Source organism: Rhizobium sp. YJ-22 (genome assembly GCF_029601685.1).
Taxonomy (GTDB): domain Bacteria; phylum Pseudomonadota; class Alphaproteobacteria; order Rhizobiales; family Rhizobiaceae; genus Metarhizobium.
On record NZ_JARRIR010000006.1, the window covers coordinates 61,971 to 118,437 of the forward strand.

Consider the following 56,467-nt stretch of genomic DNA (forward strand, 5'->3'; position numbering starts at 1 on the left):
CGCATCTTCGTCGAATATCCCGAGCAGACCCGCATCGAAGGCGAAATCCAGCAGCTTCCCGGCGATTATCCGGTCGAGCAACTGTGGCAGGTCATCGCTGGCAAGGCCAAGGGGCGCGCGGACGACCGCGAAGTGACCCTGTTCGACAGCGTCGGCTTCGCCACGGAAGATTTCTCCGCGCTGCGTTACGTCCGCGACAAGCTGGTCGGCCGCAACGTCCACCAGCCGCTCGACCTGCTCGCCGATCCCGACGAGCCGCGCGACCTCTACGGCATGCTGCTGCGCCACGGCCAGAAGCGGACCACCGCCTGATTTCCGAACGACCGCCGCTGCGATTGCATCGGCGGCTCTTCCTCGTTAAGCCTCGGAGAGATGCTTCGTTTCTCTGAGGTTTTTCATGCCCGGTCCCACCGTCGTTCCCGTCCAAGGCGATGCCGCCCTGCCCCGGAAAGTCGATGTCGTCGTCATCGGCGGCGGTATCATCGGCGTTTCGACGGCGCTGGAACTGGCCGAGCGCGGCGTCTCGGTGGCGCTGTGCGAAAAGGGCGGCATCGGCCAGGAACAATCCAGCCGCAACTGGGGCTGGGTGCGCATCTCGATGCGCGATCCGCGCGAAGTGCCGCTGATGGCCGAGGCGCTGCGCATCTGGGAAACGCTGGACGCCCGCATAGGCCGCGACACCGGCTATACCAGGGCCGGCATCGTCTTTTCCTGCGCGACGGACAAGGATTTCGAAGCGCAGGACCGCTGGCGCCAGAATCTCGACGGCTACCAGATCGAAACGCGGATGATGGATGCAAAAGAATTCCGCACGTTGTTTCCCGGCTCGCGCATGACCGTCAGGGGCGGGTTGCTGACCCCGATCGACGGTCGCGCCGAGCCACAGAAAGCGGCCCCCGCCATTGCCGAATTCGCCCGTGAAAAGGGAGCCGTCATTCTGACGCAATGCGCCGTGCGCGGCATCGAAACGGCTGGCGGCCGCGTCTGCGGCGTGGTGACCGAGCGCGGCTCCATCGCCTGCAGCGCGGTGGTTCTGGCCGGCGGCGCCTGGTCCAGCCTGTTTGCCGGCAGCCTTGGCATCCGCCTGCCGCAATTGAAGGTGCTGAACTCCGTGCTGCGCACCAAACCGCTGGCCGGCGGGCCGGAAGAGGCAATGTGGGCCAACGACTTCGCCTTCCGCAAGCGCCAGGATGGCGGCTATACTATCGCATCCGGCCATGAGAACATCGTCGATATCGTCCCCGACAGTTTTCGCTACGCGCTGAATTTCCTGCCGGCGCTGAAAAGCGAGTGGCGCTCGCTGCGCCTGCGCCTCGGCAAGCGCTTCCTTGAGGAAGCCCGTTTGCAACGCCGCTGGGCGATGGATCGCCCCAGCCCCTTCGAGGCGACGCGGGTACTCGACCCGATGCCGGATCTGGCGCTGGCCAATGGCGCGTTCAAACACCTGCAGGCCGCCTTCCCGATCTTCGAGAAAGCCGAAATCGCCCAGCATTGGGGCGGCATGATCGATGTGACGCCGGATGCGGTGCCGGTGATTTCCACCGTCGATGCGTTTCCGGGTTTCCACATCGCCACCGGTTTTTCCGGCCATGGTTTCGGCATCGGCCCGGGCGCCGGCCGCTTGATGGCCGATCTGGTCACCGCCCGCCCGCCGGTGGTCGATCCCGCGCCCTTCCGCCTGTCGCGCTTCTCGGATGGCTCACGCATCGAGTTGATCACCGGTTTCTGAGATGGCACGCAAACCGCGAGGCGACGGCACGCTCGACACCGAACTGGACGACCTGCCGCCGGACCAGCGCTGGCGGGAATGGATGCGCCGCGCCGAAGCGGTGATCTCGCCTCCGCCATGCCGGTTTCGCGCGAAACCATCGCCCGCGTCGTCGGCAGCACCTGCAGCATCGACCTGCTGATCGAGGATATTTCCGCCGAACTGCGCGGAAAACCCTATGAAATCGTCGCGGTCGCCGGCGGCTGGCAGTATCGCACGCGGCCGGCCTATGCCGTCGTCATCAAGGCCTCGCAAGCTCCCACCCGCGAAACACCGGACATCAGCCGGCAGGAGGCGACCGTGCTCGCCGCCATCGGCTATTTCCAGCCGGTCACCCGTGGCGAACTCTCGAAAATCCTCGGCAAGGAGGTCAGTCGCGATTCCATCGCGTCGCTGCGGCAGGCCGGCTATATCCAGACCGGCCCGCGCAGCCCGACGCCGGGCGCGCCCTTCACCTATGTGACCACGCAAGCTTTCCTCTCCGCGTTCGGCCTCGCGACCTTGCGCGACCTGCCCGATATCGAGCATCTCGAAGATGCCGGCCTGTTGAACCGCATCGAGCCCGAAGACGGCGCACCGACCGCCGCCCCTGCTGAGGAAGACGAGACCGGCGCTTGAAACCGGATTTATTTAAGCTTAAACTTTCCGCACGAATTCTGGGAGGGGCGGAGATGACATCGAATATGAGACAGCGGATCCTATCAGGCGAAACGCTGATCGGCTCCTTCGCCGCGATTCCCCATCCCGTCGCCATTGAGGTGACGGCGGCCGCCGGTCCGGATTTTCTCTGCATCGACGCCGAGCACGCCCAGATCGGCCGCGAGCGGCTGGAGGATCTGATCCGCGCCGGCGACGTCCATGGCGTGCCGATGCTCGTGCGGGTACCCGGCCATGCGCCGGAACAGATCGCGGCGGCGCTGGATGCGGGCGCGGCCGGAGTCCTCGTGCCGCGCGTCTCCACCGTCGCCGAAGCGCAAGCCGCTGTCACCGCCACCCGCTACCCGCCGCAAGGCGCGCGCGGCGTCGGCCCGGGCCGCGCGGCGGCCTATGGTTATCGCATTCCCGACTATCTGGAATCGGCCAATCGCACCGTACTGCTCGCCATCCAGGTGGAAACGGCGGCAGGCCTTGCCAATATTTCCCAGATCGCCGCCGTCGAGGGCATCGACGTGATCTTCATCGGCCCTGGCGATCTCTCGGTTTCCATCGGCGCGCTCGGGCCGGAGGGCCGCGAATTGCTGCAAGCGGCAATCGTCACTATTGCGTCGGCCGCCACCGACGCCGGCCGCATCGCCGGCATCTTCCGCCCCGCCCCCGACGATATCGCCGCCTGGCGCAGCAAGGGCATCAGCTTCTTCATCCTCGCCAGCGATACGATGTTTCTGGGCGCCAGCGTGGCGGCCGGATTGGCGACCGCGCGGGCGGCGACGGGCGACAAGCCTGCCTGACGATTGACCTTGCATCGCGGCTGGCCTATGGCATCGCCACGCGTCCGCGCCTCCCGCTATCGCCGGAATTTCCTCTTGGCACAGCCCGCAGTCAAAACCCGCATGAGCGAGCGGCGCACGAGCATGATCGGCGCGCTGATGGCGACGCTCGGGCCGATTTCCATGTCGGTCTATACGCCTGCCATGCCGGAGCTGGTGCGTGCTTTCGGCACCAGCGATGCGACGATCAAGTTGACTCTGTCGATTTATTTCGCCGGCTTCTCGGTCGCCCAGCTTCTGGCCGGGCCGGCATCGGATGCCTTTGGCCGCCGCCGTGCCACGCTTGCCTTCGTCGGCATCTATATCATCGGAAGCCTGCTCGCCGCCTTTGCGCCGGATGTCGGCTGGTTGCTGGCCGGCCGTCTCATCCAGGGCATCGGCGCCTCGGTCGGCATCACCGTCGCCCGCGCCATCGTCCGCGACCAGTTCGTCGGTGTCGAAGCGTCGCGGATCATGAACCTGATCGGAATCATGCTGGCGATCGGCCCGGCATTCGCCCCGACCATCGGCGGTCTGGCACTCGCTGCTCTCGGCTGGAAGTCGATCTTTTTCCTGCTGGTTGGCTTCGGCCTGCTGACCGGGCTTTCCGTCCTGGTCTTCATGCGCGAAACGGGCAAGCCCGATCCTCGGCGTATCTTGCCCGGCCCACTGTTTAGCGCCTATGGCATCCTGATCCGCGATCCGCGCTTCGTCGCCGCTTCGCTGGTGTTGACCGGCTCGGTCGGTGCGCTCTATGCGCAGGCGACGATGCTGCCCTTCATCCTCATCAAGCTGGTCGGCCTCACGCCGACCGCCTTCGGCATGGGCATGCTGATGCAGACCGGCAGCTATTTCCTCGGCTCGGTGATGCTGCGGTTTGTATCGCCGCGTCTCGGCGGCGAACGCTCCGTCAAGGTGGGATTGGCCTTCGTGCTGGCCGGCGGCTTGATGATGGCGGCCTCGGCGCAGATGATCACGCCGTCCTATCTGTCGATCATGGGACCGGTGGCATTCCTCAGTTTCGGGATCGCCTTCCTCGTGCCGCATATGACGACCATCGCGCTCTATCCCTTCTCCGAGATCGCCGGCTCCGCCTCGGCGATGATGGGATTTCTGCAGATGGCGGCGGTTTCATCGGCGGCGTCTGTGCCGCCGCGATCGGCCTGCCGCTGATCGCCTTCGGCACGGTCATTCCGGCCATGGCGATCATCGCTGTTGTCAGTTTCGTTGTTTTCTCCGCGCTCAGCCCGTCAGCGCGCTGAAGCATCCGTCAAAAGAAGCCGCAGCACTGCGAGACTGGCGGCGACGAACGCAGCACGGACACCGGAAGAGGCGCCGTTTCGGCCTGACCCGGGAAACGATGGGTGGACGTCTCGTCCGACCGGGCGCGAGGCGCACGCAACCGCTTGGCGGCGGAATGAAGCATACGGCCGAGCTCGACCGTGGTGACCCCATCCGCATGCGCGACCGCCAGAATCATCGGATCGCGCAGGGCTTCGGACAATGTCAGATCTTCGTAAGGCTGCTGCATGGCGGTTAATCCTCTTTTCAGTCGACGGGGCGGTTTGTCACATGGCTCCGGAACTTGACAAAATAGGCAAATAGGAGTTACCGGTAAGTAACATTTACATTTGTTACCGATCGGTCACGTCGATGTCAATACGCAGTTCGAAAATTACGAATCCCGTTGTGACGGAAGAATTGGCCGGAAATGCGAACGGCGGCAAAACTCGTCCGCGCGAGCGCATCGTTTCCGCCGCCTGCACGCTGTTTCGCGAAAACGGCATCCGCGCCACCGGCGTGGAGGCCATCGCCGAGGCCGCCGACACCAATAAGATGACGCTCTATCGCCATTTCGGCTCCAAGGACGAGCTGATCTGCGAGGCACTGAAATGCATCTCGGATCGCCATGCCGCCTTCTGGGAAAAACTGACGGCGGATTTTCCCGACGATTCGCAGGCCCGCCTGCTGGCCTGGGTAGAATTGCGCGCCGCCTCGCTGGTGGACGAACCGCATGGCTGCGACCTCAGCAACGCCGCCGTCGAGCTGAAGGAAACCGACCATCCCGCTCATGCCGTCATAGAGCAGGTGAAGGCGGCCCAGCATCGTCGCCTCGTGGATCTGTGCGCCGACGCCGGCAGCCGCGACCCGGATCTTCTGGCCAATACACTTGCCATGCTGCTGGAAGGCGCGCGCGTCAGCCGCTGCGCTTCCGGCGCGGAAGGGCCGTGCAGGCAATTTTCCCGCGCCTGTCACGCCGCCATCTCTGCCTTTCGAAATTAGACTTTAGGCTAATACGGATTTACGCAAAACGGATAAACTTCACCTTCTCCAGCTCAAGACTCGATAGCCCCATTCATGCTAGGGGAAAGAAGCATGTGACGAAGCGGTAGCGACGGATGTGAAACCCCGTGCGGAGAGATGACCTGAGCAGCCGGAATCCTGCCGAGAGCGCACAGCTGCGCGTCGCCCTGATCGGGCGGCCGCGGCTGGTCGCGCGTGATCATGGCGACATCGCCCTGCCGGAAAAAGCCTATCTGCTGCTGGCCATGCTGGCGGTGGCGCCGGAAGCGCGTCTCGATCGCGATGTCGTGCGCCGGCTGATCTGGCAGGCGGAATCGGCCGAGCGCCGCGCCGGTAGCCTGCGACAGCTGCTTTCGCGCATCGACCAGCGGCTCGGCCAGGATTTGCCGCCGCTGCTCGTCAACGACCGCAATGAAATCCGCCTTAATCTCAGCGCCTGGAACGTCGATCTCATCGATCTCTCTACCGCGAGGCCGCCGCTGGCGCCGCAATTCTGGCCACTGCTGCAGGGTGAGCTTCTCGAAGGCGCCAATCTCGAGACGCATGGCGCCGAGGAATGGCTGCGCTTCGAGCGTGACCGCCTGTCCGAGCGCCGCGTGCATCTGCTGCGCGAAACGCTCGATGACGCCGATGCGCTCAGCGACGCGGACCTTCTCTTCCTCGGCGGTCGCCTGCTGGATATCGACCCGGCCGAGGAAAGCGCCGTCCGGTCGCTGATGTTCGCCTATGGCCGCAAGAAGGAGACATCCGCGGCGCGCAAAATCTACCAGCAATGTGTCGATCGCCTGCGCGACGACTACGGCGCCGAGCCGGAGCCGGCCACGCGGGCGATGGCCGAACGCCTCGGTGTCGTCAGCCATGCCCGCGCCATCGAGCCGATGATCCGTCCGGATTTCCTGCCCGTCGAGCATGCAGGTGAGCCGCGCATCGTCATCCTGCCGCCGCAGGCGGTGCTGAACGACGGCGTACTCGGCCGCATCGGCCATACGCTGCTGGAAGAGTTGACCATCCGTCTCGGCCAGCAGCGCGGCTTCAAGATCATTGCCGCCCATACCAGCCTGGAGCTTCTCAGCCGCGCCATCGATCCGGCGGCGGCAGCCCCGGAGCTCACCTTCGACTATTCCGTCTACGTGACGATCCGCGGCGGCGAAGAGGATGTCTACGCCACATGCCGGCTGACAAAGCTGTCGGATTCCTCGGTGCTCTGGGCGCATGATTTCTCGCTTGGCCTTGCCCATATCAACGATTCCTTCGCGCAGCTGTCGCGCCGCATCGTGCTGTGCCTCACCGATCGCATCGAGCGCGAGGAACTGCTGCAGCCGGTCGACGTTTCGCCGACCGCCTATCGCCTCTATCTGGAGGGCAAACGGCTGCTGGCCAAGACCGAGTTGCCGCTGCTGCGCAAGGCCCGCCAGTTCTTCCAGGCCTCGTTGAAACGCTGCGACAGTTTCGCGCCTGCCCATGCCGGCATTGCCCGCGCCACCTCGCTGGAATGGGTGGTGCGCTTCATGCGTGATCGCGACCTGCTCGACAAGGCCAAGGATGCCGCCCTGCAGGCGCGCGAGACCGACCCGAACAACGGCCGCGTCTTCCGTGAGCTCGGCCATATCTCGCTCTACCAGCGCCGCTTCGAGGAAAGCCTCGCCTATTACCAGCATGCGCAGGAACTGAGCCCCAACGACGCCGACATCCTCGCCGACCACGCCGATGCGCTCTCGCATGACGGCCAGCTCGACCGGGCGCTGGAACTCAGTCTCTCCGCCTTCCGCCTCAATCCGCTGCCCTCGGACCATTATTACTGGCAACTCGGCGGCATCTATTATGTGCAGCAGAATTACGCCAAGGCGCTGGAAGCGCTGGAGCCGGTGCGCAGCAAACCGGCGACGGCGCGACTGCTCGCCGCCTCCTACGCCATGATCGGCGACCTGCAGCAGGCGAACCGTTACGCTCAGATCGTGCTGGAGAATTTCCCGGATTTCCGTACCGAGCATTTGTGGCATTTCGTGCCGGACCGTGATCCCGGCTACACCCGCTTGCTCATCGAAGGCCTCAATCGCGCTGGCCTGAACTGAGGCGGGTTGCGCGTTCCCCGCACTAAGCGCTTGTTTTATAATATGTCTTGGCGATAAAAATTACCGCGCGTCTTTCTGTGACACCGCCCACGTCAAACCGCATACCGATTCATAGCGCCTTGACCTTAACCGTCAACGTCGCTGTCACGCAGGGGTGACGCCCCCCATGATCATCTCTTCCTGCCTCACCCAAGAGGCGGCCCGAACCTCAGGAGACGATCATGAAGATCACTGAAACCGCACAGACCGTCCGTCTTTCTCCCGCCGCGCAGGCCATCCTGAAACAGCAGACCGTGACCGTCGACTCCAACGCAACGTCGAACATCGTTCACGCTGTCCGTTTCCGCTGAGAGCTTGACAATGTCTGCCCGTAAGGCGCTGGAGACTCTCGCGGTCGATCTCGCCGGTTGCCATGCCGGCTACAATGCCTATCATGACCGCGCCATCGCGCCTGGGCAGACATTGTCCCGCATCCGGCCGCTCTTCCCCGCACTCGGCATCACGCGGGTCGGCCTGCTGACGGGTCTCGATACCATCGGAATCCCCGTCGCCTTCGCGACGCGGCCCAACAGCCACACGCTCTCGGTCTTCCAGGGCAAGGGCATCGACGACGAGGCAGCCATGGCCTCGGCCGCGATGGAAGCCCTGGAAACCCGCATCGCCGAACTGGCGCCGGCCGACCTGCGCATGGCGAGCGTCGCCGATATGCGCGCCGCCTCCGCCACCATCGATCTCGATTCGGTGGCACGCTGCGTTCCCTCCGACATTTCCACAGACCCGATCCCGTGGGTCGCCGGCTACGATCTCGTGTCGCAATCCGAGGTCATGGTGCCCTGGTGGCTTGTCGGCCTCGATCATCGCGGCATTCGTCCGGCGGGTTTCGAACAATCGAGCGATGGCCTCGCCTCCGGCAATAGTCCGGCCGAAGCGGTATTGCACGGGCTTTGCGAGTTGGTCGAGCGCGATGCCTGGGCGCTGACGCAATTGCGCGCCTGGGAACGGCTGCAGGATGCCCGCATCGATCCGGAAAGCCTGCGCGATCCACTCATCGACGTATTCAGCCAGCGCATTGCCCGCGCCGGCATGGAATTGCTGCTGGTCGACATGACCACGGATATCGGCGTGCCCGCCATCCTCGCCGTCATCGTGCCGCAAAACATGCCGCAGCGGGTCGATGCGCGCTGGTCGCAGGTCTGCGGCGGTTGCGGCTGCCATCCCGATCCGGTGCGCGCCGCGTTGCGCGCCATCACCGAGGCGGCGCAGAGCAGGCTGACGGCGATCGCCGGCAGCCGCGACGATTTTTCACCGCGCATCTACCAGCGGCTCGACGGCGATTCCTCCATGCAGCAGTTGATCGGACTGCGCGAATATCGCGCCTTGCCCTTCCCGCTGGAACGTTTCGAACGCCGCCCCGCCGCCGTGCAGGCAACCATCCAGCAGATCGTGCGTAGCCTCACGCGTCACGGCATCGAGCAGGTGATTGCCGTACCGCTGTCCTCTCCGGATTTCCCCGTCTCGGTCGTGCGCGTCATCGTGCCGGGTCTCGAGGTCGAGATCGTCGGCGACAATATCCAGCTCGGCTTGCGCGCCGTGCATGTGCTCAAGGAGAGCCAGCAATGAAGGTTGTCTTCGTCGGTCCAAGCCTCGGCAACGACATCGGCCGCCAGCGCGAAATTCATTCGGATGTCGAATTCCGGGCGCCGGCCGCCTGCGGCGACATCCTGCGCGCCGCCGAGGATGGAGCGAGCGCCATCGGTCTGGTCGATGGTTATTTCGGCGACCTGCCCTCCGTCTGGCACAAGGAGATCCTTTATGCGCTGGAGCAGGGCATCGCCATCGGCGGCGGCGCCAGCATGGGGGCGCTGCGCGCCGCCGAATGCAGCCCGTTCGGCATGGTTGGCATCGGCGGCATCTACGAGGATTATGCCAGCGGCGCCTTGATGGACGACGAGGCGGTGGCACTGGTCCACGGGCCGGCCGAGATGAACTGGACGCCACTTTCCATTCCCTGGGTGGATTTCGAGCCGACCATGGAAAAGATGCACAGCGAGGGCCATATGACCGCGCGCGAGTGGCAAAGAATGCTGATGACCGGTCGTGTACTGCACTTTTCCGAGCGCACCTATCCGCGCGTCATCCGCGAATGCGCCTTCGAGAACGAGCAGCGTGGCCGCGCCCTGTTGCAGGCGATTCGCCAAGGCAGGATCGAGCGCAAGCGTGCCGATGCGCTGGCCGTGCTCGATTGGCTGGCGGCAGACACAAGCGTCGCCCAAAGGACGGATTGGAACTTCATGGCCACGTCGCATTGGGAAATGCTACGCTCCGAAGTCATTGCAAATCGTCTCCAGCCAGCCCTGTAACGGTCGTGTAACGCCCCATCGTTCATTCTGGACCTGTGACGGGATAGATGTGTCACGGGGTGGAAGAAGGGTGTGAAATGGGCGTCGAATCCCGATGTAACAAGGATGTACGTTATGCACGTCTGCACCGGCTGCTGTCAGCCGCGCAGGAGGAAGCCAAGGCCCTCGGCTTGAAGAATGTGCTGCACCTGTCCAACATGGCGCTGATGCAGACCGTCGTCGATTGGGAAGGGCTGGCGCTCGAAAAGGATGCCGATGCCAAGCTGAACGCGGCCATGCGCGAAAAAGCCCGTCTCTCCAAGGAACATGGGCGCGCGACGATCACGGTCGTTCGGCATGACGCATGACGCCATGCATCGTCTGACGATGCATGGCGCGTCAGGTCTGCAAAGGCTTTGAGTTGTTCGTCGATAGCCAACGTGACGAAGCGCGCGGAGGGTCGAGTCCGGCCTTCGTTTCCTGGCATTGGAATGGTCAGTCGGCGTCGCGCGACGTGCCGGCTTCCGAATGCGCGATTTCCTGAACCAGCTTGAGCAGGCGCGTGCGAACCGCTTCGTTCTTGATGGAGAGGAAAGCCGCGTTAAGCTGAAGCCCCTGGCGCGACACGACGAACTCGTCCTTGGCGGCCTGGTTGTCGTTGCTCGAAGCGCTGGCGTCGAATTCGTCGAAGAAACTGCGCACGTCGATGCTCATCGCATTGGCGATCTCGACGAGACGGCTGGCGCTGACGCGGTTGGCGCCCTTTTCATACTTCTGGATCTGCTGGAAGGTCACACCGATGCGATCCCCCAGTTCCGACTGGGAAATGCCGCTGATCATCCGTTGGTTGCGAATTTTCTTGCCGACCTGGATATCGACATTGTGAGGCTGGCTTTTCACGACTGCGCTCCTTGCTAGGTTGTCGCCGGTCCACCATGGAGTCGGCAATCATTTAATTTCATCGCAACCATTAGCCGAGGTTATCGGTCCAATCAACTTTTGTTGGGTAGATTGCGGTATCAGGGTTGCGCAACTTTATGGTTCGTCTCGCTTTCGGACCGAATTTTGACGAAAGCTGCCACAATCGCCGGATTAACAAAATTTTAATCAGCGAAAATGGAGCAATGTCCCGCTATTGCGCAATGGCAGGCCGCTTCCCGTCATGCGGGCGATCGGCGTTCCTACCCGGCCCGTCCCGAAAATCTCATGAAATCGCCCGGCGGTTGCGCTCCAGCCAGTCCAGATCCTCGGCGGCCAGCGCGGCAAAACGTCGCTCCATCGCCCGGAAGCGCGACAGCAGTTCCGCGCCGAAAGCGCTGACCTCGGCACCGCCCCCCTGCTTGCCGCCGCGCTGCGATTCGACCACCGGCCGGCTGAACATCCGGTTCATCTCGTCGACCAGCAGCCAGGCACGGCGATAGGACATGCCCATGGCGCGCCCTGCGGCGGAAATCGAGCCCGTTTCCCGAATGAGTTCCAGCAGCCGCATCTTGCCATGGCCCAACCGCTGTTCCGGGGGAAAATCGATACGCAGGACCGGGCGCAGGGTGAAATCGGGGTCGGTGGTCATAAGATTACCTGGTTGACGGGTCGCGCCAGTCTACACAAAGCGGCGTTTGGAAGGGACGCACAAACCGGTTCCCGGCGAAAAAATTCGCAAGCGCAATGTCGGCGCCGGCGCGGCTGCCGCGTCCTTGGGAAAGAGCGACACCGAAAGGAGCCCCTGATGACCCGTATCGCCTCCCATCTCTGGTTTGCCGAGGGCGCGCGCGACGCCGTCGAATTCTACACTTCAGTGATTCCGGACAGCGCCATCGGGCGCTCCACGGATATTCCGGCGGAATCGCCGGCGGGGCCGCCGGGCAGCGTCGAGATCATCGAATTCACCCTTGGCGACCAGCGATTCGTCGCCATGCAGGCCGGGCCGCTCGATCCGTTCAACCATGCCTTCTCCATCGCCGTGCTGCTCGACAGCCAGGCGGAGGTCGATCGCATCTGGTCGGCCTTCCTCGACAATGGCGGCACGGCCGAACAATGCGGCTGGCTGCGCGACCGCTGGGGCCTCTGCTGGCAGATCGTTCCGCGCGGCCTTTCCGATATGATCTCCAGCCCGGATCGCGACGCCGCGCAACGGGCGGCGCAGGCCATGCTGACGATGATCAAGCTGGACCTGCCCGCCATCGAGAAGGCCTTTCGCGGCCAGACCTGAAGTTTAGCGCCGCACCAGCCGCAGCCGGCCGTCGTCCTGGACGGCGACGCCGACCCCGGTATAGTCGGGAATCGTCAGATGTGCGGTTTTCACCGGCGTATGGTGGGTGGCGGTGATGACAACGACGTCGCCCCCGGCACGTTCCCCGGCGAGAATGCCGGCCGGCGCATCCTCGAAGATCAGGCATTCGCTCGCCGCGACGCCAAGCTTCTTCGCGCCGAGCAGGAAACAATCCGGATTGGGCTTGCCGTTCACGATGTCCTCGCCGGTGACGATGGCGGGCGGCGACGCAATGCCGGCGGCGGCCATGCGCCGCCGCGCCAGTTCCGCTGTCGCCGAGGTAACGATCGCCCAACGATCCGCGGGAATCGAATTCAGGAAGGTCACGACGCCGTCGATCTGGACGATGCCCTCGACATCCTCGCGCTCGGCCGTTTCGACCCAATCGACTTCACTGGCGATATCGATGCCTGGAAGGCCGAGACGGGTGATGGTATCCACCGGCCGCACGCCATGGATGGTCGGCAGGAAGGCTGCCACATCGAGGCCATGCCGGCGCGCCCAGACGCCCCAGACACGCTCGGCCGCGACGATGGAATTCAAAAGCGTGCCGTCCATATCGAACAGGAAAGCCGCATAGGTTTTATCAAAGATGGATTGTTGCAAGATCGGGTCTTCCGCTTTGTGAATGGCTCAGCGCTGCAGGATATCGGCCAGTTCGGCATAGACCTCTTGATTGCCCGCGACCAGCCAATTGCCCTTCGTCAAACCTTCATTGGCGAGAAAATCATTGGTTTTCAAGCCGGCGGCGTGGATGACTGCGATGGCGCCGAGGCAATCCCAGGAATTGATATGCTGTTCGGCATAGCCCAGCAGCCTGCCGGCCGCGACATAACACAGGCCGAGCGCCCCCGATCCGTCGCGATAAAACATGCCGCCGCGCTCGATGAAGCGCGAAAAGGCCGGCAGGAATTCCGAAGCCGGCAGGCGGGTGGAGTAACCGAAGCAGACGATGCCCTCGCGAATGGAACGGCCGGGGTGGGCGCCGACCGGCGCGCCGTTCAACGTCGCCGGAAAACCGATGCCGCCGGCAAACAATTCGTCACGCTCCGGCGCATAGACCATGCCGAATTGCAATTCGCCATGCTGCACGAAGGCGATGGAGACGCACCAGCTCGACAGGCCGGAAACGAACGGCTGGGTGCCGTCGATCGGATCGACGACCCAGATGCCCTGCTCCGGCGCGAAGGCAGATTGCCCGGTCTCCTCGCCAAGGAAGGCATCCTCGGGAAAATGCTTTTCCAGCCGTTCACGGATCAGCAGTTCGGTGTTGAGATCGGCCTCGCTGACCACATCCTGCAGGCCCTTGCTCTTGATCGTCAGGGCATCGCGGTTGCGAAAATAGCTGCGCGCCAGATCGCCGGCATCGCGGATGAGATCGAGCGCGAAGGCATAGCGGGCGGAAAGGGCGGAATTTTCAATCATGTCGAAAAAATCTTTCAATGCGGGAGGAAGGATCAGGCCCAGAGGCGCGCGGCGCCACGCACGCCGCTGGAATCACCGTGCAAGGCGCGGCGGATCGGGGTGTGGAAGACGGTGGAGAAGGTGCGCCGCGCCAGCGCCGGCGGCAGGTCGTCATAGAGCTCCTCGACATTCGACATGCCGCCGCCCATCACCAGAATATCGGGATCGAGTGTGTTGACCACTGTCGCCAGTCCGCGCGCCAAGCGATCAACATAGCGCTCCCAGAGCATCCGCGCCAGCCGGTCGCCAGCGCGCATCTTCTCGACGACCTGCCATGCCTTCAACTCCTCGCTTGTATGGCGGGCATATTCGGCCTCGAAGGCGCGGCCGGAGACCCAGGTTTCCATGCAGCCATGCCGGCCGCAATAGCAGGGGCGGCCGGGAATTTCGGTGATATCGGGAAAGGGCAGCGGATTGTGGCCCCATTCGCCGCCGCTGTTGTTCGGCCCGTGATGGGCGCGACCGTTGATCGCAATGCCGGCGCCGGCGCCCGAACCGAGAATGACGGCGAAGACGACGTTATAGCCGGCCCCTGCGCCATCGGCGGCTTCCGAGGCGGCGAAACAATCGGCGTCGTTTTCGACGCGAATATCGCGGCGGATTGCATTCCGCAGATCCTTCTCCACCGGCTGGCCGAGCAGCCAGGTGGAGCTTGCGCCCTTGCCGAGTCGGCTGACCGGCTCCAGGCTGCCGGGAATACCGATGCCGATCGAGCCGATGCGGCCGGTCGCCGCCTCCAGTTCGCCGATCAGATCGACGATCATGCGGATGCAACCGGCATAGTCGTGGCGCGGCGTATCGCGGCGCAGGCGCCCCAGTTCGCGTCCGTCCCGCTCCATGGCGATGGCCTCGATCTTCGTGCCGCCCCAATCGATTCCGATCAGCATGTCTTTCCCCTCACATGTCCAGAGCGCCGAGCGCGTGCATCGCCTCGCGCAGCGTCGCATCCGCCGATACCAGTCGGAAAATCGCATAGAGCCGTTCATAGACCGCGACAGCCTCGGGCCTTGGCATGTAACAGGTAAATTCCCGCGCGCCAAAACGGGCGGCCCCCTCCCGGAAATCGGCAACGATCCCTGCGGCCACCGCGCCATGGATGGCGGCGCCGACGCAAGTTGTATTGCGGATCGCCGGCACCTCCACCGGGCGGGCGAAGACATCGGCGATCATCTGCACAAGGAAGGGATTGCGCTCGGCAAGGCCGCTGGTCATCAGGACGCGCTCGATGCGCAAGCCGCCCGACAGCATCAGGTCGAAGACATGGCGGGCGCCGAAGCAGAGGCTTTCCATCAGGGCGCGGTAGATTTCGGCCGGCGTCGTCTTGCGCGTCAGGCCGAGCAGCAGGCCGGACAAGGCGGCATCGCCATGCGGCACGCGATTGCCGTTCCACCAGTCGAGCGCAAGCAGCCGTCCCTCCCCCGGACGCAAGGCTTCCGCCTCGGCATTCAGGCGCGCAAAACCGGATGCGAGATCACCATCGTCGGCAAATTGGCGCACAAACCAGCCGAGGCAATCGCCGAAGGAAGGCTGGCCGGCCTCGTAACACCACAGGCCCGGCAGCGAGCTGTCCCGCGCCACGCCCTCGATGCCCTGTGGCAGCGGCTGGAAATTTTCACTGAGCATCAGATAGGCGGCCGAGGTGCCGAGCGCACCGACAAACGTGCCGCCACCGACCGCGCCGACGGCCGGCAGAACCACATGCGAATCGATGACGGCGACAGCCACCGTGCAGGGGCCGAGAATACCGGTCTCCGCCAGCCAGGCCGGCGACAACAGGCCCGCCGCCTGCCCAACCGGCAAAGGCGGCGCCAGCCGTTCGCCAAGGCCTTCGACGAGATCGTCTGGATAGCCCGTTTCAGGGGAATATTGCGCCTTGTAGGTGGCGAAGCCGTAGCTGCGCGCCTCATGGCCGGTCAATTGCCAGACCATCCAGTCGCCGCCTTCGATGAAGCGGGCGGTCTCGCCCCAGAGCGCGGGTGCCTCGGCGCGCATCTGCGCCGCCTTGGCGATCAGCCATTCGCCGGAAATGCGTCCACCGAAATGGGCGAAACGCTCGGCATGGGCGGCACTCAGCGCTTCCGCATGGACTTGCGCGGCCTGGTGCTTGTAGAGTTTGACATAGGCGTGCGGCGCGCCGGGGTGCAACACCGAGAGCGGCGTGCCTTCCGCCGTCACCGGCAAGGGCGAACTGGCCGTGAAATCGAGGCCAATCGACAGGATGCGTCGCCCCTTGCCCAGCGCCGTCAGGATCGTTCGCGCCGAGGCGACATAATCGGCAGCATCCTGCAGCGACCAGGCCGGCGGTAAGGGCGTGCCGTTCGGCAGGCATGCATCCATGATGCCATGCGCGTAGGCATCGATATGGATTGCCACCTCGGCGCCGGTCGCGGCGTCGAGCAGGGTGCCGCGCGCCGATTCCGAGCCGAAATCCAGCCCGACGATATAGCTTGGCTGTCCGTCGTTCATGCCGCCCCTCGAATGCAGGATTGCACCCGCTGGAAGACCAGCGGATGCGGCATCCTTACCAGCAGGTATAGCCGCCGTCGACCGGCAGGATGGCGCCGGTGATCAGGCTGGCGGCCTCGCTGGCGAGGAACAGCACGGCGGCGGCGACTTCGTCGGCCTGGCCCATTCGGCCCATCGGCGTATCGCGCAGCCAGCCCTCGATGCGGTCCCTGTTGGCGGGATTGGCGCTCACCATCGGCGTTTCGATATAGGTGGGCGCGACGGCGTTGACGCGAACATTGTATTGCGCCCATTCCGCCGCCATCGAGCGGGTCATGTGATGTACCGCCGCCTTGGAAACGTTGTAGGGCGTCTGCGGCTGCGGCCGGTTGGCGATGGTGCCGGACATGGAGCCGAGATTGACGATGGCCCCCCGCTTCGCCTTGACCATATGGCTGCCGAAAGCGCGCGAGCACCAGAAGACGCCGTTGATGTTGACGTTCATCATCCGCAGCCATTGCTCGTCGGTGACGGCTTCCGAGGGCGTACCGCTCTCTCCGATGCCGGCATTGTTGACGAGGATGGTGGCCGGTGTGCCGCGTGCGGCGAGATGATCGGCGACCTCTGTCATGCGGGCGGAATCGGTGACGTCACCGACGATCAGCTCGGCCTTGAAGCCCTTGGCAAGCAGGCTATCCAGCCCCTCCTTGCCCATCTCTTCCTTCGGCTCGATGATGACGACATGGGCGCCGGCTTCCGCCAGCGCCAAGGCCGTCTGCAGGCCGATGCTACGGCCGCCACCGGTGACGACGGCCACTTCCCCTTCGGCCTGGAACCGCTTCTGAAACGACATATGATGATCTCCTAAAAGCCTCAGATATCCTGGCTGGCCGGCAGGATGACGATATCACGGATATTGACGTTGCGCGGCCGCGTCAGCATGAACATCAGGGCCTCGGCGACTTCCGAAGGCTCGATCAGGCTGCCGTTGGCCTTGGCCTTTTCGAGGTTCTCCTTCGGCCAGTCCTTCAGAAGACCGGTGATGACAGGCCCCGGCGCAATCGAGCTGACGCGGATGCCATGCTTGATGAGCTGGCGACGCAGCGTATAGACCAGCGTCAGCACCGCATGCTTGGAGGCGGAATAGACCGGCTCCCAGGCGATATGCTCATGGCCGGCGACCGAGGTGGTGACGACGATATCGCCGGTCTTGCGCTCGATCATATGCGGCAGCACCGAATGCACTGTGCGATAGACGGCATTGACGTTGAGGTTCAGCATCCGGTCGAAATCGTCCGGATTGCCGTCGACCAGATCGCCGCCGATATAGCTTCCGGCATTCGCATGGAAGACGTCGAGACGGCCGGTGCGGGCGAGGATGGCCGGCATCATCCCATCCATGCTCCTCGTATCGAGCAGATCGACGACCAGCGGAATTGCCTTTTCGCCCAGCTCCGCCGCGATCGCCTGCAACTGCGCCTCGTCGCGGTCGATGAAAAACACCGTCGCGCCCGCCTCGACGCAGGCCTTGCCGCAGGCAAGGCCGATGCCGGCCGCCGCCCCGGTAATGGCCACCACCTTGCCGTCAAGCGATTCCGCCATGATCTTTCCTCCTGGTTTGCAATGATGTTTTCGGATGTCAGCGGGTCACATAGCCGCCATCGGCGACCAGGACCGTGCCAGTGCAATAACCCGATGCCGGTGAGCACAGGAACAGGATGGCATTGGCCATCTCCTCCGGCTTGCCGTAACGCCCCATCGGGGTGCCCGCCGTCCAGACGCGGTTCCACTCCTCGTTGGTCAGGCGCACGTCGGTCATGTCGGTTTCGATATAGCCTGGTGCGAGCGCATTGACGCGGATGCCGAATTCGGCGAATTCGCTGGCCATGCTCTTGGTCATCATGTGAACGGCCGCTTTCGAGGCGTTATAAGCCGCCTGGATCTGCGGGATATTGCTGATCAGGCCGGAGATCGAGCCGACATTGAGGATGACGCCGGAGCCTTGCGCCTTCATCGGCGCCACCGCCTCGCGTGAGAAGCGGAAGACCTGGACGACGTTGGTCGAGATCATGCGTTCGAGCCGTGCATCGTCGAAATCGGGCGTCGCGCCATGATCGGCGATGCCGGCATTGTTCACGAGAATATCGAGGCGGCCATATCTGTCGAGCGTCGACTGGATCAGTCGCTGCGGCGTTGCCGGATCGGTCGCATCGGCGGCAATGAAGACGTAGTCGGCGCCGGCCTCTTTCAGCAAGCGGTCGGCTTCCAGGTTTTCCCGCCGGGCGGTGAGAACCAGTTTCGCTCCCGCCTCGGCGAATTGCAGGGCGGTCGCAAGGCCGATGCCGCGGTTGCCGCCGGTGATCAATGCGGTTTTGCCATCCAGTCTGAAATCGCTGAGCGCCATGAATTCCTCCCGAAAACTCTTGTGGTCACTGTTGCTTGTCGCCGCCGTGGCAGGCGGCGTGATAATCCTTGACGACCCGCTCGACCGCCTCTTGCGCGACCGCCGCCGGATCGAGCCGCTGCCCGGCGAGATCGAGCCGCGACGGCAGATGCTGGCGCAGCAGCGTCACGGGCACGACATGCCCGGAAAGCGCCTGGAACAGCCGCTCGACGGCGACCTGGACTGGCGGTTTCGCCCAATAATAGCGGCTGCGGTCCGAATAGGAGTAGTGCCGCTGCAGCCGCTGCTCGGCCGGCGGGCCACCATAATGGCGGTTCCAGTCCGCCGGTTCGGACATCATGGCCGTTTCCAGCGCGTGATACAGCGGCCGCTCGCCATACCCCTCGACCAGATCGCTTGCGATGAGATCGAGCGCGTAGAGCGCCTCGCGCAGCGCAAAGGTCAGTTCCGGCCCAACCTTGAGGATCGAAAACCCGTCCTCGACAAGTGCTCTCAGCGGCGGCCGCCCCTGATAATCGGTCGAATGCGCCTCGAAGACGAATTGCGGCTCCCGCGCCAGCACCTCGGACAGGGAGGCGGCCTTGGCGCGATCATAGAGGATAACGTTCCCGTTGCCGAATTCGACACCCGGCTGCACCACCAGCGCGATGACGCGCGCGAAGGCATCGGTGAGCCCTGCCGCCTCGAACACCCGGCGATGGACATCGATGGTCTTTTTCGCTGCCGCCGCGCCGGTCGGCTCGATCACGCTCAGCACATGATCGGCGCCACCCGGCGGCGGCACTTCTGTGCCGATGATATAGACCGGCGGCGTCACGCCATGTTTTCGGGCCGCTTTCTCAGCGGCGGCGGCAAGGCGGGCGGCGCGATGGGCCGTGGTTTCGTCATCCAGCCCGTCTGGCTCGCCGGCGCAGCCCATGGAGGCGTCGAGATGGATCTTGGTGAAGCCGGCGGCGACATAGGCAGTCACCATTGCCTCCGCCTCGCGCATCGCGCTTTCCGCATCCTGTTTACGCCAGGGATTGGGGCCGAGATGATCTCCGCCGAGCAAAATCCTTTCACGCGGAAGATCTTCGTCAGCGGCAATCGCATGGACGAGCGCGGCGAAATCTGCGGGCAGCATGCCGGTATAGCCGCCGCGATGATTGACCTGGTTGCAGGTCGCCTCGATCAGCACCGCCGTACCCGCGCGCACCGCATGGGCGATGGCGGCGCGCAGCACCAGCGGGTGGGCCGAGCAGATGGCGGCGATGCCCCGTTTAGGGCGCCCCTGCCGAAATTGGCCAGCAAGAGCGCCCAGGGAGGAACCGGTCATGTGCGCCTCCGCGTCGAGGCGATGAAGGCGTCGAGTTCGGCAATCGTCCCCGCGCCCTCCATCGGCCCCTGCGCCGTGACGTTGCGGGCGCCGGCGGCATTGGCATATTCCAGCGCCTCGTCCGGGGCCATGCCGAGCCGGCGGCAGGCGACATAGGCGCCGCCGAAACAATCGCCGGCCCCGGTCGGGTCGGTCTCGGTGACGGCAAAGCCGGCGCAATCGAAGCGGCTTCCATCGGCGCGGAACACGCTTGCGCCCCGCTCGCCGCGCTTCATGGCGATCTCGCTCACACCTCTGGAAAACAGCGCCTCAACCGCCGCCGTCTCATCGCCTTCGACGCCGGCGGCGAGGAACAGTTCGTTGCCGGAGGGCAGAAGCAGGTCGGCGCCGGCAATCGCCCGCGCGAAGCGTTCGGCCGTCTGGCCATGTTGCAGCAATTCCTTGCGCATGTTCGGATCGACCGAGACGCTGCCGCCGCGCGAGCGGATAACCCCCACCGCCTCCTCCAGCATGTCGGCGACGACTGGAATGGCGAAGGCGGTGCCCATGATGTGGATATGGCCGGCGCGCGCGATCAGCGCCCGCGCCTGCGGCGTCAGCGACAACCGCGCCGCCGCCGACTTGCCGATGTTGAAGACGAAATCGCGCGATCCGTCCACGCGGTAGCGCACGAAGGCGCTGCCGGTCGGATAGTCCCGATCGATGGCGATGGCCGAGACGTCGACGCCGTCGCGCGCCAGCCGCTCGATATTCATGCGGCCGAAATCGTCGTCGCCGACGCAGGCGACGATGCCGGCCGACCCTCCGGCCCGCGCGCACTGGTCGATGAAGATCGCCGGCGCGCCGCTGGCATAGGGACCGGTCAGTCCGATCGGCTCGAGAAAACCTTTGCCCCGCTCGACCGCCATGATCTCGACGAGGATCTCCCCGATCGTGATCGTCGGTCCCAGCGCGTCAGGGCTCGGCCCGCGCCCGGCGAATGATTGGTCTGCGCCCATCCGTTCACTTCTGAAAAAAGCAGCCCTCGCAACAAGCCAACGCCCAGCGCCGCCGAATACGGCAACGGCAGCCTCGACATCAGCTCAAACGACCGGGTTATCCTCCGAATACCGATCATGCTAAACATAATTGTATCCTTAAGCAACATATTATCTGGAAACATTTCGAGAAGCGTGAGAAAATCGGTTCCGCAACGCACAACTTCGCCATCGCACAGCAACATTCCATGCTGCTTTGCACATCACACAACAAATTGAGAAGGCGATCAGTCTTCTTCGCTGAAGCGATTGCTTTCTAGCGACAGGTAGCGCTGATGCAACATGCAGGCGGCGCCGAAGGCGGGGCCGAAATTCGCTTCGGCATTCAACTGCACGTTCGGCAGCGGGAAATTCATATCCTGCGCCGCCTGCATATGGGCGGCAAGGCGAGCGGCGACCAGTGGGTAGAGTTGCGCCACCGAGCCGCCGAGCACGATGCGGTCGGCATCGATGACACGACAGGTCTGGACCAGCGCGTAAGCCAGCGCCTTGGCCCAGTTTTCGGCAATCGACACCGCCTCGGGCACGCGATCGCGCACATCGGCCAGAAAATCCTCAAACGTCGCCTCGCGCCGGCCGGTGACCGTGCGATATTCCGAAAGAATATTGGTCAGGCCAACGATCTGCTCGAGGTTGCGGCCCTTGGCCGGTGCGCCCTCCACCTGCATATGGCCGATTTCACCGGCCAGTCCATGGCCGCCGCGAAACAGGATTCCGTCGACGAGAATGCCGCTGCCGACGCCGCTTTCCATGACCACGAACAGCGTCACGCCGGCATGAATGGGCCTATCGCCGTAGCCGGCGCCGATGGCGAAGGCATTGGCGTCGTTCTCGACCATCAGCGGTATCTGGAACGGCAGGCTCTGGCGCACCAGCTCGATCAGGTTGACGTTCTTCCAGCCGAGCAGCGGCGCCGAGTGGATGGTGCCGTTGAGATTGAGCTGCGACGGGGTCGAGATGCCGATGCCTTCGCAGCGCTCCAGCCGGTCGGGCGACAGATCGGAACAGGCGAGTGCAATCGCATGCCGCACTGCCTCCTCGACACCGTGCGCCGGGCCGTCGAACGGCTCCGACCGGGTGCGGATGATGGCGGCGCGCAGGTCGATTTCGGTGGCGGTGATATGCTCGACGCCGATCTCGATGCCGAGGAAAAACACCGCATCCGGCACCAGTTCCAGCATGACGCCGGGGCGGCCGGCGCGGGAATAGGTCTGGCGCGCCGCCTTCTCCTCGTTGACCTCGCGCACCAGCCCGGCCGCCGTCAGTTCGGCGATGATATGCCCGGAGGAGGACCGGTTGAGATTGAGGATACGGGCGAGATCGGCTCTGCTGAGCCGGTCCGCCCGGTGCAACGCCCGCAACGCCGCGATCTCGTTTGTCTGGCGGATTTTTCGGGGCGAGCTTGCAAGAAGGGTCAATTCTTTCACGGTCGGGGTTCCGCGTCCGGCTGGCATGTCGCCCGCGACGGCTGCGATACCGTCGCGGCCGCTGCCGGCGTATTTCTGTTACGGTCGGTTTACAGCCCTTTCCGCAACAGGCCAATCCTCTTCTTCAGGGCCGCGCATTGGTGGCGCGGCGACGCTTGGCCTCGGCCATCTTGAGGTCGATAAACTGTTTTGCGTGCTCGGCCAGCGGCTTGTTGTCGGTCCAGGTGTCGCGCCAGATGGCGCAGGCGACCGTCAGCCCCTCGTCGACCACAGCGCTGGAAAAGGATTCGAAGGTGATGTCCCTGCTGTAATCGATATCCAGCAGCGCGTCGAACATCAGGTCGAAATTGATCGTTCCGTCACCGAGATAGCCGCGATTGCTTTCGCCGATGTGGAAATAGCCAAGCTTGTCGCCGGCAAGGCGGATGGCGGCGGCCGGATTGGCCTCCTCGATGTTCATGTGGAAGGTATCGAGATGCAGGCGCACGCTCTCCGAACCGGTTTGCCTGATGAAGTCGAGGCCTTGCGCCGTGGTGTTGAGCAGGTTGGTCTCGAAGCGGTTGACGACCTCCAGCACTAGGTCGACGCCAGCTTTTTGGGCGATGTCGCCGGCCTTGGCGATGGCGGCGATGCTGTTCTTGCGGCCGCGATCGGTCGGCACGCGCGCATACTTCGTGTGGGCCGAATAGAGGATGCCGCCAAGCTTGGAGCCGCCGATATCGCGCACCGCCTGCACCGCATCGGCCAGGATCGCCTCACCGCGCTTCACCGCATCGCCGTCCTCGCTCGATACGTCGCCGGACGGCGGCAGGCCCATGGTCACGGCGATATCGAGATCGAGCGATTTTGCCCGCTGGCCGAGGCGGTCGAGATTGAACTTTTCCGGTTTGAGATAGGCGAGTTCGATCAGGCGATAGCCGCAGGCGGCCGATTTTTCCATGGCCGCGATCAAGGAGTCCTCGGTCGCCCCGTCCGTCCAGACGAATGAATGAATGCCGAGCCTTGCCATGCTTCCCTCCCCAAAAAACCATATTTGATGCCAAAAGCAACAAAATACTTTTGATCTGGCTTGTCAAGATTATCGGAACCGAATGCCTGGGAAATTCCCACCTCGCCATTCTCGTGCCCACCGATGCCGCAACGCAGCAGAAAAACAGGGATTAAACCGATCATATCGCGCAGATGGTGCGCAGATTATATCAACTGCAACTGAGAAGCGAATTCCGGCCACCTGTTCGGCGGCACTACAAATTCAAGCCGAAATTTATGCACTGGCAATATTTGAAAGTTTGCACAACAAATATTGCCAGGCGGCGATATATCGGCTAGAGAGAATGCAGGACATCCGGCCGAGAGGGGCCGCGGGATGTCTGGCGGCCCGCGATTTTAGAGGAGAACGCGGGACAGCCGTCTCAATCTTTATCTTTATCCCTGGGAGGAAAGTGATGAACGTAAGATTGAAATTCGGCGCAGCAGCGCTGATCGCCGGCCTGATGGCCAGCACCGTGCCGGCCTTTGCCGACTTCTGGTCGGATGCCGGGGCGAAGTTCAAGGGCGTCACCCTGCATGGCGTCACCGAAAGCACGCCGCCGTCCAACTACATCAAGGATGTTCTCGCGCCCGAATTCGAAAAGAAGACCGGCATCAAGGTTGAGATCGAAACCACGTCCTGGGACCAGATGTACGACAAGGCCATCAAGGACATGGAAGCCAAGACCGGCATCTATGACATGGTCTATATCGAGCAGGACATCATCTACGCCTATCTTGCCCGCAACTTCCTGGTCGACATCACCAAGTCGCTGAAAGACGATCCGTCCCTGAAGGCGCCGGATTACGACGAGTCGCATTTCACCACCTTCGCCAACTACTTCAAGGGCGAGAACGGCGACCTGTTCGGCGTTCCGATGGAAGCCTTCATCAAAATCTATCTCTACCGCAAGGATCTGTTCGACGATCCGAAGATCAAGGACGCTTTCAAGGCCAAGACCGGCAAGGATCTGGCGCCCGCCAAGACGCATGAGGACTATACCCAGATCGCTGAATTCTTCACCGAATACGGCAAGGCCAATGGCATGGATCTCTGGGGCACCACCGCCCAGGCGCATACCGGCCACCCGGCATCCTGGTACGAATTCTTCGAATCCGTCGCGCCGACCTTCGGCGTCTACAACTGGGGCATCGACGCCAAGAACAATTATGCCGCTTCCGTCGCCAATGGCGGCACGATGAACAGCGACAAGTCGAAGGCGGCGCTGAAATACTGGCTGCACCTGCGTGACATCGCCCCGCCGGAATCGGCCGCCAGCACCTGGACGGAAGTCGCCAGCACCTTTGCCGCCGGCCGCGCCGCCCAAGGCCTGGTCTATGGCGAAAACGCCGCCTGGATCGCGTCGGACGCGGACAAATCCAAGGTAGTCAACAATGTCGGCGTGGCCCTGCCGCCCGTCTCTGACGGCGTCATGGCCGATGCCGAATCCGGCAAGGGCTATATCGGCTATTACGACGGCGGCGCCTTCGGCCTGCCGGTAACCTCGAAGAACAAGGAAGCCGCCCTGCTCTTCCTGCAATATATCGGCCAGGATTCGGTCCAGAGCGGCTGGGCCGTCGCCGCGCCGCGCATCACCAACACCGCGACCTATGAGGATCCCGGCGTCAAGGACATGGATGCCAAGCTCGGCGGCTACTATACCATGCTGAAGAACGACGGCAAACTGTTCGCCGGCGCGCCGCCCTATCCGTTCCATGCCCAGGTGCGTGAAGCCACCGCGCCGATCTTCTACAGAATCCTGACCGGCGAAGTCGGCCCCGACGAAGGCCTGGACCAGATGGCGGACACGGCCGAAAAGGAACTGAAGAACCTCGGCTACCGCAAATAACCTCCCACCGCCGGGGGCGCCGCATACGGCGGCGCCCCCTTGCCCGCTCAGGAAGTGACGTCGGCCGTTCGCCGGTGCCGCTTCCGTTCGCATGCAGCAGATTCAAATAGATACGGTATCGTTTGCGTCGGCGATGACGCTTCGGGCCGTCGGGGGAGGCTTCATCATGGGATCGAACAGAACAGGCTGGCTCCTGCTGGCCCCGACGCTGATCATTCTCGGCGGTTTCGGTATCGTGCCCTTCATCTACGTTCTCTGGGTCTCCTTCCATCAATGGAACCCGTTCGGCGCCAATCCGGCGATGATCTACAACGGCGCGGATAACTTCCGGAGACTGGTCTTCGACACCGAATTCCTGCAATCGGTCTGGTTCACGATGCAGTTCGGCTTTTTCGCCGTCGTCAGCGAGATCGTCATCGGCTATCTTCTGGCGCAGTTGCTGATGCGGGACTTTCCGGGAAAATCCATCTTCCGCACCATTCATACCCTGCCGCTGATCGTCGCGCCGATCGTAGTCGGCTCGGTCTGGCGGCTGATGACCACGCCGAGCATCGGCATCATTCCCTATTATCTGAACCACTGGTTCGGTTATCAGATGAACATCGGCTCCAGCGCCACCGCAGCCTTCGTCACCACTGTCGTCATGGACATCTGGCACTGGACGCCGCTGGTGACGCTGACGCTGCTCGCGGCCATCGTCGGTCTTCCCAAGGACCCCTTCGAGCAGGCGCAGATCGACGGCGCCAACCGCTGGCAGATCTTCTGGCACATTACGCTGCCGATGATCCGCCCGGCCATCCTCGCCACCGTCTTTATCCGCCTGATGGACGCATTGCGCACCGTCGACGAAATCTGGATGCTGACCGGCGGCGGACCGGGTGCGGCCACCCGTTACGTCGGCCTGCATATCTGGAAGATCGTCTTCCCGAAAACCGATTACGGCTACGGTTCGGCGATCTCGGTCATCGTCCTGTATCTGACGCTGGTGATGTGCTGGCTGCTCTATGTCGGCCTCGTCGCCCCGCGCGTGAAGAGGAGCACGTGATGCAGAAGAACAATCCCGCCCTGATGACGCTGCTTTGGATTCTCCTGAGCCTTGCGACGCTGTTCCCGATCTACTGGCTGTTCGTCATCTCGGTCAAACCGGCCGTCGACCTGTTCACGACGCCGAGCATCATTCTCGAGAAAGCCTATTGGGCCAATTATGCCAAGGTGCTGACTGACACGACGCTGCGGCGCTACATGATCAATTCGCTGATCATTTCCAGCGGCAACGCGCTGCTCGTCACGACACTGGCCTTCATGGCCTGCTACGCGCTGTCGCGTTACAATCTCGCAGGCAAGGAGAACATCTTCTTCTGGACGATCACCAACCGCATGGCGCCGGCGGCCGTCTTTTTGCTGCCCTTCTTCCTGCTGTTCACCCAGGTCTTCGCCATCGGCGACTACAAGCTCTACGATACGCGCATCGGCATGATCCTGCTCTATTGCACGTTCAACCTGCCTTTCGCCATCTGGACGCTCAGGCCGACCATCGACGGCATCCCGCGCGAATTGGACGAGGCGGCGACGGTCGACGGCGCCTCCACCTGGCAGGTCATTCGCGAAGTGGTGTTTCCGCTGGCGCGTCCGGGCCTGGCGGTCACGCTGATCCTCACCTGGGTCTTCGCCTGGAACGAATTCCTGCTGGCGGCGACGCTGACGAGCTTCAACGCCCGCACGATCACCACCGGCCTTTCCGAATACGTGACCACCACCGGCACCGAATGGGGCACGATGGCATCCATCGCCATCATCACCCTCATCCCGGCGCTCATCGTCTTCACGGTCGTGCAGCGGCACATCATCGCCGGCCTGACCTTCGGCGCGGTGAAGGAGTAGTCTCATGGAGCACAATATCGAAGAAGAAACCCCGGCACCGCGTGGCCCCAAGCATGGCTTCCTGCCTATCGTCACCAACTGGTTCGACCGGCTGTTCATCGGCATCTACCTGTTCGTGGCGCTGGAGCTTCTGTGGATGCGCTTCCTGGAGCAATCCATTCCGCTCACCGTCTGCCATGTGCTGGCGATCGCGCTCGGCGCGCTGATCGTCTGGAAAGGGTGACTCGGATGAAGGCTCTCGTCCTCGAAGAAAAACTGAAGCTTTCATTGCGCGACTTCCCCATCGAACAGGAAGACGTCATGGGGCAGCATGATGTGCGCATCAAGCTGCACACCGTCGGTATCTGCGGCTCGGACGTGCATTATTACACGCATGGCGGCGCCGGCATCTTTCAGGTGAAGGCGCCGATGATCCTCGGCCACGAAGCCTCCGGCACCGTGATCGAAACCGGAGCCAAAGTGACGACGCTGAAGGTCGGCGACCGCGTCTGCATGGAGCCCGGCATTCCCGACCCTATGAGCCGGGCGACCCGCCTCGGCCTCTACAATGTCGATCCCGCCGTCCGCTTCTGGGCGACGCCGCCGGTGCATGGCGTGCTGCGCCCCACCGTCGTTCACCCGGAAGCCTTCACCTTCAAACTGCCGGATACCGTCTCCTTCGCGGAAGCCGCGATGGTCGAGCCGCTGGCGGTCGGCGTGCATGCGGCAACCAAGGCGCAGGTGCGGCCGGGCGATATCGCGCTGGTGATCGGCGCCGGTCCCATCGGCCTGGTCACGGCGCTGTCGGCGCTGGCGGCCGGCTGCGCCCGCGTCTTCGTCAGCGATGTCGACGACAGCAAGCTGGAGATCGCCGCCCGCCTCGGGCCGATCACGCCGATCAACGTCGCGCGCAGCGACCTGACGCAGGAGATCCGCAAGGCGACGGATGGCTGGGGCGTGGAAATCGTCTTCGAATGCTCCGGCAGTCCCAAGGCGGCGGAGGGCGTGTTCGATCCGCTCTGCCCGGCCGGCCGGGTGGTGTTCATCGGCTCGCAGATCCACGACATCGCTTACAATGTCGGCAAGGCGATGGTGCGCGAGGCGCGGGTGGAGCATGTGTTCCGCTATGCCCATGTCTTTCCGCGTTGCGTGGCCATGCTCGCCTCCGGCGCGATCGACGTCAAACCGTTGATCACCCGCACCTTCGGTTTCGACGACAGCGTCGAGGCCTTCGAAATCGCCGCATCCGCGCCCAAGGGCGAAGTGAAGATGCAGATCGCGCTGCCGCAGTAAGGGGAACGACCATGGCAGAAGTCACCATCAAGAACATCGTCAAGCGTTACGGCGAGCTTGAAGTCATCCATGGCGTCAACGTCGATATCGCGGATGGCGAATTCGTCGTCCTCGTCGGCCCGTCGGGCTGCGGAAAATCGACGCTGCTGCGCATGATCGCCGGTCTGGAGCCGATTTCCGGCGGCGATCTCAGCATCGGCAAACGCATCGTCAACACCATGCCGCCCAAGGATCGCGACATCGCCATGGTGTTCCAGTCCTACGCGCTTTATCCGCACAAGACGGTGGCGGAAAACATGGGCTTTTCGCTAAAGATCAAAGGCGCGCCGAAAGCCGAGATCGACGCGAAAGTGCGCCAGGCGGCCGGCGTTCTCGACCTGACGAAACTGCTCGACCGTTATCCGCGGCAATTGTCGGGCGGCCAGCGCCAGCGTGTGGCCATGGGCCGCGCCATCGTGCGCAATCCGCAGGTCTTCCTGTTCGACGAGCCGCTGTCCAACCTCGACGCCAAGCTGCGCGTCGCCATGCGCGTCGAGATCAAGGAGCTGCATCAGCGCCTGAAGACCACCACCATCTATGTCACTCATGACCAGATCGAGGCCATGACCATGGCAGACAAGATCGTCGTCATGAAGGACGGCTATGTCGAACAGATCGGCGCGCCGCTGGATCTCTATGACAACCCCGCCAACGTCTTCGTCGCCGGCTTCATCGGCTCGCCCTCGATGAATTTCTTGCGCGGGCGCATCCGTTCCGAGGGAGGCGTGCAGCGCTTCGTCTCCGATCACGGCTCGGTGCTGCCGGTCAAGCCTATCGAGGTCGAGGACGGGCGCCCGGTGATCTACGGCGTGCGCCCGGAGCATATCGGCCTAGGCGCCGAAGGCCTCGCCGTCAAGGTTGCGGTGGTCGAGCCGACGGGCGCGGAAACCCAGCTCTTCGCCCGGGCCGGCGAGGACACCATCGACGCCCTGCTGCGCGACCGCGTCGGCGTGCGCGCCGGTGAGGCGGTCAACTTCGTTATCGATCCGCAAAAGGCGCATGTCTTCGACCAGCAGACGACGAAGCGCCTGAGCTGAGGCGAAGCCTCTTCGAAAGAGGTTGCGGGCCACACCCCGCATCCTTCAGACCATCAAAAAAGCCTGACCGCGCATGACGCGGAGGCTTATGTGAGGTTTATCATTATCCTGAGAATGCGAGGTGCTGTCCTCGCATTCTTATGTTTCCATCGTGATGCAATTCCCCCTTCCCGGAATCGCTCCCCATGTTGCCAACCACGCGCGATCCGTGGGAAAAGCGGACAATGAACACAGACGCCACACGCTGCCTGGTTTTCGATCTCGGCGCCGGTTCCGGCCGCGCCATGCTGGTCGAGTTTACCGGCGATTCCCTCGCCGTCCGTGAATTGCACCGTTTCTCCGGTTACGAGGTGCGGCTGGACGACGGCCCGGCATGGGATGTCGAGGCAATCCGAGCCGGTTTGCGCGAAGGCCTGCGCCGGGCGGCGGACGGCCCTGCCATCCGCTCGCTCGCCGTCGATAGCTGGGGCGTGGATTTCGCGCTTGTCGACCAAAGCGGCCGGTTGGTCGACCAGCCGCGCACCTATCGTCACCCGCGCGGGCAGCGCGGCATGAACGCGCTCGAGGCACATCACGCCCGCATCGCCACCCGTACCGGTGTGCAAATCCTGCCAATCATCACGCCTTTTCATCTTCAGGACTGGGCGAAACATCATCCGACCCTGCTCGACGCAACCGAGCGTTTCCTGATGACCTCGGACTTCTATGCTTTCGACCTTTCCGGGATCGCTGCCTGCGAGAACACGCTGGCGCGCACCTCCGGGCTGGTGAACGTCCATTCGGGCGATTGGGATGCGGAGGTGCTGCATCTTGCCGGCCTGCCGGGCCGGATGTTTCCGCACATCGTGCCCTCAGGGACGCCACTCGGCCGCTTGAAGCCGGAGTTGGCGACCGGACCGGCGCTGGAAAACACTGAGGTGATCGCTGCCGCCGGCCATGACACCGCCTGCGCCGCCTTTGCACTGGCCCCGCGAGCGGGCGAGGCTTTTGCCGTCTGCGGCTCTTGGATCCTCGTCGGCGTCGAGGTGCCGGAAGGACATCTGCCCGAAGCCGCCATCGGGCTCGGCCTTGGACTGGAAGGCGGCATCGGCGGGCGGGCCATCCTCACCCGCAGCCTGCCCGGCCTGTTCCTGATGCGCCGCCTGCGCGATAGCTGGAAGGCACGCAGCGGCGAGGATGTGGATTTCGCCACGCTCGGGCGGCAGGCCCGCGAGGCCGATCCGGCAACGCCGGCCATCGACGTCACCCACGGCCTGTTCTTCGATCCGCAGGACATGGTCGGCGCGATGCAGGATTTTAATCCCATGCTGAAGGGCCGCCCCATCGGCGATCTCGCCCGCGCGCTCTATCTCGGGCTGGCTCGGGCCGTCACAAATAGCATCGCCGAACTCTCGCAATTTTCCGAAAAACCCATCGAGGCCATCCGGGTCGGGGGCGGTGGCGGGCAGGACGCGGCTTGGCGGCATTTCCTGGAAGCCGCGAGCGGCTGCCATGTGCAGGCCGGGCTGGTGGAGGCGAGCGTCGTCGGCAATGCGCTGATCCAGCTCGTCGGCCTCAAGGCGCTGCCCTCCTTCGAGGCGGCGCAGGCGCTCGCCCGCCGCGCCACCGATAGCGGAGCCTGGCGCGCATGAGCCTGCTTCCGGAAGAACGCGCCGAAGCCATCCTGCGGGTGCTCTCCCGTGACGGCCGGTTGCTGGTGGAAGCCGCCTCCCGCGAACTCAACGTGTCAGGCGAAACCATCCGCCGCGATCTCAAGCGGCTGGAAACCGCAGGCTTGCTGAAACGCAGCCACGGCGGCGCCGTGCCGGTGCCGCCGCGCCAGGCCGAGGATTTGTCCTATCCGGCCCGCTCGGTGCTGAACATCAGCGCCAAGCGCCGCATCGCCAGCGCCGCCGCGCGCCACATCGCCGACAATCAGGCGCTGATGGTCGACAGTTCCTCCACCGCGCTGGAAGTGGTGCGGGCGCTGAAGGGCCGCAAGGGCCTGACCATCGTCACCAATTCGGTGGCGCTGCTCACCGATCCCGCCTCGCTGCCGCACCGGCTGATCTCGGTCGGCGGCGAGCGCCATCCCGAGGTCATGACCTTTCACGGGCCGCTGGCGGTGGAGGCCGCGCGGCGTTTCCACGCCGATCTCGCCATCATTTCCGTCAAGGCGCTGTCGAAACGCTCCGGCCTGATGGTCGCCAATGCCGAGGAGGCCGAACTCAAGCGCATCTTCCTCGAAAATGCCGAGCGCAGCCTGCTGCTGGTCGATGGCGACAAGTTCGACGGCTCCGGCCTCGTCTCCGTCGCCCCGCTGGAGGCCGTCTCCGCCCTGATCACCGACCGCGAGCCCTCAGGCGAATGGCGAACGCTGATCGAAAAGGCCGGCGTGGCGCTGGAAATCGCCTCATGACTATATATGTTGTTTTGTGTTGATTTCTGTTGATTTGAGAATCCGTCTGTGAGATCGTGCCTTCAACGAGGAGGCACGCATGCAAGACACGAAAGACCTGCGCGAATTCATCTGCGATATCGGCCGCCGCGCCTGGCAGAAGGGCATGGGGGCTGCCAATGACGGCAACATCTCCATCCTGCTCGACGACGACACAGTGCTCTGCACCCCGACCGGCGTCTCCAAGGGTTTCATGACCCCCGACATGATCTGCCGCATCGACCGCGCCGGCCATTCCGTCGATGGCGGCGCGTGGAAACCCTCCACCGAAACCAAGATGCATCTCTGCGTCTATGACAACCGGCCGGATGCCCGCGCCGTCGTCCATGCGCACCCGCTTTATGCGACGGTGCATGCCATCTGCGGCAAGCCAATCACCCAGCAGATCATGCCGGAATCGACCATGTTCCTCGGCGAGGTGCCGCTTTCGCCCTATGCGCTACCGTCGTCGGAGGATCTGTCGAAGGCGATTGCGCCCTATCTCGAAAGACACGACGCCATCCTGCTCGAAAACCACGGGGCGCTGACCTGTGGCCACGACCTGCAATCGGCCTGGTTCAAGATGGAGGCGCTCGATTATTACGCCAAGGTCGTCTATCTCGCCGCCGGCTATGGCGGCGCCCATGAATTCGACCAGAGCGAGGTGGAGCGTCTGGTCGAGCTGAAGCGCACCCGCTTCCCCTCGCCCGGCCGGCACCCCTTTATCCCCTAAGCATTCCCGGGAGGAAAACCATGTATACGCAAAAACTGCGCCTCGACGGGCGCGTGGCGGTCGTCACCGGCGGCGGGCGCGGCATCGGGCTGGCGATCTCAGAAGCGCTGGCCGAATTCGGCGCGCGCGTCATCATCGCCGATATCGATCTCGACATTGCCCGCGCCGGCCAGCAGCGGCTCGCCAATCTCGGCCATGAGGCCGATATCCGTGCGGTCGACGTCACCAAGCCGCAGGAGGTCGAGGAACTGGCCGCCGCCCTCGTCGCTGAATACGGCAAGGTCGATATCCTCGTCGCCAATGCCGGCATCGCCCGCTCAGGGACAGCGGCGGAGGATGTCACGGACGAGCACTGGCTGCATGTCAACGACGTCAATTACAACGGCGTCTTCTGGTGTAACCGCGCCTTCGGCCGCCACATGCTGAAGGCCGGGCGCGGCGCCATTGTCAATATCGGCTCGATGTCCGGCTATATCTCCAACCGGCCGCAGAAGCAGACCTATTACAACGCCTCCAAGGCCGCCGTGCATCAGATGACCTCGTCGCTGGCCGCCGAATGGGCCGATCGCGGCGTGCGCATCAATGCCGTCGCGCCGACCTATATCGAAACGGAAATGACCAGTTACCGCCATGACAATGACGGCATGATCGAGGTCTGGCTGCGCGACACGCCGATGCATCGCATGGGCAAGCCGGACGAGATCGCCTCCGTGGTGCATTTCCTCGCCAGCGATGCGTCGAGCCTGATGACAGGCGAAACCGTGCTGGTCGATGGCGGCTTCACCTGCTGGTGAGGTTTTCGGCGCCGAAGACGATCTCCTGATCGACGCTGAGCAGGCGCTTGTGCAACAGGCAGGCGGCCCCGATGGCCGGGCCGCCATGTCCCAGCTCCGAAAGCACGATCTCCGGCAGCGGTTGGCCGTTCAGCACATGCCGCGCCATGGCCGCCGCCACCGCCTCGCGACAATGGCCATAGAGCGCCGCGACCGGCCCCCCGAGCACGATCCGGCCGGGATCGAGGATATTGGCGAGCGCCGCCAGCCCAAGGCCGAGATAATGTGCCCAATCCGCAAGCGTCACCTGCGCCGCCCCTTCCCCCGTTTCCAATAATCCAAGAAATCCAGCAATATCGCCGGCACCGCCACCGTGAAAACGATGCCGTGCCAGCACCGCCTCCCGGCCGACAAAGGTTTCGAGCGAACCGGGCAAGGTCGCCATATCGACAAAACCCTCCTGCCCGACGAGGATATGGCCGAATTCGCCGGCATAACCGCCATGGCCGCGCAGGGTCTCGCCGCCGGCAAGGATCGCGCCGCCGAGGCCGGCATCGAGGAAGACGTAAAGCTCCATCGGGCCGGGCCGGGCCGGCTGGCGATAGACCTCGGCCATGGCGAAGGCATTGGCATCGTTCTCCGCCGTCAGCAGTGGCGGCTGCGGCAGGTGTGCGGCGATCATCGGCAGGATGGCAACGTCGCGCCAGCCGAGCAGCGGCGCGCGCATCACCCGCCCTTCGCGGTCGACGGCGCCGGGGACAGCGACGCAGATGCCGTGCAGCCGGTCGTAGCCGCCGAGCGCCTTGCAGAGGCCGTCGACCTGATCCGCGACGCGCGCGGCCAGTCTTTCCGGCGCGGTCTCCGTCGCCGCAAAGGTCTCGTGCCGCTCCGCCACGACACAGGCTGCGAAATCCAGCGCCACGACGCTCAAGCGCCCGACGCCAAGCTCGACGCCGATGAACAGCCCATGCTCGCCGCGCAGCCGCACCAGCGTGCCGGGCCTTCCGGCACGGTTGTCGCGGGCATCCTGCGCCTCGTCCTCGATGACGAGGCCCTCCGTCGTCAGCGTGTTGACGATGCTGCTGGCGGTCGAACGCGTCAGGCCGAGTTGCCGGGCGAGATCGGCGCGGCTCATCCCGCCCCGACGCAGCAGGGCTTCCAGCGCGCGGATCTCGTTGATGTGCCGGACGGCGCGCGGCATCGACATGGCCTGGTCTCCCTTGCTTCCTGCATTGACAAATGCACGAGTTCATGTTTGTTTTCAAACCAAACAAATTAGAAATCGACGGGCGAAAACCTTCGACCCGCCGAAACAGGGACGAAACATGCCGAAGAAAGACGAAAGACGGCTGCGGATCGGGGTTCTCGGCGCCGGCCAGATCGCGCAAGCCGCGCATTTCGAAAGCTGTACTAAGGCGGTCAATGCCGATCTCCATGCCATCTGCGACATTGCCGACGACCTGCGCGAACGCATGGCGATCATGCATGACGCAACCACGACCTATGCCGATTACGACCGCATGCTCGCCGATCCCGATGTCGATGCCGTCATCATCGCAACCGCCGATGCCTTCCATGTGCCGGCGGCGAAGCGGGCGCTGGAGGCGGGCAAGCATGTGCTCTGCGAAAAGCCGCTCGGCGTCACCGTCGAGGAGGTGCTGGACCTGCAACAGGTGGTGGAGAAATCCGGAAAGGTGCTGCAGGTCGGCCATATGAAGCGTTTCGACGCCGGATTGCAGGCCGCCAAAAGCTTTATCGATACCGAAATGGGCGACCTCGTCGCGCTGAAGGCGTGGTATTGCGACAGCACCCATCGCTACCCGATGACCGATGCCGTGCAGCCGCTGATCGTCACCAGCGCCCGGGCGAAAAAGCCCGCCGAAAACCCCAAGGCCGATCTGCGCCGTTACTACATGCTGGCGCATGGCTGTCATCTGATCGATACGGCGCGCTATTTCGCCGGCGAGATTCTGTCGGTGCGCGCCCGGCTGTCTGAGCGGGCGGGACTATGGTGCTGGTTCGTGGATGTCGAATACGCCTCCGGCGCGCTCGGCCATCTCGACCTGGCGGTCGCCGTGCGCATGGACTGGCACGAGGGTTTCCAGATCTACGGCCAAAACGGCAGCGTCATCGGCAAGACCTACAATCCCTGGTATTACAAATCCAGCGATGTCGATATCTTTCGCGAGGCGGATGGCGCGACGCATCGTGTGCTCGGCGCCGACGGCCATTTCTACCGCCGCCAGCTCGAAGCCTTCGCCCGCACCATCCTCGACGGCGCGCCGATGCGAGGCGCGGACGTTCAGGACGGCCTCGCCTCGGTGCGCGCCATGGTCGCCATCACCCGCTCCGTCGAAAGCAGGCGCGCGGTGGCGCTGGCGGATGTCGGCGGGGGCGTGTGATGCGGCTCGGCATCTTTGCCAAAACCTTTCCCGGCAGCGATCCGGCCTCGGTGCTTGCAGCAGTGAAGGCCGCCGGCTTTTCGGCCGCGCAATACAACATGGCCTGTTCCGGGCTCGACGCCATGCCGGAGCGCATCGCCCCGGGAGCGGCGCAGGCCGTCGCAGCGGCCGCGCGGCAGAGCGGCATCGAGATCGTCGCCGTCTCCGGCACCTACAACATGATCCATCCCGATCCGGCCAAACGAGAGGCCGGGCACCGCCGGCTGGATGTGATCGCAGCGCAGGCGCGAACGATGGGAACCGGCCTCGTGACGCTCTGCACCGGCACGCGCAACGCGGACGACCAGTGGCGGCACCACCCGGACAACGCAACACCCGAGGCATGGCGCGACCTGCTGCGCGCGATGGAAACCGCCATCGCTACTGCCGAGCGCCATGACGTCGATCTCGGCATCGAACCTGAAGTCGCCAATGTCATCGACAGCGCCGCCAAGGCGCGGCGGCTGATTGACGCGCTGCAAAGCCCGCGCCTGAAAATCGTCCTCGATCCGGCCAACCTGTTCGAAACCGCAGGCCTTGCCGAACAGCGCGACCGCGTCTCGCAGGCCGTCGATCTTCTCGCCGACCGGCTGGTCATGGCCCATGCGAAAGACCGCGATGCGAGCGGCCGTTTCGTCGCCGCCGGTCAGGGCGTGCTGGATTACGACCATTATCTCGCCTGCCTGAAGCGGGCCGGCTTTGCGGGAAACCTCGTCACCCATGGCCTCGACGCCGCCGAAGCGCCCACTGTTGCCCGTTTCCTGCGCGAAAAACTGGCCGGAGGGGCGTCATGACGACATTCGAAACCGCCGATGGCGTGACGCTCGCCGTCGATGCCGATGCCGATGCCGGCGACGGGCCGGTCATGCTTTTCCAGCACGGGCTTTGCGGCAATGCCGGGCAGGCCCGCGAGGCCTTTCCCGCCGAGACGGGTTTCCGCCGCGTGACCGTCGAGATGCGCGGCCATGGCCGCTCGCAGGCGGGAGATCCCGGCCGCTTTTCCATCGCGCAGTTCACCGACGATCTCATCGCCTTCATCGAGACCCGGCTTGAGGCGCCGGTGGTGATCGGCGGCATTTCCATGGGGGCGGCGCTCTCCCTGCGCCTTGTCGTCCTGCGCCCCGATCTGGTGCGCGGCCTGATTCTCGTCCGCCCCGCTTGGGCTTTTGCGGCCGCGCCGGAGAACCTGATTCCGAATATCGAAGTCGGCCGCGCGCTGCAGAGCGAGGTTCCCGAAGAGACAAGGCGACAGTTCCTCGCCGGAGAGACCGCCGCGCAACTGCGCGAGGTGGCAACGGATAATCTCGCTTCCCTCACCGGCTTTTTCGAGCGCCAGCCCACCGTCGTCACCGCCGCGCTGCTGACGACGATTTCCGTGGACGGAACGGGCGTATCGGCCGAACAGGCCGCCGCCCTGACCGTCCCCTGCCGCGTCATCGCCCAGGCCCGCGACAAGGTTCATCCCCTCGCTCTCGCGCAAGAGCTCGCCGCCAGCATTCCCGGCGCGGATTTCGTCGAGATCACGCCCAAGGCGGTGGACAAGGCAGCCTATGCGCGCGACCTGCGCGCAGCCATCGCCTCATTCCTGGAGATCCTGCGGTGAGCGCCGCCCCCCGCTTCGCCCTCGGCGTCGATCTCGGCGGCACGCGGCTGCGCGCGGCGACGATGACCGAAAGCGGCGAGATTATCGCCAGCAAGGAGATGCCGACCGAGGTCCATGGCGGGCCGGATCGCATCCTCGCCGATATCCTGCGCCTCGTCGAAACCGTCTCCGCCGGCATCCCGGCCGATGCGATTGCCGGCCTGTGCGTCTGCGCTCCCGGCCCGCTCGACGCCCGCAACGGCATTGCCCTGCATATCCCCACCTTGCCCGGCTTCGACGATTTTCCGCTCGCCGCCGTGCTCGGCGCAAAACTGCCCTATCCCGTCAGCCTCGAAAACGACGGCATCGCCGCCGCCGTCGCCGAATGGCGCTACGGGGCCGGGCGCGGCGTCGACAATCTCGTCTACATGACCGTCAGCACCGGCATCGGCGGCGGCGTCATCGCAGACGGGCGCGTGCTTTACGGGCGCATGGGCATGGCCGGGCATATCGGCCATATGAGCATCCGTCCCGATGGCAATGTCTGCCCCTGCGGCAATGCCGGTTGTTTCGAGGCCTATGGCTCCGGCACCGCCTTTACCGCGCGCGGCCGCGTTGCGGCGGCCAGACGGCGTGACAGCAGCCTTTCCAGATACGCCGACAGCCTCCATGCCCGCGATATCTTCGCCGCGGCCCGGGAAGGCGATGCGCTGGCCCGCGATCTCGTCGCCGAGGAAGCGGAAATCCTCGGCCAGGGCGTGCGCAACCTGCTGCATCTCTATAGCCCTGATCTGGTCGTTATAGGCGGCGGCATCGCCAATGCCTTCGACCAATTGGAAGGCGGCATTCGCGCCTATATCGCGGCGCGCGCCCTGCCGCCGTTCCGGACGATGCCAATCCGCCGTGCGGAGCTTGGCGACCTCTCCGGCGTCGTCGGCACGGCAGCGCTCGCCTTTGCCCATGCAAAACGAAGGGCCTGAAATGCATTTCCTTTTTTGCGACGGAAATCGCGAGGAAACTCCCAAGGCCCAGCCGTCTTGCGGATGATCTTTCCTCAAAATCCGCTGCGATCCGGCCTATTCTGGCTCATCTCCAGCGTTCAGCGAAAAGGAAGCACCCCATGAGCCTGCGTATCAACGACACCGCCCCCGATTTCACCGCCGAAACGACGCAAGGGTCGCTGAGCTTCCATGACTGGATCGGCGACGGCTGGGCGGTCCTCTTCTCGCATCCGAAGAATTTCACGCCCGTATGCACCACCGAACTCGGCGCCATGGCCGGCCTCGACGGTGAATTCCGCCAGCGCGGCGTCAAGGTGATCGGCATTTCCGTCGATCCGGTGGAAAGCCATGTCAAATGGAAGAACGACATCAAGGTCGCCACCGGCTTCGACGTCGAGTATCCGCTGATCGGCGACCGCGATCTCCAGGTGGCAAAACTCTATGACATGCTGCCGGCCGATTCCGGCTCGTCCTCGGAAGGCCGCACGCCGGCCGACAACGCCACCGTGCGCTCGGTCTATGTCATCGGCCCGGACAAAAAGATCAAGCTGATCCTCACCTATCCGATGACCACGGGCCGCAATTTCGCGGAAATCCTGCGCGCCATCGATTCGCTGCAGCTCACCGCCGCCCACAAGGTCGCGACACCTGCCAACTGGAACCAGGGCGAGGACGTCATCATCACCGCCGCCGTTTCCGACGAAGAGGCCAACGAGCGCTTCGGGTCCTTCGAGCGCGTCCTGCCCTACCTGCGCAAGACCAGACAGCCGGCGCTCTGACGCTGTTTACCGGGCCGCCGCCATCGGTGCGCGGCCCGTCGCCGGATCGGGCGAGAAGATCACCACTGCGAACATCAGCACCCCGAGCAAGGTGATCAGCGAGGAGATGCCGACAAGCGGCTCCATCGCCATATGACCTTCCAGCAAAAGATAGAGCGAAGGCACCATCAGCACGACGCCGAGCGTGTAGACGCCGTATTGCAGCAGCGCCAGGCGCTTCTCGGCCTTGCGCGGGTTCAGCGCATAATAGGTGCCGAACAGCGCCATGGTTACCCAGCCGAGCAAATTGGCGTGCGCATGGGCGCCGATCGTAGTGTGGTCTTGCGAGATGGCCATCTTCAGACCCATCCCGATGCCCACGACCAGAAAGACGATTGCAGTCCGGAAATAGAGATTGGACAGACGTGGCATGACGGTTCCCCTTTGTTCTCTGCCAGCCCGCACATTATCACGTGCAGGCGAGTCCGAGAATTGGCTTTCGTCAAGCGAATCGTCGACTCAGATGGCGTCGCGCACCCGCTCCCAAGCCTTGGCGAGATGGCGGCCGAGAACTTCCGACAGCTTCGCGCCGTCACGCGCCTCAAGCGCCGCAATCATCTCCTCGTGCTCGGCCACAGCCGCCGCCCACTTCTCCTGGCCTTCATGGCCGATGAAGCGGATGCGCTTCAGGCGCGTCTGCAGCATGAGCTGCACTTCCGACAACGTCGCATTCTTGGCGAGACGGACAATGGCGATGTGGATCGCCTGGTTGAGCTTGTAATAATTGAGACGATCGCCGCTGCGGTAACGCGCCACCATCTCGTCATGCATCTCGCGCACGGCGCGGATCTCGGCATCGCTGGCGAGCTCGCAGGCGAGACGCCCCGCCAGCTCCTCCAGCGTCCTCAAGACGGTCAGCATGTCCTGCACGTCTCTTCCGCTGAAGCGCTTGACCACGGCGCCACGGCTCGGCACCAACTCGACGAGCCCCTCGCTCGCCAGATATTTGATCGCCTCGCGCAAGGGAGTGCGCGAGACGCCGAGCTGCTCGCCGAGCTGGCCTTCATGCAGGCGCGTGCCCGGTTCGAGATCGCCCTCGATGATCATGTCGCGCAGGCGGTTCACGAGCGTGTCGTGCAGCGCGGTGCGGCGAATGGGGCCGGACCCCGCATCCGTCTGGCGATCCAACATATTGATATCATCCATCATTCAATCGCCATCCCTTGATCGGTCCGGATTCGTCGTCCGGTTCGTAACTTCGAACATGGCAACGGCCCGGTTCGCCGTCAATAGAAAATGCTGCATACAGCATTCAAAACACTTGATGCAGAATGCAGAATGACGTAAAGGTTCCCCACAAGCCAATGTGGAGGACATCAGCATGACATCGCGTGAGGCACGCCCGACGATCGCGCTCGCCATGGGCGACCCCGCCGGCATCAGCCCGGAACTCACCGCCCGCCTTCTCGCCCTTCCCGAAATCGCCGACGCCGCCCATATCGTCGCAATCGGCGATCGCCGCATCCTCGACGAGGGCGCACGCTCGGCAGGCCTGTCACTCGATCTTGCACCGGCGACGCTGGAGAATTTCGAATCCGCCGGCCGCGACCGTCATGTCTTCGTCGATCTCGGTCATCTCGACCCGGCGGACGTTACGCGCGGCGAAGCGACGCTGGCCGGCGGCGAATTCGCCACCCGCAATTTCCGCGAGGCGCTGCTGCTGGCAGGTGCGGGCCGCGCAAACGCCGTCTGCTTCACGCCTTTCAACAAGAAGGCGATGCGCTTCGCCTATCCGGGCTATGACGACGAGATCCGTTTCGTCGCCGATGTGCTCGGCTTTACGGGCAAAGTCCGCGAGTTCAACGTGCTGGAAAAGGTCTGGAACGCGCGCGTCACCTCGCACATCCCGCTTTCGGCCGTCGCGTCCTCGATTTCCGTCGACGGAATTCTCGAAGAGCTCGACCTGGCGCAGAAATGTCTGAAAAGCGCCGGCTACGACGCGCCGAAGATCGCGGTCGCCGGCATCAACCCGCATGCGGGCGACGGCGGCAGCTTCGGCATGGAAGAAATCGACATCATCGAACCGGCCGTGGAAGCCGCCAAGGCCAAGGGTTACGACGTCGAAGGCCCCTTCCCGGCCGACACCGTCTTCCTGCGCGCCATCAAGGATGGTTTCCAGGCGGTGCTGACCATGTATCACGACCAGGGACAGATCGCGATGAAGCTGATGGGCTTCGACAAGGGCGTGACCATGATGGGCGGCCTGCCCTTCCCGCTCTGCACGCCTGCCCATGGCACGGCCTACGACATCGCCGGCAAGGGCATTGCCGATGTCGGCGCCAGCCGCGAGGCGCTGCTGCTGGCGGCGCGCATGGCGGCCCGCTCGGCTGCCGCGGCGGCCTGAAACCGCCCATTTCCCATGATTTTCCGGCATGGAGGAGGTCCATGCCGGCACCACCCAACGGAGGAGAATCCATGAAAAAGACCCTTTCCCTCACCTGCGTCGTTGCGGCCGCGCTTGGCCTATCCGCGCCCGCCCATGCCTTCGAGCCGAACCGCCGGTCGAATTCGTCGTCACCGCCGGCCCCGGCGGCGGCACCGACATCTTCGCCCGCACCATCCAGGCGATCATCGCCAAATACGAGCTGATGAAGGCCCCGGTCGTCGTCACCAACAAGGGCAGCGCCGGCGGCGCTGAAGGCTTCGTCTATGCCGCCGGTTACGAAGGCGACCCCTACAAGCTGGCCTTCGGCACCAATAATGCCTATCTGCTGCCGATCCGCGCCAAGGTTCCCTACAAGGCCGACGGCCTCGTGCCGGTCGCATCGCTCGCCGCCGATGAATTCGTGCTGTGGGTCAACGGCAAGTCCGAGTTCAACGCCGCCGCCGATTTCGTCGCCAAGGCCAAGGAAGCCGGCAACATGAAGGTGGGTGGTAGCCAGTCCAAGGACGTCGACCAGATCCTCACCTCGATGATCAACAATGCCACCGGCGCCAATCTCGGCTACATCCCCTTCAAGAGCGGCGGCGAAGCGGCCGTGCAGCTTGCCGGCGAGCACATTGCCGCCAACGTCAACAATCCGAGCGAAAACCTCGGCCAGTGGCAGGCCGGCATGGTCAAGCCGCTCTGCGTCTTCAAGTCGGAAAAGCTCAAGAGCGACGCCAAGGTCGCCGGCGACAAGGGCTGGGGCGATATCCCCACCTGCAAGGAAAGCGGCATCGCCATCGACAACTATTCCATGCCGCGCACGGTGTGGCTGCCGGCCGGCGTCGAGCCGGATGCCGTCGCCTTCTATGCCGACATGCTGAAGAAGGTGTCCGAGACGCCGGAATGGGCGAAGTATCTCGCTGACACCTCGCAGTCCCCGGCCTATATGAGCGGCGACGAACTCAAGTCCTTCATCGACAAGGACCAGGCTGCCGTCAGCGAAGTCCTGAAGCGCGAGGGATGGCTGGCCAACTGATCTCCTCCCAAGCAGATCGGGCGGGCGCCCCTCACGGGGGCGTCCGCATCTCCATGGAAAGGTTCATGCCATGCAGGAACAACAGGAAAAGGGTGTGCCGCGCTTCGTCATGGAAGCCGGCATGGCGCTGCTGACCGGCGCCTTTGGCGTCGCCACCGTCTACGGCTCGCAGGAAGCGGGAACCGGCTGGACGGAGATGGGGCCGGATGCGGGCTATTTCCCCTTCTATATCGGCCTGCTGATCGTTTTCGGCAGCCTCGTCAATCTCGTCTTCTCGTTCGTCAAGCATCGTCCGGCCGGCGAGATTTTCGCGACCGGCCCGCAATTCAAGGCGGTCGCCGGCTTTCTGGTGCCGCTGATCGTCTTCGCCGGCATTTCCACTGTGCTCGGCCTCTATGTCGGCACGGCGCTCTATATCGCCGGCGTCATGATCCTGCAGGGCCGCTACAAATGGTGGGTCGGCCTGCCCGCCGGCATCGCGCTGTCGGTGTTCTTCTTCGTCATTTTTGAAATCGGCTTCAAGGTTCCGCTGCTCAAGGGGCCGGTCGAGGCCTGGTTCGGCATCTACTGACCGAACGGGGTCGGTGTCTTCGGAGGAAAGACATGGAAAATATCGGTCTCCTGATGGACGGTTTCGGCCATGTGCTGAGCTGGAACCATCTGCTCCTGATGATGCTCGGCGTGACGCTCGGCATCCTGGTCGGCGTCCTGCCCGGCCTCGGCGCGCCGAACGGCGTGTCGCTGCTCCTGCCGCTGACCTTCTCGATGGATCCGATCTCGGCGATCATCCTGCTCTCCTGCATGTATTGGGGCGCGTTGTTCGGCGGTTCGACCACCTCGATCATCTTCAACATTCCGGGCGAGCCCTCTTCCGTCGCCACCACCTTCGACGGCTATCCGATGGCCCAGCGCGGCGAAGCGACGCGGGCACTGACGCTCGCCTTCGTGTCCGCCGGCCTGGGCGCACTGGCCGGCGTGGTGATGATCACGCTGCTCTCCGGCTGGGTCGCCAATTTCGCGCTGCGGTTTTCGTCGCCGGAATATTTCGCCGTCTATTTCCTTGCCTTTTCCAGCTTTATCTCGATGGGCGCGCAATCGCCGTTCAAGACGCTGGTGTCGATGATGATCGGCTTCGCGCTCGCCTCGATCGGCATGGACACGATCTCCGGCAACCTGCGCCTCACCTTCGATATCCCCGAGCTGATCAAGGGCGTCTCCTTCCTGATCGCTGTCATGGGCCTGTTCGGCATCGGCGAGCTGCTGCTGACCACCGAGGAAGGCCTGCGCTTCGACGGTGTGCAGGCCAAGGTGCGGCTTTCCGAAATCGGCCGCACGCTGATCGAAATGCCACGCTACTGGCTGACCATCGTCCGCTCGACGCTGATCGGCATCTGGATGGGCATCACGCCGGCCGGCCCGACGGCGGCCTCCTTCATGAGCTACGGCGTCGCCCGCCGCTCGGCCCGCGACAAGTCGATGTTCGGCAAGGGCGATCCGCGCGGCATCGTGGCACCTGAAACAGCCGACCATTCGGCCGGCACCTCGGCGCTCTTGCCGATGCTGGCGCTCGGCGTGCCAGGCTCGGCGACCGCCGCCGTGATGATGGGCGGGCTGATGATCTGGGGCCTGACCCCCGGCCCGACCCTGTTCACCGACCGCCCGGATTTCGTCTGGGGCCTGATCGCCTCGATGTATCTCGGCAATATCGTCGCCGTGATCCTGGTCATCGCCACCGTGCCGCTCTATGCCTCGATCCTGCGCATTCCCTTCTCGATCATCGGCCCGATCATCGTCGCCGTGATCTTTTCGGGCGCCTATCAGGCCGGCAGCAACATTTCCGACATGTGGCTGGTCATCGTCTTCGGCGTGCTGGGCTATGTGTTCAAGAAGCTGGATTATCCGCTGGCGCCGCTGGTCCTGGCCATGGTGCTCGGCGACAAGGCCGAGGATGCCTTCCGGCAATCGATGCTGATGTCGAGCGGCAACCTGTCGATCTTCTGGTCGAACGGCCTCGTCGCCACGCTGATGCTGGTCGGGCTTGCCCTCCTCCTCTCCCCGGCTCTATTCTGGATGCTCGGCAAGCTCGGCAAGGGCCGGCCCGCCACGCCCGCCGCCTGATCTCTTCCATCCCATCTCATGGAGACCGCGATGTCGTGGACCAACGAGACATGGCCGATCGCCGCCGCCATGATCCAGTATCCGAACACGCTGCCGGACGGCCGCTCGGTGCAGGATCAATCGGTGGAGGAATGGGCCGACACCCTGCGCGACGTGGTCGAGGCCGGCTTCACCGAACTCGACCCGACCGATAGCTGGTTGCGTATCGCCGACCTTTCCCCCGAACGGCTCGACGCCTTCATGGCGCTCACCCGTTCCATGGGCCTGACCATCCCGGCGATCTCGACCTCGCGACGCAGCGTCATCGACGCCATCCATGGCGACGAATACCTCGCCTACGGCCACCGCGTCATCGACACGGCGCAAACCATCGGCGCAGGTGCCGTCTCCTTCGGCCTGTTCGAGCCGCTGACCGAGGCGCAGAAGAAGGCACTGTGGTTCTGGACCGCCGACGGGCCGAAGAACCCCGACGATCCCGCCATCTGGGACAAGGCCGTGTCGCGCATCCGCGAGCTTGGCCGCCATGCCGAGGACGTCGGCATCGAGCTTTCGCTGGAAATGTACGAGGACACCTATCTCGGCACCGCCGACAGCGCCGTGCGCTTTGTCACCGATGTCGGCCTGCCCAATGTCGGCATCAATGCCGATCTCGGCAATCTCGTGCGTCTGCACCGCCCGGTGGAGCATTGGCAGCAGATGATGGAGAAGGTCGCGCCGTTTGCGAAATACTGGCATGTGAAGAACTACATGCGCAGCGAGGATCCCGTCTCCGGCGTCGTCATCACCCATCCCGCGCCGCTCGAATCCGGCATCATCAACTATCGCGCGGCTATCCGCATGGCGCTGGCGCACGGCTTCTCAAGCGCGTTTCTCTGTGAACATTATGGCGGCGACGGTCTGTCGGTCAGCGCCGCCAACCGCGATTACCTGCGGCGCATCCTGCCGCGCACGACAAGGACTTGACGCCATGACGACGATTTTCGATGCCCCCGAGGAATTCGCCTCGACCGCGCTTGCCGGTTTCGCCGATGTCTACAGCCGGTACGTGCGCCTGGTGAAGGGCGGCGTCGTCCGCTCCACCGCCGTGCCGAAAGGCAAGGTCTCAGTGGTGGTCGGCGGCGGCTCGGGCCATTATCCGGCCTTTGCCGGCTATGTCGGCCCCGGCCTTGCCGATGCAGCGGTCGCGGGCGATGTCTTCGCCTCGCCTTCGACGGCGGCCGTCGCCCGTGTCTGCCGGCAGGCCGACCAGGGCGGCGGCATCCTGCTCGGCTTCGGCAATTATGCCGGTGACGTCCTGAATTTCGGCGTCGCCGCCGAACGGCTGCGCGCCGAGGGCATCGACGTGCGCATCGTACCGGTCACCGACGACGTCGCCAGCGCTTCCGTCGAGACGCCGGCCAAGCGGCGCGGCATCGCCGGCGACCTCGTGGTCTTCAAGATCGCCGGCGCCGCCGCCGAAGCCGGCCTGTCGCTGGACGAGGTCGAGCGTATCACCCGACATGCAAACGCCAACACCGTTTCCTTCGGCGTCGCCTTTGCCGGCTGCACGCTGCCCGGCGCCGGCCAGCCGCTGTTCACCGTGCCGAAGGGCAAGATGGCGCTCGGCCTCGGCATCCATGGCGAGCCCGGCATCCGCGAGGAGGATACCGTCTCCGCCGCCGATCTGGCAAAGCTGCTGACCGAAAAACTGCTCGCCGAAAAGCCGGCCGCCACCCGCCGCGTCGGCGCGATCCTGAACGGCCTCGGCGCGACGAAATACGAAGAACTTTTCGTTCTCTGGACGCAGGTCTCCGCGCTGCTGAAGCAGGCCGGGCTTGAGATCGTCACCCCTGAAGCCGGCGAATTCGTCACCAGCCTCGACATGCAGGGCTGCTCGCTGACCCTGATCTGGCTGGACGAGGAACTGGAAACCCACTGGACCGCCGCCTGCGACAGCCCCGTCCTGCGCCGCGGCCCTGCCATCGCCACGACGCCGGCCACCGACACGCTCGTCGATGAAAACGAAGCCCTGCGTTTTCCCGCCGCCAGCGAAGCCGGCAAGGCGGGCGGCGCCTGCATCGCCCATGTCTTCGAAGCGATTTCGACCATGCTGAAGGCCGCCGAGGACGAGCTCGGCCGCATCGACGCGCAGGCCGGCGACGGCGACCACGGGCAGGGCATGACACGCGGCGCGACCGCCGCCCATGAGGCGGCGAAAAAGGCCGTTGCGGCCGGCGCCGGTACGGCCAGCGTTCTCGCCGCCGCGGGCGATGCCTGGGCCGACCGCGCCGGCGGCACCTCCGGCGCCATCTGGGGCCTGCTGCTGCGCGCCTGGAGCAATGCGCTTTCCGACCAGGCCGGCCCGGAAGGCGCAGCCGTGGTCAAGGGCGCGCGCCTCGCGCTCGACGGCGTCACCGGCCTCGGCGGCGCAAAGCCGGGCGACAAGACGCTGGTCGATTCCTTCGTGCCTTTCGTGGAAAAGCTGGAAATCGCCTTCGCCGCTGGCAAGCCGCTGAAGCAGGCCTGGACGGAGGCTGCCGAGGCCGCCGGCAAGGCCGCCGACGAAACCGCGAAACTGACCCCGAAGCTCGGCCGCGCCCGCCCGCTCGCCGAACGCAGCATCGGCCACCCCGATGCCGGCGCGATCTCGCTCGCCATGGTCGCCAAGACCGTCGCATTGCAGATTTCCGGCTGACGACCAGCCTGTGGCGGCGCGAAACCCGCGCCGCCTTCAGCCCCTCTTTTCCGCCTCGGCCTTGAGCATCGCGACCATCTCCATATGCTTCGCCGCTGCCATGCCGCCGAGCAGCGTCAGCCAATGGTCGACCGGCTTGCCGTAGGTCTTCTCGATAACGGGAAAATAGGAGGCAGGGCCTTTGATCGCCTTGGCGTCGGACATGGCGGGTTCCTCTTTATGTCGTTTCGATAGCCAAAGGACGGTGCCGACGGAAGTAATCCGACAGGCGCTTGCGAAAATAAGCGCACCACCGATTCTCCAGCGGCATGCGATCGAATCCCGTGCTTTTTCCGCAACACGCTCCTGAAAAGCGGGCAGGCAATTCGACGTCTTCGACTGTCTCGGAACGCTGCCTGTCGGCCCGTTAGCCGCCTAGCCCCAAGAAAACATGAGTATTCTTCACCACAATTTCCGAAGCAATGAAAAAATGCCGCTCTAGCCGGCGTTTAGCCGGCTCTTGCCGGCAGGAAACGCGTCTTCTATGCAGCGCCGAGACATAAGTTTGATCCAGCGGCGAAAAACGACGCCTTCATCGAGATGACAGCAGGAAACGAGGACATCACCAGCCTCTATGTCGCCGAGGGCGACCGGCTTCGCCGGCAGATCGGCCGCCGCGTCGGCTGCGCCGCGACGGCCTGCGACCTCGTGCAGGATATTTTCCTGCGGCTGTGGGAGCGCGCGCCGGTGCGCAAGGGCAGCGATGCCGCCTATCTCAACCGTTGCGCCCGCAATGCCGCCATCGACCACCTGCGCACCGAGCAGACCCGGCGCGCCTTCGCCAATGGCGTGCTGCCCGAGCAATATGCCGCCCCGCCCGCCTCGCCGCATGAGATACTGGAAGCGCGGCAAGGCGTGCGCAGCATCGACGCGGCGCTGGCGGCCCTGCCGAAGCAGACCCGGCATGTCTTCCTTCTCAACCGCATCCACGGTAGAAGTTTCGTCGAGATCGCCACCGCCATGGGCATGTCCGAGCGCATGGTGGCCAAACACATGGCGCGCGCCGTCGCCGCCTGCCAGGAAACGCTTTCCTCCTGACCGGGGCCGCAGATCGATGACCGCAAAGCTTTCGAAACCCGACATCGACGCGGAGGCCCGCGCCTGGTTCGTGCGCCTGCTACAGGAGCCGACCGCCCGTAACCGCGCCGCCTTCGAGGCCTGGCGGCAGGCCGACCCCGCCCATGCTGAAGCGTTTCGCGCGGTGGCGCAGACATGGGAAGCCGCCGAACAGCCGGGCAAGCGTCTCGCGGAAGCGGAAGCCGACGAGCTTTCCGTCTATCTCAAGGCGATGGACGGCGCCAAGGACCGGCGCAAATCCAGCCGCCGCCTTGCCGGCGCGACCGTCATCCTCGCCTGTCTTCTCGGCACGGCCGTCTGGCTGGAACGGCCGAACATGGTGCAGGATTTCGCCGCCGACTATGTCAGCCCGCGCGGCGAACGTCTTGAGATCCGCCTTGCGGACGGGTCGACCGTGCTGCTCGACGCCGACAGCGCGCTGGCCGACGATTTTGCCGGCGGCGAGCGGCAGGTGCGGCTGCTGCGCGGCGGCGCTTTCTTCGAGGTCCAACACGACCCGCAGCATCCCTTCAAGGTGATCGCCGCCGATGGCGAGGTGCGGGTGCTCGGCACCCGTTTCGAGGTGCGGCTGCTGGAAGACAGCGGCCTCGTCACCCTCGAACAGGGCAGCGTTTCGGTGACGGCGGGAGCGGCGCGGGCCAAAACGGTGCTGGAGCCCGGCCAGCAGGTCGCCTTCGGCGCAGATGGCCTCGCCCCGGTGCAAAGCGTCGATCTCGGCGACAGTCTCGCCTGGCGCGACGGCCGTTTCGTCTTCTACCGGGCGCGGCTCGGCGATGTGCTCGCCGAAATTGGCCGCTACCGCAAGGGCCGCATCGTCATCGCCTCCAGCCGCCTGGCCGACGAACGCGTTACCGGCAGCTTCTCGCTTGCCGATACCGATGCGGCGCTCGCCTCGCTGCAGGCCAGCGTCGGCTTTCGCCTGACCGGCCTCGGCGGCCGCATCGCGGTTATCACCCCTTAAGAAATTGACCTTTTTCTTCAAATACTTGAAAGTTCTTCTCAAGAATTTTGCATTTTCCGGTTCAGTGCCGGCGGTCTTCATCCGTGAAGCAGTCAGAAAGGCTTCGGGAAACCAGTTCCCGGGCCTTGTGACGTGTAGCGAGAGGATCATCGGAATGAGACGGATCGGGGTATGCGGCGTGGTCTACGGGCTGAGCGCGGGCTTGCTGGCATCGACGGCATCAGGCTTTGCCGGCGTGGCCATGGCGCAGGAACAGGGACGGCAATTCAGCTTCAACATCACCGCCAAACCCGTGACCCAGGCTGTCAACGATATCGGCCGCATCACCGGCCTTTCCGTCGTCTTCCGTGAAAACCGCGCCATGCCGGCCACCGGCAAGCCGGTGCGCGGCGCGATGACGGCGCAGGGCGCGCTCGACACGCTGCTGTCCGGCACCGGCCTGACCTATCGCTTCAGCAATGCCACGACCGTGCAGATCTACGATCCGGCAACCGGCGCGGCCAGTAACGACGCCGCCAATGCCGACGGCTCGACGGTTCTAAAACCCATCGTCGTGCAGGGCGACACCAAGGGCGCCAACAGCTTCGTCGCCACCAATGCCACGGGCGCGACCAAGGGCGACGTGCCGCTGATCGAGGTGCCGCAATCCGTCACCGTCATCGGCCGCAAGCAGATGGAGGCGCAGAACGCCCAGAGCGTCACCGAAGTGCTGCGCTACGTTCCCGGCGTCACCATCGAGACCTACGGCCCGGACCCGAAGGGTTATGACTGGATCCTGATGCGCGGCTTCAACGCCCAGAGCACCAGTTCCTATCTCGACGGCCTGCGCCAGGTCTCCAGCAGCTACAGCTTCTTCCGCACCGATCCTTACCAGCTCGATTCCGTCGAAGTGCTGCGCGGCCCCTCCTCCGCGCTTTACGGCCAGAGCGATGCCGGCGGTCTCGTCAACAAGACCTCGAAGAAGCCGACCGAGGAAAATATCCGCCAGGTCGAACTGGAGCTCGGCAGCAACCAGCGCAAGCAGGCCGCTTTCGACATCAGCGGCCCGGTCAACGAGAACAAGAGCGTGCTCTACCGCGTCGTCGGCGTCGCCCGCGATGCCAATACCCAGTTCGGCTATTCGGACGGTTCCGACATCGAGGACAACCGCCTGATGATCGCGCCCTCCGTCACCTTCAAGCGCGACGAGGACACCAGTCTGACCGTCTCGGCGCAGGCGCTGAAGGATACGAGCGGCGGCACCATCATGCTGTTCACGCCCACCGGCATCCTGCTCGGCGATCCCTCCTTCAACCGCTCCGTCCAGAAGCAGCAGACCATCGGCTACGAGTTCGAGCATCGCTTCAACGACAATTGGGGCGTGCGCCAGAACCTGCGCTATGGCCACACCAATTTCCTGCTCGACAACATCTTCCTCTCCGGCGTCGGCGCCAACGGGCTGAACCGCTTCACCCGCCGCTTCGACGAAAGCTTCGACAGCTTCGCCGTCGATAACCAGTTGCACGGCGAATTCGATACCGGCGCGCTGGCGCATGAGGCGCTGCTCGGCTTCGACTATAGCTGGTCGGATGCCGACGTGACGCGCTACACCGGCCCGGCCCCGTCGCTCAATCCCTATGCCCCGGTCTATGGCGTCAGCATTCCCGAGCCGACCAACCAGTTCATCAATTACGGCGAGCGCTATTCGCAGGCCGGCCTCTACGTGCAGGACCAGATCAAGTTCGGCAATGGCTTCATCGCCACGCTCGGCGGCCGTTACGACTGGCTGAACCTCGACAACCACAACCGCCTGACCGGCCTCGACACCAATCTCGACATCGGCCACTTCTCCGGCCGCGCCGGCCTCAGCTATGTCAGCGACTACGGCGTCGCGCCCTATGTCAGCTATTCGGAATCCTTCGTGCCGAACAGCGGCGTCGATGCGAGCGGCAATACCTTCGATCCCTCGGTCGGCCGCCAGTGGGAAGTCGGCGTCAAGTACCAGCCGACCGGCTTCGACGGCCTGTTCACCATCGCCTATTTCGATATCGCCAAGTCGAATGTGCTGAACTACCTGCCGAGCGGCTTTGCCGTCGCCACCGGCGAGGTCGCCTCGCGCGGGCTGGAGCTGGAAGGCAAGTTCAGCCTCGGTTCGGGCTGGGATTTCACCGGCTCCTATACCTACACCAATGCCGAGATCACCGAGGATGCGGCCATCGCCAATATCGGCAACCGCCCGATGCTGGTGCCGGAACATCAGGCCTCGGCATGGCTGAACTATACCTTCAAGGAAGGTGTTCTCGACGGCGTTTCGCTGGGTGCCGGCCTGCGTTATGTCGGCGAGACCTATGGCAACAACACCAACACCATCCGGGTGCCGGGCCGCACGCTGGTCGATCTCGGCGCCAGCTACCGGGTCAACGAACATGCCAAGGTGTCGGTCAACGCCACCAACATCTTCGACAAGAAATACTTTACCACCTGCGACTCCAGCTATTCCTGCTACGAAGGCGACCGCCGCACCGTTATCGGCCGGCTGACCGTCGATTTCTAAGGGATGACGCTCAACAGACGTCATTTTCTGGCCGGCGGCCTCGCCGCTTTCGCCTCCTGTGCCCCGCTGCGGGCGCAGGAGCGAAAACGCATTGCCGCGGTCGACTGGGCGGCGGCGGAATCGCTACAGGCGCTTGGGCTGCCGCCGATGGCGGTCTCCGATACACGCTATTTCAACCTGCGCATGCCGCGCCCGCTGCCGGCGGAAACTGAGGACATCGGCCCCTTCTGGGAAATCAACCTGGAACTGCTCGACCGTCTCAGGCCCGACGTGATCTTCGTCGGTGCGCCGAGCCTGTTCATGACGCCGCGGCTTGCCGAGATCGCCCCGGTGGAAACCGTGGCCGAGGTGACCGGCGAACACTCTTACGAGCGCGCCGCCGCCATCCTGCGCCAATGCGCCCATGCCGCCGCGGTAGCGGACAGCACCGCCGATGCCGTGCTCGCCGATATCGAACGCCGCATGGCCCAGCTTGCCGCGCGCGTGAACCGTGACCGGCCGGTCTGCGTGCTGCTGCCCGATCAGGGCGGCCGCCGCGCCATGATCTACGGCCGCAACAGCATGCCGGATGCGGTGCTGACCCGCCTCGGCCTCACCAATGCCTGGCAGGGGTCAACCAATGCCAGCGGCGTCTTCCAGACCGGGCTCGATGCGCTGATGGCGCTGGAAGACGCCGTCTTCGTACAGATCGAAATCCCGACGCTGAGTCTCCAGACCGAGAAGGCGCTCTCCGAAAGCGCGCTCTGGCATCGCCTGCCGCCGGTGCGGAAAAAGCGCGTGGTGCGCATCGCCCAGTTCTATCCCTTCGGCGGCTGCCTGACGACATTGCATCTGGCCGAGACCCTGACCGCCGCCCTCACCAGGCGCGGACCGACGCCATGACGACCGTCCTCGCCGCCGCACCGCGCCCGCTTGCCGGAACGGTCTGGACCGTCCTGCTTGCCCTTGCCGCCGCAGCCCTTGCGCTTCAGGGCCTTGCCGGCCGGCCGGATCCGGCCGTGCTTTTCTACAGCCTGCTGCCGCGCATCGTCGCGGCGCTGGTCGCCGGCTTTGCGCTGGGGCTCAGCGGTGCGGTGTTCCAGCGCGCCTTTTCCAATCCGCTGGCCGAGCCCGGCCTGCTCGGCATTTCCGGCGGGGGGATGCTGGCGCTGGCGGCAAGCCTGGTTTTCGCGCCTGCCCTGTGGACGCATGGCTATCAACTGGTGGCGCTCGGCGGCGCGGGGCTGGCGCTATGCGTGGTGCTTGCGGTTGCATGGGGGCCGCGCCTGTCCTCGCCGGTGCTGGTGCTCGCTGGCGTCATGATCAATCTCTATTGCGCCGCCGCTTACGCGGTCCTCGTCCTCTTCAACCATGATTTCCTCGTCAACCTGCTCGCCTGGCAGGCGGGCTCGCTGCAACAGAGCGGCTGGGCGCCCAGCCTGCGCCTGATCGCGGAAGTCACGGCTGCCACCGTCCTCCTGCTGCTGCTCGAACGGCCCTTGCGGCTGTTGTCGCTCGGCGATGGCGGCGCGGCGAGCCTCGGGCTTTCCGTGCGGCGCATCAAGCTGATGCTGCTGGTCGCAGCCTCGGTTCTCGCCGCCGTGGTGACGGCGGAATTCGGCCAGATCGGCTTCATCGGCCTCGCGGCGCCGGCGCTCGCCCGCGCCCTCTGGCGGCAGGCCCAACCCGGCCTGCTGCGCGCCGCCGTCACCGGCGCCCTGCTGCTGCTGTTCACCGACCAACTCATGCGCCTCTTGTCGCTGGTCGCTGGCGACCTGCCGGTCGGCGCGGCGGCGGGCCTGCTGACCGGGCCGCTGCTCATCCTCCTCGCCCGGCGCAACCGCAGCCAGAGCGAGGCCGCGCCGACACCCGCGCCAAACCTGTCGCCCCGCCGGCCGGCCCGGGGGCCGGTGCTTATAGCAGCACTTGCCCTTGCCCTGATCGCCGTCTTCCTGTTCGGCCTGTTTTACGGACGCGGGCCGGAGGGTTTCGGCTTCGTCACCGCCGTCGATCTCGACATCGCCCTGAAATGGCGGCTGCCGCCGCTGCTTGGCGCCAGCGGTGCCGGCTTCTGCCTGGCGCTGGCCGGGCTGATCCTGCAGCGGCTGCTGCGCAATCCGCTGGCCAGCCCCGATGTGCTCGGCGTCAGCCATGGCGCCGGCTTTGCCATGGCGCTCGCCTTTCTCGTCCTGCCGGATAGCGGGCTCGGGGCAAAGCTTGTCATCACCACCTTCGGCGCCGGCGCGGCGCTGCTTTTGGTCGCCGGCTTCGGGCGGCCGCTGCAATTTGAGCCGACGCGCATGCTGCTGATCGGCACCGGCCTCGGCAGTACCGCCAATGCGCTGCTGGTGCTGGCGTTGGCCAGCGGCGGCCAGCGCGGCGCGGCATTGCTCGGCTGGTTTTCGGGGATCACCGGCGGCATCGATCTCGCTTCTGCGCTCGGCGCCTGCGCGGTCGGCGGCCTCTCCCTGATCGCTACCTTGTTCTATGCCCGGCCCATCGACCTGATCGCGCTCGGCAATCCGGCCGCCTCAAGTCTCGGCGTGCCGATCGGGCGCACGCGCCTCGCCGGCCTCGGCCTTGCGGCGCTGGCGACGGCGGCGGGCACCGTCATCGTCGGTCCCATGAGTTTCATCGGGTTGATGGTGCCGCATTTCACCATGCTGCTCGGATTCCGCAAGACGGCATCCGCCGCCATCGCCAGCGGCCTGATCGGCGCGCTGATGATGGCGGCATCGGAATGGCTGGGGCGGGTGCTCGCCTGGCCCTGGCCGCTCTCGCCCGGCCTGATCGCTGCCCTCATCGGCGGCCCCTGGTTCCTGTGGCAATTGCGGCGCGGCGGGCGCGAATTTTAAACCACGCGGCCGTTTTCGGCGACGAGGCGGCCCTCCTTGAAGACCTTGCGATTCCTCGGCACAGCGACCACGGCCTCCGGCACATGCGCGGCATCGAGCGTCACGAAATCGGCCTTGGCGCCGATGTCGAGGCCATAGCCTTCGAGGCGTAGCGCCCTGGCGCCGGCAAAGGTCACCATGTCGAAGGCGGCGGACAGTTCGTCATCCGTATAGAAACCGGAGCGATAGCCGACGACTTCGGCGCGGCGCAGCATGTCGCCATCGCCATAGGGCCACCAGGAATCGCGGATATTGTCGCTGCCGGCGAAGACGTTGACGCCCTCGGCGCGCAGCAGCGCCACCGGCGGGAAGGCGTGGTCGCCCGGCGCATTGGTCATGATCGACACGCCGCTTTCGGCAATCAGCGCCCCGACCTTCTTCGCCGCATCCGCTCCAAGATCGCCAAGCCCATAGGCGTGGCTGACGGCGACGCGGCCCTGCATGCCGAGCGCCGTGGTTCGCGCGCAGATCTCCTCGATGGTGAAGACGCCGAGCGTGCCGAAATCATGCAGGTGGATATCGATATCGACGCCATGCTTTTCGGCGACGCCGAAGACGACGTTCAGATGCGCCTGCGGATCGCGGTCGAAACTCGCCGGATCGAGGCCGCCGACCGCATCTGCCCCGAGGCCGATGGCGGCATCCAGCAGTTCCGGCGTCCCCGGGCTTTTCAGGATGCCGTTCTGCGGGAAGGCGACAAGCTGGATATCGATGCGGCCGCGATAATCCTCGCGGACTTTCAGAATGGTTTCCAGCGAACGCAGCCCGACCGAGCCGTCGACCATCACATGGCTGCGCATCTGCAGGGAGCCATTGGCGATGCAGAGATCGAGTTGGTTGCGGGCGCGCTCGTCCATCGGCGCGGCGGCGGCCATGTTCTCGGCCTGAAAGGCCACGCGCTCATGCACGTTGAAACCGTTGGTGCAGGGCTTGTGCGGGATCCAGCGGTCGCCGTAAAAGCTGGTGTCGAGATGGATATGGCCCTCGACAAAAGCGGGAACGACGAGCGCGCCGCCGAGATCCACCGTTTCGGCCGCCGCCGGTCCGGAACCGGACGGCGAAATCGCGGCAATGCGCCCGTCCTTGACGGCGATGTCACGGAGCGATCCGTCATTGAGCCGCGCACCTGTAAAAAGCCTGTCCATCACGGATCACCATAGCGTTTTCTTGTATGCACTATGATAAAACTATTGCATACGAAAATCAATCTCGCGGGTAGACGGTTCGGCATCCACAAGGTGCAACCGGATCGAATTGACAGAAATCATCGGCGGTAAAGTGTGACCATATAACATTAACATGTCTATGCGAGACAAGAATGCTTGACGCCGCCCTTCGCCGGGCATTATGTGCGTGTCGACGGTTCCCCGACCATGAGGTGGAGGGGATTAATAGGGAACACGGTGCGGAAGACCCCAGGAGGGGCCAAGACCGTGGCTGCCCCCGCAACTGTGAGCGGATTGCCTTTCGTCCCCGGACATCGAAACGATGTCGTGCCACTGCGCCGCAAGGCGCGGGAAGGTAGACGAAAGGCAGATATCTGCGAGCCAGGAGACCTGCCGTCGCGCTTTGATCCAACGTTACGGGCGGGGATGCCCGGTACAGG

The 56,467-nt window shown here is 64.4% G+C and carries 52 protein-coding genes, 5 pseudogenes and 1 riboswitch; of the genes and pseudogenes, 38 read left to right on the plus strand and 19 right to left on the minus strand.

The features are described 5' to 3' along the window. The 5 genes and pseudogenes from P7F60_RS15235 to P7F60_RS15255 all read left to right on the plus strand — a co-directional run. Positions 1–312, plus strand: a pseudogene (locus P7F60_RS15235) (ornithine cyclodeaminase); the annotation flags it as partial. Between the two features lie 85 nt (positions 313–397). Next, a complete protein-coding gene (locus tag P7F60_RS15240; protein ID WP_277918593.1) occupies positions 398–1,729 on the plus strand; it encodes an FAD-binding oxidoreductase in 1,332 nt (443 codons plus the stop codon). Position 1,730: 1 nt separating this feature from the next. Further along, positions 1,731–2,386: pseudogene (locus P7F60_RS15245) on the plus strand (SMC-Scp complex subunit ScpB). Positions 2,387–2,451: 65 nt separating this feature from the next. Continuing rightward, positions 2,452–3,216, plus strand: coding sequence for an aldolase/citrate lyase family protein (locus P7F60_RS15250; RefSeq protein WP_277918594.1), 765 nt, complete (start codon positions 2,452–2,454; stop codon positions 3,214–3,216). A 102-nt stretch (positions 3,217–3,318) separates the two neighbouring features. Then, positions 3,319–4,496: pseudogene (locus P7F60_RS15255) on the plus strand (multidrug effflux MFS transporter). 8 nt (positions 4,497–4,504) lie between these two features. On the opposite strand, the gene P7F60_RS15260 reads toward P7F60_RS15255, so the two are convergent. Then, positions 4,505–4,765 carry a hypothetical protein gene (locus P7F60_RS15260; RefSeq protein ID WP_277918595.1) on the minus strand — a complete coding sequence of 87 codons (261 nt, stop codon included), beginning with the start codon at positions 4,763–4,765 and terminating at the stop codon, positions 4,505–4,507. Positions 4,766–4,923: 158 nt separating this feature from the next. Here P7F60_RS15260 and P7F60_RS15265 point away from each other — a divergent pair, with 158 nt between their 5' ends. From P7F60_RS15265 to P7F60_RS15290, 6 genes are all read left to right on the plus strand, one after another. After that, complete coding sequence (locus P7F60_RS15265) at positions 4,924–5,517, plus strand: TetR/AcrR family transcriptional regulator (protein WP_277918596.1); 594 nt, start codon at positions 4,924–4,926, stop codon at positions 5,515–5,517. A 128-nt stretch (positions 5,518–5,645) separates the two neighbouring features. Then, on the plus strand, positions 5,646–7,610 hold the full coding sequence (locus P7F60_RS15270; protein ID WP_277918597.1) for a BTAD domain-containing putative transcriptional regulator: 1,965 nt from the start codon (positions 5,646–5,648) through the stop codon (positions 7,608–7,610). Between the two features lie 221 nt (positions 7,611–7,831). Further along, a complete protein-coding gene (locus tag P7F60_RS15275; RefSeq protein ID WP_277918598.1) occupies positions 7,832–7,960 on the plus strand; it encodes a hypothetical protein in 129 nt (42 codons plus the stop codon). Between the two features lie 10 nt (positions 7,961–7,970). Beyond that, positions 7,971–9,230, plus strand: coding sequence for a YcaO-like family protein (locus P7F60_RS15280; RefSeq protein ID WP_277918599.1), 1,260 nt, complete (start codon positions 7,971–7,973; stop codon positions 9,228–9,230). After that, complete coding sequence (locus tag P7F60_RS15285; RefSeq protein WP_277918600.1) at positions 9,227–9,970, plus strand: TfuA-like protein; 744 nt, start codon at positions 9,227–9,229, stop codon at positions 9,968–9,970. The genes P7F60_RS15280 and P7F60_RS15285 overlap by 4 nt, the downstream gene beginning before the upstream one ends. A gap of 77 nt (positions 9,971–10,047) precedes the next feature. After that, complete coding sequence (locus tag P7F60_RS15290; protein WP_277918601.1) at positions 10,048–10,317, plus strand: hypothetical protein; 270 nt, start codon at positions 10,048–10,050, stop codon at positions 10,315–10,317. A 127-nt stretch (positions 10,318–10,444) separates the two neighbouring features. Here P7F60_RS15290 and P7F60_RS15295 read toward each other — a convergent pair whose 3' ends face one another. Beyond that, entirely contained in the window at positions 10,445–10,849 is a 405-nt protein-coding gene (locus P7F60_RS15295; RefSeq protein ID WP_277918602.1) for a helix-turn-helix transcriptional regulator, read from the minus strand. A gap of 304 nt (positions 10,850–11,153) precedes the next feature. Then, positions 11,154–11,519, minus strand: a complete 366-nt coding sequence (locus tag P7F60_RS15300; protein WP_277918603.1) for a winged helix-turn-helix domain-containing protein — start codon at positions 11,517–11,519, stop codon at positions 11,154–11,156. Positions 11,520–11,675: 156 nt separating this feature from the next. On the opposite strand from P7F60_RS15300, the gene P7F60_RS15305 reads away from it, so the two are divergent. Next, positions 11,676–12,158 (plus strand): VOC family protein, encoded by a 483-nt coding sequence (locus tag P7F60_RS15305; protein ID WP_277918604.1) that lies wholly within the window; start codon positions 11,676–11,678, stop codon positions 12,156–12,158. A gap of 3 nt (positions 12,159–12,161) precedes the next feature. On the opposite strand, the gene P7F60_RS15310 is transcribed toward P7F60_RS15305, so the two are convergent. The 11 genes from P7F60_RS15310 to P7F60_RS15360 all read right to left on the minus strand — a co-directional run bounded on the left by P7F60_RS15310 (position 12,162) and on the right by P7F60_RS15360 (position 23,319). Beyond that, positions 12,162–12,827, minus strand: coding sequence for an HAD-IA family hydrolase (locus tag P7F60_RS15310; protein WP_347276872.1), 666 nt, complete (start codon positions 12,825–12,827; stop codon positions 12,162–12,164). A 24-nt stretch (positions 12,828–12,851) separates the two neighbouring features. After that, a complete protein-coding gene (locus P7F60_RS15315) occupies positions 12,852–13,643 on the minus strand; it encodes an inositol monophosphatase (RefSeq protein WP_277918605.1) in 792 nt (263 codons plus the stop codon). Between the two features lie 32 nt (positions 13,644–13,675). Next, on the minus strand, positions 13,676–14,569 hold the full coding sequence (locus tag P7F60_RS15320) for an ROK family protein (protein ID WP_277918606.1): 894 nt from the start codon (positions 14,567–14,569) through the stop codon (positions 13,676–13,678). 10 nt (positions 14,570–14,579) lie between these two features. After that, positions 14,580–16,148 carry an FGGY-family carbohydrate kinase gene (locus P7F60_RS15325; protein ID WP_277918607.1) on the minus strand — a complete coding sequence of 523 codons (1,569 nt, stop codon included), beginning with the start codon at positions 16,146–16,148 and terminating at the stop codon, positions 14,580–14,582. 55 nt (positions 16,149–16,203) lie between these two features. After that, a complete protein-coding gene (locus P7F60_RS15330; RefSeq protein WP_277918608.1) occupies positions 16,204–16,980 on the minus strand; it encodes a glucose 1-dehydrogenase in 777 nt (258 codons plus the stop codon). A 20-nt stretch (positions 16,981–17,000) separates the two neighbouring features. After that, positions 17,001–17,729: an SDR family oxidoreductase gene (locus P7F60_RS15335; RefSeq protein ID WP_277918609.1), complete on the minus strand. Its 729-nt coding sequence runs from the start codon at positions 17,727–17,729 to the stop codon at positions 17,001–17,003. 37 nt (positions 17,730–17,766) lie between these two features. Continuing rightward, positions 17,767–18,531 (minus strand): SDR family NAD(P)-dependent oxidoreductase, encoded by a 765-nt coding sequence (locus P7F60_RS15340; protein ID WP_277918610.1) that lies wholly within the window; start codon positions 18,529–18,531, stop codon positions 17,767–17,769. 25 nt (positions 18,532–18,556) lie between these two features. Then, positions 18,557–19,846: a D-tagatose-bisphosphate aldolase, class II, non-catalytic subunit gene (locus tag P7F60_RS15345; protein ID WP_277918611.1), complete on the minus strand. Its 1,290-nt coding sequence runs from the start codon at positions 19,844–19,846 to the stop codon at positions 18,557–18,559. Beyond that, positions 19,843–20,844, minus strand: a complete 1,002-nt coding sequence (locus P7F60_RS15350; RefSeq protein ID WP_277918612.1) for a sugar kinase — start codon at positions 20,842–20,844, stop codon at positions 19,843–19,845. The genes P7F60_RS15345 and P7F60_RS15350 overlap by 4 nt, the downstream gene beginning before the upstream one ends. A gap of 266 nt (positions 20,845–21,110) precedes the next feature. Next, positions 21,111–22,310, minus strand: coding sequence for an ROK family transcriptional regulator (locus tag P7F60_RS15355; protein ID WP_277918613.1), 1,200 nt, complete (start codon positions 22,308–22,310; stop codon positions 21,111–21,113). Between the two features lie 124 nt (positions 22,311–22,434). After that, positions 22,435–23,319, minus strand: a complete 885-nt coding sequence (locus P7F60_RS15360; protein ID WP_277918614.1) for a sugar phosphate isomerase/epimerase — start codon at positions 23,317–23,319, stop codon at positions 22,435–22,437. A gap of 484 nt (positions 23,320–23,803) precedes the next feature. Here P7F60_RS15360 and P7F60_RS15365 point away from each other — a divergent pair, with 484 nt between their 5' ends. The 10 genes from P7F60_RS15365 to P7F60_RS15410 all read left to right on the plus strand — a co-directional run bounded on the left by P7F60_RS15365 (position 23,804) and on the right by P7F60_RS15410 (position 33,361). After that, a complete protein-coding gene (locus tag P7F60_RS15365; RefSeq protein ID WP_277918853.1) occupies positions 23,804–25,189 on the plus strand; it encodes an extracellular solute-binding protein in 1,386 nt (461 codons plus the stop codon). A gap of 166 nt (positions 25,190–25,355) precedes the next feature. Beyond that, positions 25,356–26,234 carry a sugar ABC transporter permease gene (locus P7F60_RS15370; protein WP_277918615.1) on the plus strand — a complete coding sequence of 293 codons (879 nt, stop codon included), beginning with the start codon at positions 25,356–25,358 and terminating at the stop codon, positions 26,232–26,234. Continuing rightward, a complete protein-coding gene (locus tag P7F60_RS15375; RefSeq protein WP_277918616.1) occupies positions 26,234–27,070 on the plus strand; it encodes a carbohydrate ABC transporter permease in 837 nt (278 codons plus the stop codon). Before P7F60_RS15370 ends, P7F60_RS15375 begins: the two co-directional genes overlap by 1 nt. Before the next feature lie 4 nt (positions 27,071–27,074). Then, positions 27,075–27,293, plus strand: coding sequence for a DUF2160 family membrane protein (locus P7F60_RS15380; RefSeq protein WP_277918617.1), 219 nt, complete (start codon positions 27,075–27,077; stop codon positions 27,291–27,293). A gap of 5 nt (positions 27,294–27,298) precedes the next feature. Beyond that, the gene (locus P7F60_RS15385) at positions 27,299–28,342 is read left to right on the plus strand and encodes an NAD(P)-dependent alcohol dehydrogenase (protein WP_277918618.1); all 1,044 of its coding nucleotides are present in this window, start codon (positions 27,299–27,301) and stop codon (positions 28,340–28,342) included. Positions 28,343–28,353: 11 nt separating this feature from the next. Next, positions 28,354–29,418, plus strand: coding sequence for a sn-glycerol-3-phosphate ABC transporter ATP-binding protein UgpC (gene ugpC / locus P7F60_RS15390; protein ID WP_277918619.1), 1,065 nt, complete (start codon positions 28,354–28,356; stop codon positions 29,416–29,418). 224 nt (positions 29,419–29,642) lie between these two features. Next, positions 29,643–31,049 (plus strand): FGGY family carbohydrate kinase, encoded by a 1,407-nt coding sequence (locus P7F60_RS15395; RefSeq protein WP_277918620.1) that lies wholly within the window; start codon positions 29,643–29,645, stop codon positions 31,047–31,049. After that, entirely contained in the window at positions 31,046–31,816 is a 771-nt protein-coding gene (locus P7F60_RS15400) for a DeoR/GlpR family DNA-binding transcription regulator (protein WP_277918621.1), read from the plus strand. The genes P7F60_RS15395 and P7F60_RS15400 overlap by 4 nt, the downstream gene beginning before the upstream one ends. 79 nt (positions 31,817–31,895) lie before the next feature. Next, positions 31,896–32,567, plus strand: a complete 672-nt coding sequence (locus P7F60_RS15405; protein WP_277918622.1) for a class II aldolase/adducin family protein — start codon at positions 31,896–31,898, stop codon at positions 32,565–32,567. 20 nt (positions 32,568–32,587) lie between these two features. Then, positions 32,588–33,361: a glucose 1-dehydrogenase gene (locus P7F60_RS15410; RefSeq protein ID WP_277918623.1), complete on the plus strand. Its 774-nt coding sequence runs from the start codon at positions 32,588–32,590 to the stop codon at positions 33,359–33,361. On the opposite strand, the gene P7F60_RS15415 is transcribed toward P7F60_RS15410, so the two are convergent. Beyond that, a complete protein-coding gene (locus P7F60_RS15415; RefSeq protein ID WP_277918624.1) occupies positions 33,348–34,547 on the minus strand; it encodes an ROK family transcriptional regulator in 1,200 nt (399 codons plus the stop codon). The genes P7F60_RS15410 and P7F60_RS15415 overlap by 14 nt on opposite strands. 118 nt (positions 34,548–34,665) lie before the next feature. Here P7F60_RS15415 and P7F60_RS15420 point away from each other — a divergent pair, with 118 nt between their 5' ends. The 5 genes from P7F60_RS15420 to P7F60_RS15440 all read left to right on the plus strand — a co-directional run bounded on the left by P7F60_RS15420 (position 34,666) and on the right by P7F60_RS15440 (position 39,143). Continuing rightward, complete coding sequence (locus P7F60_RS15420) at positions 34,666–35,742, plus strand: Gfo/Idh/MocA family oxidoreductase (protein WP_277918625.1); 1,077 nt, start codon at positions 34,666–34,668, stop codon at positions 35,740–35,742. Continuing rightward, a complete protein-coding gene (locus P7F60_RS15425) occupies positions 35,742–36,575 on the plus strand; it encodes a sugar phosphate isomerase/epimerase (protein WP_277918626.1) in 834 nt (277 codons plus the stop codon). The genes P7F60_RS15420 and P7F60_RS15425 overlap by 1 nt, the downstream gene beginning before the upstream one ends. Beyond that, positions 36,572–37,384: an alpha/beta hydrolase gene (locus P7F60_RS15430; RefSeq protein WP_277918628.1), complete on the plus strand. Its 813-nt coding sequence runs from the start codon at positions 36,572–36,574 to the stop codon at positions 37,382–37,384. Before P7F60_RS15425 ends, P7F60_RS15430 begins: the two co-directional genes overlap by 4 nt. Beyond that, complete coding sequence (locus tag P7F60_RS15435; RefSeq protein WP_277918629.1) at positions 37,381–38,343, plus strand: ROK family protein; 963 nt, start codon at positions 37,381–37,383, stop codon at positions 38,341–38,343. Before P7F60_RS15430 ends, P7F60_RS15435 begins: the two co-directional genes overlap by 4 nt. A 140-nt stretch (positions 38,344–38,483) precedes the next feature. After that, entirely contained in the window at positions 38,484–39,143 is a 660-nt protein-coding gene (locus P7F60_RS15440; protein ID WP_277918630.1) for a peroxiredoxin, read from the plus strand. A 6-nt stretch (positions 39,144–39,149) separates the two neighbouring features. Here the strand turns inward: P7F60_RS15440 and P7F60_RS15445 are convergent, their stop codons facing one another. Together P7F60_RS15445 and P7F60_RS15450 are read right to left on the minus strand one after the other, a co-directional pair. Then, the gene (locus tag P7F60_RS15445; protein WP_277918631.1) at positions 39,150–39,554 is read right to left on the minus strand and encodes a hypothetical protein; all 405 of its coding nucleotides are present in this window, start codon (positions 39,552–39,554) and stop codon (positions 39,150–39,152) included. An 87-nt stretch (positions 39,555–39,641) separates the two neighbouring features. Beyond that, positions 39,642–40,328: a GntR family transcriptional regulator gene (locus P7F60_RS15450; RefSeq protein WP_277918854.1), complete on the minus strand. Its 687-nt coding sequence runs from the start codon at positions 40,326–40,328 to the stop codon at positions 39,642–39,644. A gap of 175 nt (positions 40,329–40,503) precedes the next feature. Here P7F60_RS15450 and P7F60_RS15455 point away from each other — a divergent pair, with 175 nt between their 5' ends. From P7F60_RS15455 to P7F60_RS15480, 6 genes and pseudogenes are all read left to right on the plus strand, one after another. Next, a complete protein-coding gene (locus tag P7F60_RS15455) occupies positions 40,504–41,526 on the plus strand; it encodes a 4-hydroxythreonine-4-phosphate dehydrogenase PdxA (protein WP_277918632.1) in 1,023 nt (340 codons plus the stop codon). 71 nt (positions 41,527–41,597) lie between these two features. Further along, positions 41,598–42,586 (plus strand): annotated as a pseudogene (locus tag P7F60_RS15460) (tripartite tricarboxylate transporter substrate binding protein). 70 nt (positions 42,587–42,656) lie between these two features. Then, positions 42,657–43,157: a tripartite tricarboxylate transporter TctB family protein gene (locus P7F60_RS15465; protein ID WP_277918633.1), complete on the plus strand. Its 501-nt coding sequence runs from the start codon at positions 42,657–42,659 to the stop codon at positions 43,155–43,157. Positions 43,158–43,189: 32 nt separating this feature from the next. Further along, a complete protein-coding gene (locus tag P7F60_RS15470; RefSeq protein WP_277918634.1) occupies positions 43,190–44,704 on the plus strand; it encodes a tripartite tricarboxylate transporter permease in 1,515 nt (504 codons plus the stop codon). Between the two features lie 30 nt (positions 44,705–44,734). Then, complete coding sequence (locus P7F60_RS15475) at positions 44,735–45,667, plus strand: sugar phosphate isomerase/epimerase family protein (protein ID WP_277918635.1); 933 nt, start codon at positions 44,735–44,737, stop codon at positions 45,665–45,667. 4 nt (positions 45,668–45,671) lie between these two features. Continuing rightward, complete coding sequence (locus tag P7F60_RS15480) at positions 45,672–47,378, plus strand: dihydroxyacetone kinase family protein (RefSeq protein WP_277918636.1); 1,707 nt, start codon at positions 45,672–45,674, stop codon at positions 47,376–47,378. 54 nt (positions 47,379–47,432) lie between these two features. On the opposite strand, the pseudogene P7F60_RS15485 reads toward P7F60_RS15480, so the two are convergent. After that, positions 47,433–47,582: pseudogene (locus P7F60_RS15485) on the minus strand (DUF4287 domain-containing protein); the annotation flags it as partial. Positions 47,583–47,957: 375 nt separating this feature from the next. Between P7F60_RS15485 and P7F60_RS15490 the strand changes: the two are divergent. From P7F60_RS15490 to fhuB, 5 genes are all read left to right on the plus strand, one after another. Beyond that, positions 47,958–48,455: an RNA polymerase sigma factor gene (locus tag P7F60_RS15490; protein ID WP_277918638.1), complete on the plus strand. Its 498-nt coding sequence runs from the start codon at positions 47,958–47,960 to the stop codon at positions 48,453–48,455. 16 nt (positions 48,456–48,471) lie between these two features. Further along, positions 48,472–49,455 carry a FecR family protein gene (locus tag P7F60_RS15495; protein WP_277918639.1) on the plus strand — a complete coding sequence of 328 codons (984 nt, stop codon included), beginning with the start codon at positions 48,472–48,474 and terminating at the stop codon, positions 49,453–49,455. Positions 49,456–49,609: 154 nt separating this feature from the next. Next, complete coding sequence (locus P7F60_RS15500) at positions 49,610–51,988, plus strand: TonB-dependent siderophore receptor (protein WP_277918640.1); 2,379 nt, start codon at positions 49,610–49,612, stop codon at positions 51,986–51,988. Positions 51,989–51,991: 3 nt separating this feature from the next. Then, positions 51,992–52,870: an ABC transporter substrate-binding protein gene (locus P7F60_RS15505; protein ID WP_277918641.1), complete on the plus strand. Its 879-nt coding sequence runs from the start codon at positions 51,992–51,994 to the stop codon at positions 52,868–52,870. Beyond that, complete coding sequence (gene fhuB, locus P7F60_RS15510; RefSeq protein ID WP_277918642.1) at positions 52,867–54,822, plus strand: Fe(3+)-hydroxamate ABC transporter permease FhuB; 1,956 nt, start codon at positions 52,867–52,869, stop codon at positions 54,820–54,822. Before P7F60_RS15505 ends, fhuB begins: the two co-directional genes overlap by 4 nt. Here fhuB and P7F60_RS15515 read toward each other — a convergent pair. Beyond that, on the minus strand, positions 54,819–56,006 hold the full coding sequence (locus P7F60_RS15515) for an amidohydrolase family protein (RefSeq protein ID WP_277918643.1): 1,188 nt from the start codon (positions 56,004–56,006) through the stop codon (positions 54,819–54,821). The two genes, fhuB and P7F60_RS15515, sit on opposite strands and share 4 nt — an antisense overlap. A 198-nt stretch (positions 56,007–56,204) precedes the next feature. Then, positions 56,205–56,440, plus strand: a riboswitch (cobalamin riboswitch). Positions 56,441–56,467 lie beyond the last annotated feature (27 nt).

Bases quoted from the DNA above. Each gene is read 5' to 3' on its own strand.
- P7F60_RS15240 (WP_277918593.1), top strand. From the start codon at position 398: ATGCCCGGTCCCACCGTCGTTCCCGTCCAAGGCGATGCCGCCCTGCCC.
- P7F60_RS15250 (WP_277918594.1), top strand. From the start codon at position 2,452: ATGAGACAGCGGATCCTATCAGGCGAAACGCTGATCGGCTCCTTCGCC.
- P7F60_RS15260 (WP_277918595.1), bottom strand. From the start codon at position 4,765: ATGCAGCAGCCTTACGAAGATCTGACATTGTCCGAAGCCCTGCGCGAT.
- P7F60_RS15275 (WP_277918598.1), top strand. From the start codon at position 7,832: ATGAAGATCACTGAAACCGCACAGACCGTCCGTCTTTCTCCCGCCGCG.
- P7F60_RS15280 (WP_277918599.1), top strand. From the start codon at position 7,971: ATGTCTGCCCGTAAGGCGCTGGAGACTCTCGCGGTCGATCTCGCCGGT.
- P7F60_RS15285 (WP_277918600.1), top strand. From the start codon at position 9,227: ATGAAGGTTGTCTTCGTCGGTCCAAGCCTCGGCAACGACATCGGCCGC.
- P7F60_RS15290 (WP_277918601.1), top strand. From the start codon at position 10,048: ATGGGCGTCGAATCCCGATGTAACAAGGATGTACGTTATGCACGTCTG.
- P7F60_RS15300 (WP_277918603.1), bottom strand. From the start codon at position 11,519: ATGACCACCGACCCCGATTTCACCCTGCGCCCGGTCCTGCGTATCGAT.
- P7F60_RS15305 (WP_277918604.1), top strand. From the start codon at position 11,676: ATGACCCGTATCGCCTCCCATCTCTGGTTTGCCGAGGGCGCGCGCGAC.
- P7F60_RS15315 (WP_277918605.1), bottom strand. From the start codon at position 13,643: ATGATTGAAAATTCCGCCCTTTCCGCCCGCTATGCCTTCGCGCTCGAT.
- P7F60_RS15320 (WP_277918606.1), bottom strand. From the start codon at position 14,569: ATGCTGATCGGAATCGATTGGGGCGGCACGAAGATCGAGGCCATCGCC.
- P7F60_RS15325 (WP_277918607.1), bottom strand. From the start codon at position 16,148: ATGAACGACGGACAGCCAAGCTATATCGTCGGGCTGGATTTCGGCTCG.
- P7F60_RS15330 (WP_277918608.1), bottom strand. From the start codon at position 16,980: ATGTCGTTTCAGAAGCGGTTCCAGGCCGAAGGGGAAGTGGCCGTCGTC.
- P7F60_RS15335 (WP_277918609.1), bottom strand. From the start codon at position 17,729: ATGGCGGAATCGCTTGACGGCAAGGTGGTGGCCATTACCGGGGCGGCG.
- P7F60_RS15340 (WP_277918610.1), bottom strand. From the start codon at position 18,531: ATGGCGCTCAGCGATTTCAGACTGGATGGCAAAACCGCATTGATCACC.
- P7F60_RS15345 (WP_277918611.1), bottom strand. From the start codon at position 19,846: ATGACCGGTTCCTCCCTGGGCGCTCTTGCTGGCCAATTTCGGCAGGGG.
- P7F60_RS15350 (WP_277918612.1), bottom strand. From the start codon at position 20,844: ATGGGCGCAGACCAATCATTCGCCGGGCGCGGGCCGAGCCCTGACGCG.
- P7F60_RS15360 (WP_277918614.1), bottom strand. From the start codon at position 23,319: ATGGCAAGGCTCGGCATTCATTCATTCGTCTGGACGGACGGGGCGACC.
- P7F60_RS15365 (WP_277918853.1), top strand. From the start codon at position 23,804: ATGGCCAGCACCGTGCCGGCCTTTGCCGACTTCTGGTCGGATGCCGGG.
- P7F60_RS15370 (WP_277918615.1), top strand. From the start codon at position 25,356: ATGGGATCGAACAGAACAGGCTGGCTCCTGCTGGCCCCGACGCTGATC.
- P7F60_RS15375 (WP_277918616.1), top strand. From the start codon at position 26,234: ATGCAGAAGAACAATCCCGCCCTGATGACGCTGCTTTGGATTCTCCTG.
- P7F60_RS15380 (WP_277918617.1), top strand. From the start codon at position 27,075: ATGGAGCACAATATCGAAGAAGAAACCCCGGCACCGCGTGGCCCCAAG.
- P7F60_RS15385 (WP_277918618.1), top strand. From the start codon at position 27,299: ATGAAGGCTCTCGTCCTCGAAGAAAAACTGAAGCTTTCATTGCGCGAC.
- ugpC (WP_277918619.1), top strand. From the start codon at position 28,354: ATGGCAGAAGTCACCATCAAGAACATCGTCAAGCGTTACGGCGAGCTT.
- P7F60_RS15395 (WP_277918620.1), top strand. From the start codon at position 29,643: ATGAACACAGACGCCACACGCTGCCTGGTTTTCGATCTCGGCGCCGGT.
- P7F60_RS15400 (WP_277918621.1), top strand. From the start codon at position 31,046: ATGAGCCTGCTTCCGGAAGAACGCGCCGAAGCCATCCTGCGGGTGCTC.
- P7F60_RS15405 (WP_277918622.1), top strand. From the start codon at position 31,896: ATGCAAGACACGAAAGACCTGCGCGAATTCATCTGCGATATCGGCCGC.
- P7F60_RS15410 (WP_277918623.1), top strand. From the start codon at position 32,588: ATGTATACGCAAAAACTGCGCCTCGACGGGCGCGTGGCGGTCGTCACC.
- P7F60_RS15415 (WP_277918624.1), bottom strand. From the start codon at position 34,547: ATGTCGATGCCGCGCGCCGTCCGGCACATCAACGAGATCCGCGCGCTG.
- P7F60_RS15420 (WP_277918625.1), top strand. From the start codon at position 34,666: ATGCCGAAGAAAGACGAAAGACGGCTGCGGATCGGGGTTCTCGGCGCC.
- P7F60_RS15425 (WP_277918626.1), top strand. From the start codon at position 35,742: ATGCGGCTCGGCATCTTTGCCAAAACCTTTCCCGGCAGCGATCCGGCC.
- P7F60_RS15430 (WP_277918628.1), top strand. From the start codon at position 36,572: ATGACGACATTCGAAACCGCCGATGGCGTGACGCTCGCCGTCGATGCC.
- P7F60_RS15440 (WP_277918630.1), top strand. From the start codon at position 38,484: ATGAGCCTGCGTATCAACGACACCGCCCCCGATTTCACCGCCGAAACG.
- P7F60_RS15445 (WP_277918631.1), bottom strand. From the start codon at position 39,554: ATGCCACGTCTGTCCAATCTCTATTTCCGGACTGCAATCGTCTTTCTG.
- P7F60_RS15450 (WP_277918854.1), bottom strand. From the start codon at position 40,328: ATGGATGATATCAATATGTTGGATCGCCAGACGGATGCGGGGTCCGGC.
- P7F60_RS15455 (WP_277918632.1), top strand. From the start codon at position 40,504: ATGACATCGCGTGAGGCACGCCCGACGATCGCGCTCGCCATGGGCGAC.
- P7F60_RS15465 (WP_277918633.1), top strand. From the start codon at position 42,657: ATGCAGGAACAACAGGAAAAGGGTGTGCCGCGCTTCGTCATGGAAGCC.
- P7F60_RS15470 (WP_277918634.1), top strand. From the start codon at position 43,190: ATGGAAAATATCGGTCTCCTGATGGACGGTTTCGGCCATGTGCTGAGC.
- P7F60_RS15475 (WP_277918635.1), top strand. From the start codon at position 44,735: ATGTCGTGGACCAACGAGACATGGCCGATCGCCGCCGCCATGATCCAG.
- P7F60_RS15480 (WP_277918636.1), top strand. From the start codon at position 45,672: ATGACGACGATTTTCGATGCCCCCGAGGAATTCGCCTCGACCGCGCTT.
- P7F60_RS15490 (WP_277918638.1), top strand. From the start codon at position 47,958: ATGACAGCAGGAAACGAGGACATCACCAGCCTCTATGTCGCCGAGGGC.
- P7F60_RS15495 (WP_277918639.1), top strand. From the start codon at position 48,472: ATGACCGCAAAGCTTTCGAAACCCGACATCGACGCGGAGGCCCGCGCC.
- P7F60_RS15500 (WP_277918640.1), top strand. From the start codon at position 49,610: ATGAGACGGATCGGGGTATGCGGCGTGGTCTACGGGCTGAGCGCGGGC.
- P7F60_RS15505 (WP_277918641.1), top strand. From the start codon at position 51,992: ATGACGCTCAACAGACGTCATTTTCTGGCCGGCGGCCTCGCCGCTTTC.
- fhuB (WP_277918642.1), top strand. From the start codon at position 52,867: ATGACGACCGTCCTCGCCGCCGCACCGCGCCCGCTTGCCGGAACGGTC.
- P7F60_RS15515 (WP_277918643.1), bottom strand. From the start codon at position 56,006: ATGGACAGGCTTTTTACAGGTGCGCGGCTCAATGACGGATCGCTCCGT.